This window comes from Streptomyces sp. A0642, from assembly GCF_004795105.1.
GTDB lineage: Bacteria > Actinomycetota > Actinomycetes > Streptomycetales > Streptomycetaceae > Streptomyces.
In genome coordinates, this window is record NZ_SSBL01000017.1 from 112,951 (window position 1) to 159,733 (window position 46,783).

The following is a 46,783-nucleotide window of genomic DNA, read 5'->3' on the forward strand; positions in this document are numbered from 1 at the left end:
CTGGCTGCGGGGCCTGACGGACCTGCCCGTCGCCTTCACGCCCACACCCGCCACAGGACCCGCCGCCGGAGGCCAGATATGACCCGCATCGTCCTCGACCCCTTCGTCGCCGACCTCGACGGCGAGAGCGCGGCCCTGCGCGCCGCGGGCCCGCTCGCCGAGGTGGAGCTGCCCGGCGGGGTGCACTGCTACGCGGTCACACACCACGCGGAGGCGCGGCAGCTGCTGACCGACTCGCGGATCGTGAAGGACATCAACGTCTGGGGCGCCTGGCAGCGCGGCGAGATCCCGATGGACTGGCCGCTGATCGGCCTCGCCAACCCGGGCCGCTCCATGCTGACCGTCGACGGCGCCGACCACCGCCGGCTGCGCACCCTGGTCGCGCAGGCCCTCACCGTGAAGCGGGTGGAGCGGCTGCGCGCGGGCATCGAGGCGCTGACGACCGCGAGCCTGGACCGGCTCGCGGCCCTGCCCAAGGGCGAGAAGGTCGACCTGAAGGCCGAGTTCGCCTACCCGCTGCCGATGAACGTCATCAGCGAACTGATGGGGGTCGACGCCGCCGACCACCCCCGCCTCAAGGCACTGTTCGAGAAGTTCTTCTCGACGCAGACGCCCCCGGAGGAGGTCCCGCAGATGATGGCGGACCTCGGCGCGCTCTTCACGAAGATCGTCGACGCGAAGCGGGCCGAGCCGGGCGACGACCTGACCAGCGCCCTGATCGCCGCCTCCGAGGACGGCGACCACCTCACCAACGAGGAGATCGTCAACACCCTCCAGCTGATCATCGCGGCCGGCCACGAGACGACGATCAGCCTGATCGTGAACGCCGTGGTCGCCCTGGAGACCCACCCCGAGCAGCGCAAGCGGGTCCTGAACGGCGAGATCTCCTGGGAGAACGTGATCGAGGAGACCCTGCGCTGGAACACCCCCACCTCCCACGTCCTGATCCGCTTCGCCACGGAGGACGTGGCGGTCGGCGACAAGGTCCTCCCCAAGGGCGAGGCCCTGATCGTGTCCTTCGGCGCGCTGGGCCGGGACGAGGCGCAGCACGGCCCGACCGCCGGCGAGTTCGACGCGACCCGCTCCCCCAACCGCCACATCGCCTTCGGCCACGGCCCGCACGTGTGCCCGGGCGCCGCGCTCTCCCGCCTGGAGGCCGGGGTCGCCCTCCCCGCGCTGTACGAGCGCTTCCCGGAGCTGGAACTGGCCGTACCGGCGTCCGAGCTGCGCAACAAGCCGATCGTCACCCAGAACGACCTGTTCGACCTGCCGGTCGAGCTGGGCTGACCCGGCCGCGTACGGCAGGGGGCGGCCCCCCGTACGGACGTACCTCCAAGGCCCACGAGTCGGACCTCCTGTCTCATCCGACGGACAGGGCATGTAGCCGCTCCGCCGAGCGACTACGCTCCGACTCGTGGCCGACATCCAGATTCCCGCTGACATCAAGCCCGCCGACGGACGCTTCGGCGCCGGTCCTTCCAAGGTGCGGACGGAGGCGCTCGACGCGCTGGCCGCCACCGGTACGTCCCTTCTCGGTACGTCCCACCGCCAGGCCCCGGTGAAGAACCTGGTCGGCGCGGTGCGTGACGGCGTGCGCGACCTCTTCTCCCTCCCCGAGGGATACGAGGTGATCCTGGGCAACGGCGGCTCCACCGCCTTCTGGGACATCGCGACGCACGGTCTGATCGAGTCGAAGTCCCAGCACCTCAACTTCGGCGAGTTCTCGTCGAAGTTCGCGAAGGCCGCCAAGCTCGCCCCGTGGCTGGCCGACCCGACCGTCATCGCCTCCGAGCCGGGCACCCACCCGGACCCGCGGGCCGAGGCGGGCGTCGACGTCTACGCCTTCACGCACAACGAGACCTCGACCGGCGTCGCCGCGCCCGTCAAGCGCGTCGAGGGCGCCGACGAGGGCTCCCTGGTCCTGGTGGACGCCACCTCCGGCGCCGGCGGCCTGCCCGTCGACATCACCGAGACGGACGTCTACTACTTCGCCCCGCAGAAGTCCTTCGCCTCCGACGGCGGCCTGTGGATCGGCGTGTTCTCCCCGGCGGCCCTGGAGCGCGCGGCGCGCGTCCACGCCTCCGGCCGTCACATCCCGGAGTTCTTCTCGCTGCCCACGGCGATCGACAACTCCCTGAAGAACCAGACGTACAACACCCCGGCACTCGCCACGCTGTTCCTCCTGAACGAGCAGCTGACGTGGATGAACACCCAGGGCGGCCTGGACTTCACCACCGGCCGCACGGCCGCCTCCTCCGGCCACCTGTACGGCTGGGCCGAGGAGTCGAAGTACGCGACCCCGTTCGTCACGGACCCGGCCAAGCGCTCGCAGGTCATCGGCACGATCGACTTCGCGGACGAGATCGACGCCACGGCCGTCGCCAAGGCCCTGCGCGCCAACGGCATCGTCGACACGGAGCCCTACCGCAAGCTGGGCCGCAACCAGCTGCGCGTGGCGATGTTCCCGGCGATCGACCCGTCGGACGTCCAGGCGCTGACGGCGTGCATCGACTACGTGATCGAGAAGCTGTAGTCCGTACGCTCCGGAACGGCCCTGCGCACCGCGAGGTGTGCAGGGCCGTTTCTGCTTCACTCGGCCGAGTGGCATATGCCGGAAACACGCTCTGCGGCCGGTCCGCCCTACGATGATGGTCTCGCCACCAGCCAGTTCAGGAGGGCCGCAATGTCTGCAGCAGCAGTCGAGCACCCCTGTGACGACGAGCCGGAACTGTCGTTGCTCGAAGAAGCCGACAGGCTCGCGGAGCAGCTTCCCGGACGTCGCGTCGAGATCATCGGAGGCGTCATCACCGTGGCCCCACCCCCGGACGGCCCGCACGCGGACGCGTTGACCACACTCATGATCCCGTTCCTCGCCGCAGGACTCCACGGTGAGGAGTCGAGAGTCCTCCAGGGCATCGGCCTCTGGCTGCCGGGCGGCCCCGAGGACTACGCCATCCCCGACCTCGCCCTCGTCGACGCCGATCTCGACGCGCACAGACTCGAGAACAACTGCTACGACCCGGCCGTCTTCCGCCTGGTCCTGGAGGTCACCTCCAGCAACTACAAGAGCGACCTGCGGCACAAGGTCGCGGCATACGCCGAGGCCAAGATCCCCGTCTACGTGGTCCTCGACCGCAAGCACAGCCGGGTCCACGTCCTGACGGAGCCCGTCGGCGGCGCCTACGACCGCCACGAGGTGTACGCCCCGGGCCAGGAGGCTCCGCTCCCCGACTCCATCGGAGCCGAAGTGACGCTCGACGTCGCCGCACTGATCAAGGCCGGCCGAGCGAAATCAAGCCCGTCCGGCGACTGAGGACCCAGAGCTCGCCGGGGTGTCCCGACGCCACCGCTCCTCGCCGTCCTCCCACTCACCGGTCGGCATGAGCCCAGCCGCAGCGGCCACCGCAGCGGAGGCGGCGTGCTCGGGGTGGATGTGCGCGACGACCGTGCGGAGCAGTCCCGCTTCCCCCAGGTGCGCCACCAGGCCCACCGCCGCTTCCTTGGCGAAGCCCCGCCCCTGCCACCCGGCGCCGATCACCCACGCGACCTCCGCCTGCGTGCCGCGCACCGTCGCCTGCACGTAGCCGGCGAGGCGGTCCTCACCCCGGACCCGCAGCACCCAGTTCCACCAGAGCTCTTCCGGGTCCGGCGACCCGGCGGTCTGCCGTTCGTAGCGGGCCCTGAGGGTCTCCGCGTCCTCCGGAACACCGCCGGTGAAGGTGTGCAGGGCGGGATCGTCGAGCACCGTCGCCATCTCGTCCGCGTGCGCGACCCGCAGGGGCTCCGCATCGAGGCGGGCGGTGGAGAAGGGGGCGGGGCCGGTGTCGGTCGTCATGACCGATGACCTTATGCGGGCTCGCTCGCGCCTTCGAAACGCTCGTTCCGCCCCACCCGCGCAGATGACACGCCGCCGCGGCTGTGGACCATGGAAGGCATGGAGGCGATCCCCGAGCTGAAGCCGTTCGTGAAGCAGTACACCGTGCGGCTCAGCACGCGGCGGCAGGACGGGACCCACGCGCACACCCCCGTCAACATCGCCGTCGAGGGCGACCACGCCTACGTCCGTACGTTCTCCTCGGCGTGGAAGGTGGAGCGGATGCGCAACCACCCCGTCGTGAGGATCGGCCCGTGCACGCTGCGCGGCCGGCCGACGGGGCCGCAGATCACCGCGCACGCCCGCCTCCTCCAGGCCGGATCGAAGGAGAACACGCACGCCGCCCGGATGCTGTCCCGCAAGCACCCGGTCGTGCAGGGCGTCCTCGTCCCCCTCGCGCACCGCCTCAAGCGTGACAGGACGCTGCACTACGAGATCCGCCCGCTCGACCCCTGAGGGCTGCTCACCCCTGCCGGCGCCGCCTTCCCAGGAACAGCAGCAGCCCGATCCCGGCGAGCACCGCGATCCCGGTCAGGGTGGTGCCCTTCACCGGCACCCCGTCGCCGCCTCCGGCGCTGTCCGCCCCGGACGACGGTGGTCTCCCGCCCGCCCGCGCGGGCCCGTCGCCCCCGCCGCTCTTCAGGTCCACCCGCACCACGTCGCTCCGCGCCCCCTCGGAGCCGTACATCAGCGCCGAACCGTCCGCCGTGTACGTCACCGACTCGGCCTGCCCGAGCAGCGGCGACTCGACCGGGTAGTCCTTGCCGAGCCGCCCCTTCGCGAAGGCGTAACCGCGCGCGCTGAAGTACGAGCGCAGCACCAGCTCCTTGCCGTCCGGCGAGAACGCCCCGTCCGTCACCCACGGCACCTCGCCGACCCGCCGGAACACGTTGTCCCCGCCCGTCGTGAGCTTCGCGGGTCCTTCGTACAGCCCGCCGCCGTCCTCGTTCTTCGACGCGATGTACACGCGGCACGTCTTCGGGTGGACCATCAGCGCCTCGGCGTTGCGCGGGCCGTCGGCGTACTTCACGTCGAACTGTGTGGCCCTGACCGTCGCGTCCCGGAGCGTCTTCGGCTCGGGGAAGCGGTAGATCCAGACGTGGTCCCAGCTGCCGTTCAGGTTGTCGCCGATGTCGCCGACGTACAGGTTCCCGTCCGGGCCCAGCGAGATGGCCTCCACGTCGCGGGGGGCGCCGACGCCCTTCATGGTGATCCGCGCGACGGTCTTCCCGGTGCGGGAGTCGACGGCGAAGACGTACGGCCCGTCCTCGCTGTCGTTGTGCGTCCAGTAGACCCCCGGGTGGGCGCGGCTGGCCGCCAGGCCGCTGGACTCGGTGATCCGCGGGTCCTCGATCGTGAAGCTCCGGTCGGCGTCCCCGTCGTCGGCCAGGGCGGGAACCGCCGCCGCCGCGAAGGACAGCAGCGCGGCGGCGGTGGAAACGGTCAGTCGGTACGCACGCATGGCACAAGTGTCCATCGTCACGTCGCAGGCCGGAGCCATGATCGGCCATGATGGCGCCATGCGTTTCATGTGTGTCGGCGATTCCATGACCATCGGACGCGCCGGTGACTTCACGTGGCGCTACCGCCTGTGGCAGCACCTCGAAGCGTCTTTCGACGGCCCGTACGCGCTCGTGGGCCCGCGCACCGAGCTGTACGACCCCGGCACGGGCACCCCGGTCTCGTACGCGTACGCCGCCGAGGACTTCCCCACCGGAGCCCGCCGCCACCTGGCCGGCTGGGGCGAGGGCTGGCTGCACATGGCCCCGGTGATCGCGGGCACGGTCGCCGAGCACCGGGCGGACGTCCTGCTCGTCTCCCTCGGCCTGATAGACCTCGGCTTCTACACGGACAGCACGCAGACGGCGGCCAACGCCCGCGCCTTCCTCACCGCCGCCCGCGCGGCGAACCCGCACATCAGATGCGTCCTGCTCCCCGTCATACCGAACGTGCGGGCCGAGTCCGACGCCCCCTTCGCCGCCGAGTGCGCCCGCTTCAACGAACTCCTGGCCAAGACGGTGGCCGACCTCGACACGGCAGCGTCCCCGCTGCTCCTGGCCTCGCACCCGGCCGGCTACGACATCCACACGGACACGTACGACGGCACCCACCCCGGCCCGTCGGGCGAACACAGACTCGCGGCGGCCTACGCCGACGCGATGCACCAGGCGTGGGGGCTGGGCGGCCCGTACCGGACCGCGAGCATCCCCCTCATCCCTTCCCCGTCGGCTTCGCCCGTACGTGCATCCGCTCCCCCTGCGGTCCGAACAGGCTGAGGACCTCCACCGGTTCCGGCCCCGCGGCGCCCCACCAGTGCGGGGTGTGCGTGTCGAACTCGACCACCTCGCCCGGTGTGAGCACCAGGTCGTGCTCGCCGAGCAGCAGCCGCAGCCGGCCCGAGAGCACGTACAGCCACTCGTACCCCTCGTGCACCCGCTGCTCGGGCCGGGCCTCTTTCCCCGTCGCCCCGGGAATGACCTGCTTGTACGCGTTCACCCCGCTGAGGTGCCGGGTGAGCGGCACGAACATCGAGCCGTGCCGCTTGATCGGCCGGAACGTGACCCGCGGGTCCCCCGTCTCCGGGGCCCCGACCAGCTCGTCCAGCTGCACCCCGTACGCCTTCGCCAGCGGAAGCAGCAGCTCCAGCGTCGGCTTGCGGCCGCCGGACTCCAGCCGGGAGAGCGTGCTGAGCGAGATCCCGGTCGTCTCGCTCAGCTGCGCCAGCGTCGTCCCGCGCACGGTGCGCAACGCGCGCAGCCGCGGTCCCACGCCGGTCAGCACGGACGACAGCTCGTCGTCCCCCATCGCGCTGCCGCCGCCCTCTGCTCCCACCACGTCCGCTGCCATGTCTCCATTTGCCGTCCCGGCAAGCGGTGTTGTCAACCGGAGGCGTCCTCAGACGTTTCCGGACCCGCCCACCGGACCGATCATGGCCATGGACAGCCGGGTGAACTCGCTGGTCAGCCAGGCGGGCGGCACCTGGCGCGGGCGGCGGCCGTGATGGGCGAGGAGTTCGTCGACGGACCGTGTCAGCACCTTCACCACCACGTCGAGGTTCCCGTCGACCCCGTGCCCCCGCTGCCTGGCGCGCTCGGCCTCCTGCGTCAGGAACGCGACCCACACGGACCGCCACATCGTGAGGTGATCGTCCATCTCCCTGCTCACGCCGAGCACCTCGACGAAGGCCACCCTCGCCTCCTGCGGGTCCCGGGTGACGGCCCGCACATAGGCGTCGAAGAGCCTGTGCACCCGCTCCTCGGTCGGACAGGTCTCCATGCCCTCGGCGGTCAGCTCCGCCTCGGACGCCCGCATGCCCCGCGTCGCCACCTCGTCGTACAGATCGACGAGCAGGGCCTCGCGCGACTCGAACTCGCGGTAGAAGTCCCGCACTTCCACGTGCGCGGCAGCGCACAGATCCTCGACGGTGGTGCGGGCGTAGCCGTACACGGCGAACAAGGTCCGCCCGGCGGCCAGGAGTTGCCCGCGCACCCACGCGGGGTCGCGCGCCGCCCGCACTCCGTTCCACAGCTCCATCACGGCATCCGCCATCGGTCCTCCTCGGTCAGCCGTCCAGGCCCCCGGGCCCACTTTCCTCGCTCCACCACGTCAACGGCACTACCGCCACACGGCGAACAGCCGTACGCCTCACTCGGCGGCGGACGCGTCCGCCGCCTGAAGGGCCGCGACGCGCTCGCGCCAGGGCAGCGGCTCGGGCCTCTCGTAGTGGTCACCCGGGGGCAGCGGCTCCCACTTGAGCGTGTGCGCTTCCCAGGCGGCCTCCTGCCCGCACGGCCCGCACACGGTCTCCTCATCACTCCTGGGCCGGAAGACGTGCTCGGGGCCCTCTTGCCGCGCCTCGCACACGATGAACCCCCTGACAGCCTCCCGGACGGAAGCGGCGGGCTCCTCCACGCGTAGCGGGGACGGCATCATGGTGTCGAGCCGCTTGCCCAGGAACCCGAAGGGAAATCTCACCCCGCCTTCGGGCAGTCCCCTGGTGAGCGCGAGCCGCAGCCCGGCTGCATCGACTCCACGCCGCAGCCATTCAGCGGCCGTCACGGCCAGACGCCGGGCCTCACGGGCCCCGAGACGCAACTGGCGGTCGGCGTGCCGGAGGGAGAGCAACACGCGCTCGGCCTCCCTGACGTGCGGGTCCGTCAGTTCGGGCTCCACGGCCTGGTCCGATTCGGGCTCCACCTCCGCCTCGCTCGCAAGCGCGGGATCTTCGGTGGGTGGGTGGGAGGAGTTCTTCTCCCGTTCTTCACCTTCAGGTAGGTGACCACCGACCGACCGAGCACTCGGTCGACCGACCGTCGGATAGTGCTCACTCGGTCCCGCCTGCGGCGATTCGGCTCTTTCGCCATGAACGCGACGAGCCTCGCGGTCCGTGAGCGGGACAGTCGACAGGAGCTGATCGGTCACCCAGAGCCCGCCGCCGTCCTGGCGTCGCCACTCGTGGACGAACCCGTTCTCCTTGAGCTGCCCCTTGGCCTTCTGGTAGGCGCGCCCTTTCAGGCCCAGCCGCTTGGCGTGCTCACCGAGGGGCCTGCCGGACCACTTCTCGGGGAGGCCCTGCACGTAGGCGATCAGGATCTTCGCGTCGCTGTTGAGCTTCGGATGACGGACGACGTCGTGCGACGCCTTCACATAGCCGTAGGACGGCGAGATAGCATGACAAAGCATTCTCGGTGGACCTCACTTGTCCATCGCGGGGTGAAGGCCCTCGGCAACGGTGTTGGCGCACCTCCGGGGGCCGCCCCATGCGCTGAAGCGCACGGAGCGTAATAACGCGATCACCGTACATCACGAATCTCGTCGTCGACCACCTCCCGCAGCAGCTCGAACAGCAGTTCCGCATCCACGAACGGGCTTTGAGCGGTGCGCAGGGAACGCCAGTCCAGCGGGTACGTCAGCCCGCGCATGGCGGCCACCCCACGAACGCCGCCTCCTCCCGCACCAACGCCTCGGCCCCGACGGGCCACCGGTGCGCGCGCACTCCCGGGCGGCAGCAGGACGTACATGCTCCGCACACCGACGCACGACCGGATGACGGGCCCGGCACAGAAGTCGGCGAACTGCATGACCTCATAGGCCACTTGCTCGCCCGGGATGCCGATCATCCGTACGGCGTCGAAGTGGATCCCGGCGAGACGGAGCGCGTGACCGGGCGCGGAAATCCAGGAGGACATCAGGTCCGGTGAATTTCTCTGATCCCTACACACAGCGTCGGCGCTCACACGTAGCGTGATCAGGGACACAAGGCGCCTGTGCGCTGTTGCGCACTTGAGGTGGGGCCGTGCTGAATCTGATCGAGGAGGTGGCGGAGGACGCATGAGCACCGACCTCGCATGGACCAAGTCCAGCTACAGCGGCGGCCAGGGCGGCCACTGCGTCGAGGTCGCCACCCGCCCCCACACCGTCCACGTCCGCGACTCCAAGGACCTCACCGCCCCCTCCCTCACGCTCTCCCCCGCCGCCTGGTCGGCCTTCCTCAAGCACACGGTGGTATAGCCCGATGACCTGGTTCGACGATCTGCCCGAAGTCCTCACCCGTGCTGACTTCGGGGCCCTGGTGGACCGGCCGCCGCGCGGCATCGAGTTGCTGGCGTACCGGGGGCTGGCCCCAGAGCCCGCATTCCGTAATCGCAACAAGCTCGTGTGGGACGAGGAAGCCGCGCTCGGCTGGTTCCGCTCCCTGCACCACCACGCGGTCATCGTCCCCGCGAACGAGCAGGCCATGCTCGATCTCGCCACGCACCGCGCGTACATCTGCCCGCACACCAGCAAGCATGTGGCTCTTGCCCGCCCCCGGATGCTCGTGATGTACCAACGCGGCGGCACCGGGCTGGTCTTCGGCGTGGACGCCGTGGAGACGGTCAACCAGGAGATCGACGGAACCCGCAGCGTGAGCCCGCGGACGCGGCAGATCGTGCGGGACGGGGAGCCCCTGGACGCCTACCAACAGAAGTGGACCGTCTTCCACCTCAGTGAGGCCGGCACCATCGGCAAGGTCTCGCCGCCCGTCCAGCAGGGCCGCTACCTGCGGGTGGACGACGTCCTGGACGCGATGACGTCCGGCCACCTCTCGGTCCCCACGATCGACGAGGCGTTCCCCTCCCGGAAGGACGCCCCGCGGCCCCACAGCCCCCTCCGCCTCATCGGCCCTTAGGGCTGTCCCGCACTTCCTGGTGGATCAGCGCGCGGCGTCGGATGCGGTGCGTCGCAAGGCGGAGAGACGCCCGCGTACGGGGCGTATTCGGGTGTTTCGACGACGCGGCGAGGTGCCGTAGCCGTCGTCGCGCGCCCGCCAGAAATTGCGGGACAGCCCTGAGGGCGTGTTTCGAAAGTAGCGCCGTCCGCCCGCAGGGCAGGCGGGACTTTCGAAACACGCCCTAGGGGCCGCACCTCCGGGCTGCATGAGGGATCCTCCCGATAGCCCGCGTCCCGCTCCTCCGCGACGGTGGACGCATGACCGAAACGACGCGCACAACTCGCCTGTTCGCCTTGCTCGTTCCGCTGTTCCTGTTTCTCTACGGGGTGTTCCGCCTCCTTGACGGCAGGGACGGACACCACGGGCCCGGACCGGCCTGGAACGTCGGCCACGCCTTCTTCTTCGCCGCCTTCCTCCTGCTCGGCGCGCTGGTCGTGGAGCTGCGCGGCCTGGTCCCCACCGAGACGGTGCGGAGACGGGCGGCCGCCGGAGCGGCCATGGTGGCCGGAGTGTCCGGCGCCGGGTGTTTCCTGTGGGTGATCGCCGGCGACCTGTTCCCACGCTTCGACGACGCCGCGCCGCTGCCCGAACTCCTGGAACTCGTGGGGCCCCTGGCCTTCCAGCTCGGCATCCTCACCCTGCTGGTCATGCTGGTCACGGCCCGACGGCTGCCTGTCCGGAGTCCCGCACTCGTCCTCGTCGCCTTTCTCCTCATCGCCGTGAACCTTGATCTGCTCCCGGTCGCCGCCCTCGCCCTCATGGCCGGCCTCGCCCCCCTGGCCCGTTCCCGTCCAGGCAGCCCGGCCGCGTCCGCGAACGCCGCCTGAGCAAGGCGTTCGAGGGCCTCCTCGGCCCATCCCCGCCCCGGCCCGGCGTGCGCGCCCTCCCCAGCCGAAAGCGCCTCGAACGGCAATTCCCTATGTACACATGGGGGGTTCGGGCACGGTCGGAACGCGTACGCGTGGATCGAGAATTTTCCACTTTTCTTTCATCCTATAGATGGACATACCATCCATCTTTGCCGAGCACAGAACATGTCGAGATCGATTCGTGACAGTCGACTTGCAGAGGAAATGTCCACTTCATGGAGGAACCGTGATGATCTAATGACCATTCAGTTTGCACCTGGGGAGGGAACGCTTAATCGGTGCGCCGAAACGCCCGCTGAAAACCGAGCAGGCGGTGGGACATTCGATACTGCTCCGCGCCTGATCAACGCCCGGCAGTCGCGCCACTCTTCCCTCAATGCTGCGCAACGAGGAGAGTCATGAATCTGAAAAGGACCCTCGCGGTCACTGCCGCTGTCGTGGGTATTGGCGCGTCGGCGATCACTCCCGCCCAGGCGAGCACCGGCGAGGAGAACCAGATGAGCCCGGAAGCCTGCTCGGAGAGCCAGGCCACGTCGACGTTCAAGTTCGCGATCTACTACAACTCGAATTACGGCGGCGCCTACCGCAACATCGGGTACAGCGTCTGGGACTTCGCCGACGAGCGCATCGGCGGGGCTCCGCAGGGCGGCACCCAGCCCCTCAACTTCTGTCACGGCGGCGACGGAAACGGCCAGGGCATCAAGAACAACGCGGCATCCGCGAAGAACAAGCACTCCACGTACTACTCGGTCGTGTACTACAACTCCGGTTACAAGGGGAATTCCGACTGGATCGCCCCCGGGACCGGGTGGAGCAGGCTCTCCCAGACGTACAACGAGAACGCCTCGTTCGCCTGGCAGTCGCTCTGATCCCTGTGGAACAGGCCCGGTTCCTGCTCCGGACAAGAACCGGGCCCCGCCCTCCTCGTTTCCCGATCCGATCTCACAGCACTCCGCGAAGGAGCTGCATTCGGGCAGAAATAGGTAGAACCATGAAGAACCCTATGAATCATTGTGCTTCCGCCCTCGCGCTTGCCGCGCTGTGCATGTGCACAGCGACTGCCTGTTCCGGATCGTCCGCCTCGGCCGACGCGAAGCCGACGAGGACCCCGCCCGCGCTCTCCGCACCTTTCGACGCGAAGAACCCGGCGACGTGGACGCTGCCCATTCAGGGCTATCTGCCGTCCGACAGCGCGAAGACGCAGATCCTCCAGGCGAAGAAGCAACTCGTCAGTGACTGCATGAAGACATACGGGTTCTCGTGGTCCCCGGCCCCCGACCTTCCCAGAATCGGCGGCAAGACCTTCGTCGACTGGCGCTACGGAATTCACGACCTGGAGCTGGCGAAGAAGCGGGGTTACAAGCCCGACGCGGACGAGCAGGCCGCCTATGACAGAGCGATGAACGACGGCATGGGCGAGACGCCCACTCAGGCGGAATCCCAGATGCTGGAGGGGAGCGGTCCCGCCGAGGTCAACGGGGTCAAGGTGCCGAAGGGCGGCTGCCTCGGCCAGGCGGACCGGCGGATCGACATTCAGGCGACACAGACCGCTTCCGCGCAGGAGATCAGCGCGCAGACATTCGCCGAGTCCAAGAGCGTCGGCGGCGTCGTGAAGGCATTCGCCGCGTGGTCCGCGTGCATGAAGGAAAAGGGCTACACCTACGCGGCCCCGCTCGACGCGAGCGACGACCCCCGCTTCGGTTCGACGGAAGTCACCCCCGAGGAGATCGCGACGGCCACCGCCGACATCGGCTGCCGCGACCGGACGCACGTCGTGAAGGTCTGGTACGACGCCGAGAGGGATCTGCAGACCGAGGCGATCGAGGACAAGGCCGAACAACTGGAGCAGGAAGCCGACGCCCTCGACGACGCCGTGAAGAAGGCGGCCGACGTGGTGGCGGGTACCCGATGACGCTGAACGCACCCGCGCGACGTCGGCCGGCCCCGCCCGAGGCAGCCGACAGCGCGCCGCCGGACGCGTCGGACGGCCACGTCCCGGCGCCGCGCGGCCTGGCCCGACGACGCCGTGCCCTGCTGGCCGTGGTGATCGGGTGCCTGGTGTGCACCGCGGCCGGAGCCGGTGCGGCGACGCTCATCAAGTCGCCCGCCCAGGCCGCCGCGGAAACGGTCGCCCCGCCGCCCGACGTGCTGACCGCACCGGTGGCACGCAAGGTGCTCGCCCAGTCCGTCGTGACCCGGGGCAAGGTGACCGCCTCCCGGCGCGTCGAGATCACGGCGGCCGGGACGGCCGAGGGCGTCGGCCGGGCCGTCGTCACCAAGGTGATGGCCGAACCGGGCGCGCCGCTCAAGGCCGGGCAGGTACTGATGGAGGTTTCGGGGCGGCCGATCGTCCTCCTCCAGGGCGCCATTCCGGCCTACCGCGACCTGATGCCGGGGATGACCGGGGAGGACGTCGCCCAGCTCCAGAAGGCGCTCGCGGGCCTCGGCTACCCGTCGGGCGGGGACGCCCGGGGCGTGTTCGCCGCCGGAACCGAGCAGGCCGTGACGCGCTTCTACCGCGCGGTCGGCTACACCCCGGCCACGTCACAGGCGGAGCCGACGTCCGCACACGCGGACGCGGGCACCCGTACGGGCACCGGCGCCACCGCGGACGCCGGCCGGCCGGCCGCCACGGGCGAGCGCGTGACCACGGTGCCGCTGGCAGAGGTGGCGTACGTCCCCTCGGCCACCGCGCGCGCGGACACGGTGGCCGCCGAGGTCGGGGACGAGGCGACCGGCACTCTGCTGTCGGTCTCCTCGGGGGCGCTCGTGGTCAACGGCACCCTCGCCTCCTACGAGAAGGGCCTGATCCGTCCGGGTCAGAGCGTCCAGATCCTCTACGAGGCGACGGGGAAGCAGGCGTCGGGTTCGGTCGTCTCGGTCGCCGACGCGCCCACGAAGGCGCAGGACGGGGACACCCCGCAGAACGGTCAGAGCTACGCGCTCCGCGTCAAGCCCACCAAGGCGCTCGGCGAGGACTTCAACGGGGCGGACGTCCGGCTGACCGTCGTCGCCGCGTCGTCGCAGGACAAGGTGCTGGCCGTGCCGGCGTCGGCCATCTCTGCCGGGGCCGACGGCCTGACCAGCGTGACGGTCCGGACCGGAAGCCGGGAGCACCGTGTCGCCGTGCGGGTGGGCATGACCGGCGACGGCTTCGTCCAGATCACCCCGGAGAAGCCGGCCCGGCTCGCCGAGGGCGACCAGGTCGTGGTGGGCATACAGTCCGCGGGGCGGTCATGACCGCCCCGCCCCCGGCGGGCACCCCCGTCATCGCCTTCACCGGCATCGGCCTCACCTACCCCGGCCCTCCCCCCGTCGCCGCCCTCCAGCCGTGCGATCTCCGCATCGACCGGGGGGAGTTCGTCACCGTGGTCGGGCCATCGGGGTCCGGCAAGTCCTCGTTCCTCAACATCGTCGGCCTCCTCGACGAACCCACGCAGGGGACGTACGCGCTGGACGGCATCGACACCGGCACCGTGAGCGAGGCGAACCGGGCCGCCCTCCGCAGCGAGCGCATCGGCTTCGTCTTCCAGTCCTTCCACCTCCTCCCGCACCGCAGCGCCCTGGAGAACGTCGAACTCGCCATGCTGTACCAGCGGCGGCCCCGCCGCGAGCGGCGCCGGCGCGCGGAGTCCGTGCTGCGCCGGGTCGGTATCGGGCACCGCCTCCAGTCGCTGCCCACGCAGCTCTCCGGTGGCGAACGCCAGCGCGTGGCGATCGCCCGGGCGCTCGTGGCCGACCCGTCCCTGCTGTTGTGCGACGAACCGACCGGCAACCTCGACTCGCGGACGGCCGCCTCGGTGCTGGACCTTCTGCACGGCCTCCACCGGGACGGCATGACCCTCGTCGTCATCACGCACGACGCCGACGTCGCGGCGCAGGGCCGGCGCACCCTGACCCTGCGCGACGGATTCCTCACGGACCGGGCCGCTCACCAGGTGATCGCATGACCACGGCCCCCCGCCGCCGCAAGGGCGCCCTCAAGGGCGGGCAGTACGACTCCGCCGAGAGCAGGCGGTCCCGTCTCGCGCCGCAGGACCTGCTGGCCGAGGCGACGGCCGGGATCCTTCAGCGCCCGGCCCGCTCCGTCCTGACCGCGCTGGGGACGGTGCTGGGGGTGGGGGCGTTCATCGCCGTTCTCGGCCTCACCGGCACCGCCGCGTCCCAGATCGACACCCGCTTCAACAAGCTCACCGCGACCGAGGTCGGGGTCGAGGACACCGGCGGGAAGGACGCGGCCCGGGTGCCCCTGTCCTTTCCCCCGGACGCGGACGCGCGCATCGGCGGCCTCAACGGCGTCGAGGCCGTCGGCGTGTACTGGCGGGTCCGGCTCGGCCGGGAGGACGCCGTCCGGTCGTCCCCGCTCGCGGCGTCCGGCGGTGCCGACGCCCAGACACAGGTGATCGCCGCCTCGCCCGGCGTCATCGCCGCGGCGAACTCCCGCTTCGGCCAGGGTCGTTCCTTCGACGGCTTCCACGAGACGCACCACCAGCAGGTCGCCGTCCTCGGGAAGGCCGCCGCCGCCCGGCTGGGCATCACGACCCTGCGCACCCACCCGGCCGTCTTCGTAGGGGACGTGCCGTTCACGGTCATCGGCATCGTCGACGACGTGGACCGCAAGCCCGAACTGCTGATGTCCGTCATGGTCCCCCGCACCACCGCGGAGCTCGTCTGGGGGCCTCCGACGGACAGCAGGGCCCGGATGCTGATCTCCACCAGGCTCGGCGCGGCCACCCAGGTCGCCCACGAGGCCGCCGTCGCCCTGCGGCCGGACCACCCCGACTACTTCAACGCCGTACCGCCACCCGACCCCAGGACCCTGCGCACCGCGGTGAGCGGGGACCTGAACCAGCTGTTCCTCCTTCTCGCCGCCGTCTGCCTGGTGATCGGAGCCGTCGGCATCGCCAACACGACCCTGGTGGCCGTCATGGAGCGCACCGGGGAGATCGGCCTCAGACGGGCGCTCGGCGCTCGCGGCCGGCACATCACCGGGCAGTTCCTGACGGAGTCGGCGGCTCTGGGGCTCATCGGCGGCCTGGTGGGAACGTCCCTCGGCACCGCGACGGTCGTCTCCGTCTCGGCGTTCCGTGAATGGACGCCCGTGGTCGATCCGATGACCCTCGCGGCCGCACCCGTCCTCGGCCTGGCCACGGGGCTGCTCGCCGGCCTGTACCCGGCGTGGCGCGCCTCCAGGATCACCCCGGCCGAAGCGCTCCGCCGCTGAACGGGCTCCGGCCCCCTCATCTGTCACCGCATCTCGCGAAGAACCCGACTCCTCGAAAGGACCCCGATGGCCGACGAAATGGTGCAGCGCGCGCAGAGGTTCATCAACACCACCTATGGCGACGGCGCCGCCCTCGGCATATCCAAGCTGGCCGAGGACGGCAGGACGGGCTGGACCGTCATGTACGCCCTCACCCGTGCCCTGCAGTACGAGATGGGCCTCTCCGCGCTTTCCAACAACTTCGGCTCCGGCACCATGGCGGCGCTCGCGGAGAAGTACGGCAAGGTGGACGAGACGACGATTCCCTCGGCCAACTTCTGCCGGATCATCCAGTCCGCCCTGTACTGCAAGGGCTACGACGGCGGCGACATCGACGGCACGTACAACTCCCGCGTCAAGAGCGCCGTGATCAAGCTGCAGCAGGACATGGGCGTCTCCGCCACCTACCCGGGCAGCTCGCTGTGGCCGAAGGTGATCAAGGGCCTCTTCAACATGGACGCCTACGTCACCGTCAACAACGGGCAGGAGGTCATCCGGTCCATCCAGCAGTGGCTGAACGGCCGTTACGTGCTGCGCAGCGACTTCTACATCATCCCCTGCGACGGGCACCACTCCCGCGACGTGGCCAAGTCCCTGCTGTTCGCCATCCAGTACGAGCTGGGCATGGCCGACGGTACGGCGAACGGTGTCTTCGGCCCCGGAACCCAGGCGGGCCTGAAGAACCACGTCCTGTCGACCGGCAGCTCCGGTGTCTGGGTGCAGCTCTTCACCGCCGGCATGGTGCTCAACGGCCGCCCCGTCTCCTTCAGCAGCTCGTACACCTCCTCGCTTGCGTCGAGCGTCAGCGCCTTCCAGTCGTTCATGATGCTGGCCGTCAACGGACAGGCGGACTTCCGCACCTGGTCCTGTCTGCTCGTGTCGTACGGCGACCAGACGCGCCAGGGGGAGGCGTGCGACGGGGTCACGAAGATCACGCCCGCCCGCGCCCAGGCCCTGAAGGCCGCCGGTTACAAGTACGTGGGCCGGTACCTGTACAACCCGTCCACCACGGATCTGCCGGAGAAGGAGATCCAGCCGGGCGAACTGGCGACGATCGAGGAGTACGGGCTCCGCTGCTACCCGATCTACCAGACGTGGGCGCGTTCGGTGGACTACTACAGCCCCGAGCAGGGCAAGACCGACTGCATGACCGCCGCGTACAAGGCGGAGGAGCACGGCTTCAAGCCCGGTTCCCGCATCTACTTCGCCGTCGACTACGACGCGGTCGACGATGAGGTCACCTCGTACATCCTGCCGTACTTCCACAGTGTCAGGCAGCAGATGGACGCCCTGGGCAGCCCGTACAAGATCGGGGTCTACGGACCCCGCAACGCCTGCACGCGCATTTCCGACGCGGGGTACGCCGACACGAGCTTCGTCTCGGACATGTCGTCCGGCTTCTCGGGCAACCTCGGCTACTCCATGCCGACGAACTGGGCCTTCGACCAGCTCGTCACCAAGGTGGTCGGCTCGGGCGACGGCAGGATCGAGATCGACAACAACATCGCCTCCGGACGTGACACCGGGCAGGGGAGCTTCTATCCCTCCCCGACGCAGAAGCTGGACATCGGCTTCAGCCTGGACTACTGGGACGCCATGCTGAAGGAGGTGGACGACTACATGGAGTCGATCCACCGCCCCGGCGGGACCGGCTACATCTACACCCGGCAGGAATGCCTGGAAACGATCATGACGCTGGACGCGGCGATCACCTCGTCGGCACGCAGGTACCGCATGCGCAAGGCACTCATCCAGACCTCGGCCTTCTGGGAGTTCTGCCACTACAGCCTCAAGGACTACACCGAGGACGCGGGCGTGGTCCTCTACCACACCGGCGTCATCCCGGACTGGGGCAAGGATCTGCCGGGCGTCAGCCGGCTCGTCGACAGCAGCACCGGCATCGCCAAGGTCTCGGGCCGTACGGCCATCCTGTCGCGGAACAACTCGATCCGGTCCGGCCTCCTGGAAGGCGCCATCCTCGACTCCACCTCGGACGACGACCGGTGGACGATGTGGCAGAAGTCGAACCAGGACAACGTGTTCAACGTGACCACCGTTCCGCATCTGCACATCTGGGCGGCCGACGGCAAGGCGGGTGACCACGAGGAGACCCCGCAGCGCCGCCCCGCGCTCGACTACACCGAGACCGAGACCTTCGAGGTGCTGCGCCGCTACCAGGGGTTCGGCGAACAGGCCGTGGCCGACAACCAGCTGCGGATGCCGCTCTACGCGATCTTCGAGAAGTACAACAGCATCATCCGCGGATGACCGCCGATGGCCATGGCTTCCGATCCCTGGCAGGGGCACGACTTCGCGATCCTGCTCCCCGTCCTCGTCGCCGGCGCTCTGACCGGGCTGGGCATCCTCGCGTTCCTGTGCTCGCGCCTCACCGCGCGAGCCCGCGGCCGGCGCACCACGCAGGCCGTATGGCGTGACGCGTCCCTGACGGCGACCGGGCTCGCGCTCGGGCTCTACCTGTGGGGGTGCCTGCACGTCCTCTTCCTGGAGGACCAGGAGCAGGCCGAGCAGTGCGAGCTGCACCGCCCCGAGGGGACGCCCGCGCTGGTGGGCCGCAGGGGCGACTTCATTCCGCTGCGCCTCGTGTGCGAGGCGTCGGACGGCCACGACTACTCCGTCGTCATTCCCCACTACGTCAATCCATCCATCGCCGTCCTGCTGCTGCTCGCACTCGCCTGCGGCACCGTCTCCGTCCTTCTCCACCTCGGGCGGCGCAGGACAACACGGAAGAGAGGCTGAACCGTTGATCCCCACCCAGATGACCCGCAGACATGCCCTGGCCGCCGCGGCCGGTGTCACCGGCGCCGTGAGCCTGGCCTCCACCGGCCTGCTCGCCACCCCGGCCGCCGCCGCCCCGGCCGCCGCCCCGCAGCCCCTGCGCGACGACGCGCTCAGGGCCGCGATCCGCCGGGCCCAGGCCCGCAACCGCCGCCTGCTCACCGGCCGGCTGTCCGCCAACCGCTGGGAGATGCAGACCGCCGCCGACGGTCACGGTGACATCGCGATCCGGCGGGTGCCCGGCACCGGACTGGACGTCGCCCTGCGCATGGGCGAGACCGAGACCGTCCTGGTCCACGTGATCCGCCGCTTCCACTACGAGGTCGATCAGCTGGGCCTGCACGGCGAACCGGACGCCCTGGCCGGCTGGGTTCCGCCCTCCGCCGTACGCGACAGCAGCCTGCCGGAATCGAACCGCGCGTCCGGCACCGCCGTCGTGATCCGGCCCGGCTCCTACCCGCCGGGCGCCCGGGGGGCGTTCACGGCGGGGCAGCGGCTGACCCTCGCGGACATCATCGCCGACACCGAGGGCGTCGTCCGCTGGGGCGGCGACGACAAGCGCCCCTACGAGGGCCTGTTCTACCTGGCCGTACGCCCCGGCGACGCGCGCCTGACACGCGTCGCCGCGAAGATCCGCGCGTGGGACGAGACCCCGGGCGCGGGCGCCGGTGCGGTGCCGGACGTGACCGCGCTCTCGCGTCGGCGCAGGGCGGCCCGCTTCCGCTGAGCGGGCGGCGTCCGCAGGCCGGGCGTTCGTTGCCGCCAGGGTTTCCCGGCGGCAACGAGCGCGTGGCTCGGGCGATACGCCTCACCGCCCCGGCCTCCTCCGCGGAGGCCGGGGCGGTGAGGCGTGCGCTTCAGGGGCGCCGCACCAGCGCGACCAGGCTCAGCCCGAACATCAGGACGCCCAGCGGGAGATGGACCGACGGCACGTGGGCGATGCCGAGGACGACCTGGACCGAGGCGAGGACCAGGAAGCCGGACGCGTACCCGATGGGGCGGGGCGAGCCGCCGCCCGGCTTCCAGGCGAGGATCGCCGCGAGGACGTACAGCATCGAGGCCCCGTACATCACGCGGGCGCCGGCGCTGTGCAGCGTCTCCCCGTAGGACGAGGTCAGCAGCAGTCCGGCGGAGACGGCCTGCAGGAAGATGGTCAGGGTCTGCAGACCGACCGCGATCTGCACGAACGAGAAGCGGTGCCGTGGAGTCGCCCGGCTCGCGCGGGCTGTCTCGGTTGCCTGGGTCGCCATGCCTCGGTCCCCTTTTCCCGCCCGGGGGCGGTAGATCGATAAGGTTCTTACCAGCCCGACGACGCGGGCCCGCGAAAGGTAAGGCGAGGGGCGGTCGGAGCATGGGGGCAGCGGGGACGCCGGGGACGAGCACCGACGGAATAGCCGCCGAGCGACGGCAACTGCTCAATGTCGCCTATAGGTTGCTCGGGTCACTGGCGGAGGCGGAGGACGCCGTGCAGGAGGCGTACGCGCGCTGGTACGCGCTGCCGCCCGCCCGGCGGGACGAGATCGTAGCCCCCGGCGCCTGGCTGTCGACGGTCACCGGCCGCATCTGCCTGGACGTGCTCGGCTCGGCTCGGTCCCGGCGGGAACGGTACGTCGGCGCGTGGCTGCCCGAGCCGTTGCCCGACCGCACCGAGTGGGACCGCGGCCGGCGCGCCGACCACACCGACCCCGCCGACCAGATGGTCCTGGACGAATCGGTGACCATGGCCTTCCTCGTCGTACTCGAGTCGATGACGCCCGCCGAGCGGGTGGCGTTCGTCCTGCACGACGTGTTCCGGTACCCCTTCGCGGAGATCGCCGCAGTCCTCGGCCGGACCTCCGCCGCCTGCAAGCAGCTCGCGGCCTCCGCCCGGCGGCGCGTGCGCCTGGCCGAGGCCCCGGTGGCGGCGGCCGGGCAGGCGCAGGCGGTGCGGCACGTCAAGGAGGCGTGGGAGACCAGGAACATCGCGGCCCTCGTCGACCTCCTGGACCCGGCCGCCGTGATGACGGCCGACGGCGGCGGCCTGGCCGGCGCCGCGCTGCGGCCGATCGAGGGCGGTGCGCTCATCGCCCAGTACATGGTCGCCCTCGCGGACAAGGCCCCGGGGCTCGAACTGCTGGAGCGGTCGGTCAACGGTCTGCCCGGTCTGGTGGCCCAGCGGGACGGGGTCGTGATGACCGTGGCCTCGTTCGAGGTCGTGGACGGTCGCGTGACCCGGATCTGGGTGGTCCGCAACCCGGAGAAGCTGAGGCCCTGGGCGCGGGAGGCGTAGGAGTGGCGCCGGGGTCCGCCGGGCGTATTCCGCCCGTCGGACCCCGGCCCCGGAACGTGTCAGCGCTTGAGCAGGAACGTGAAGTCGCCGCTCAGCCTGCCGCTCAACCGGACCGTCGACACGAGCTTCCCCGCAGCGTCCAGTCTCTCGACCTCGCCCCGTGAGAGCCCGCAGCCCTCCGCGATCAGGCGTGCCGGCCGGACGGGTATCCGGGCCGCGAAACGGACCGAGACGTCGAGCACCTCATGCTCCGGGCGAGCCGGTCCGCCGCTGGTGTCGAGACGCCAGGCGTTGTTCCAGTCGAGGGCGATGCGGTTGCGGCGCCGCACGACCGGATCCTGAAGAACCTCGGCCGCCAGGCCGGGGTCGTTGTGATGGAACAGGTCCAGCACCTCGGGCCGCACGGACCGCACATGCGCCCGCTCCAGGACGGTGAGCTTCGTCGTCTCCCCGCAGGCGGCACAGAGAGCGAGCAGCCATACGTCGAGGAGCTTGTGGTTCGCGTTGACGCGGAATCGGCCGTCGGCCCGGAAGCGCTCGGACGAGCACGCGTGACAACGACGGACGACGAGAGGAAGGCAGGTGGGAGCAACCACCCAGGTGGTGAGCACAGAAGTACACCGGTTTCGGTGAGAAGACCGCAGCAGGAAGGAGCGCGGCGCGCAGGCGCGACGCGCGACGATTCAGCGCTTGGGAGGTCTCACAGGGTGTACAACGGTGTGTCCTTGCCTGGACGACGTGGTTCGGCAGCACGGTAGCGGTGGGGGGCGGAGCCGCTCCACCGGTTTTTCCGGAGCCGTGAACCCCGTTCCGCCGTAGGGGCGTTCGCCGGATGAGGCGGGTGGCTCAGGCGTGCAGGGTGGGCCGGTAGGTGAGTTCCTGGATGCGGCCGTCGAGCGTCCGGTGGCCGATCAGCTCCAGATCGAAATCGGCCGCGCCCTTGAAGACCGGGGCCAGCCCCGTCCTCCCGGTGATCACCGGGAACAGGGTCACCTGGACGCGGTCCACCAGACCGGCCGCCATCAGCGCCCGGTTCATCGCCAGGCTGCCGTGCGAGCGCAGCGGGACGTCGGACTCCTTCTTCAGCCGGGCGACGACATCGACGGCATCGCCGTCGGCGAGGGTCGCGTCCGGCCAGTCGAGGGGGCCTTCGAGCGTGGTCGACACCACGGTGGCCGGCAGGCTCCTCATCCGTGTCACCCAGGGGTCGCGCACGTCGGACTCCTCGGTGCTGTCGGCCAGCATCTGCGCGAACAGCTGGTACGTGTGCGCCCCGAAGACCATCCGCTGCTCCTCCTCGTACAGGCCGAGGCGGTGGTCGAGGAGCTCGGGGCCCTGCTTGCCCCAGTACCCGGTCCAGTCACCGCCTGCGCCGCCGAAGCCGTCGAGGCTGGAGAAGACGTCGAACGTGTAGGTGGCGGTCATGATGCTCTCCTCGGTTCCGGTGGCTCGCGTTCTGTGAATAAAGACTGGCGGCCCCGGCGAAACTCATCGCCCTCGTGACCCGGCCGTCCCCCCCCGCTTTCGAGAGGGTCACGCTCCTCCCTCGTGAGACCTCGCCCTGGTGCGGTGCCGAAGACGGTCGCCCAGGGCGCCCGCGAAGACGGCGTCGAGTGGTTCGCCCATCGGTGTCAGGCGGTGGCAGCAGGCGCCGGCAGCGGGAGCGGGTCACCCGGCTCGCGCCCCCTCAGGGGAGCGTGATCCGGGCGGTGACCGGCAGGTGGTCGCTGCCCGTCGCGGGCAGCGTGCGCATGCGGCCGACCGTCGCCGACCGGGCCAGGATCTGGTCGATCCGGGCCAGCGGGAAGGACGCGGGGAAGCTGAACGCGAAGCCGCGCTCGGACACGTTCAGCTGCGAGGTCAGCGGGGACAGGCCGCGGTCGTCGACCGTGCTGTTGAGGTCGCCCAGCACGAGGACCTTGGCCACCGTCTCGGCGGCGACCGCCCTGCCCAGCAGATGGGCGCTCTCGTCCCGCCACGACGAAGCGAACCCGCTGGCCCCGACGCGTACCGAGGGCAGGTGGGCGACATAGGCGGCGACTTCGCCCCGCGGAGTGTGGACCACGGTGCGCAGGCCCCGGCTCCAGCCCTCCGCGACCCCTCCGGGCTTGATGTCCACCGCGCGCGTGTCCGAGAGCGGGTGCTTCGACCAGATCCCGACCGTCCCCCGGACCTCGTGGAACCGGAAGCCCGGTGCCAGCACCTTCTCGTACGCAGGCAACGCGGCCGGGACCAGCTCCTCCAACGCGATCAGGTCCGCTCCGGTCTCCGCCAGCGCGCGGGCCGTGCCCGCCGGGTCCCTGTTCACGTCGCTCACGTTGTGCTGCACCACGACGAGATCACGCGGTCCCGCCTCCGGCGCGGCCAGGAACAGCCCGCCGAACGCGTACGCCCACGCCGCGCACGGCAGGAGCAGGGACAGCAGCGCCGTGACCGAGCGGCGCACCAGGGCCCCGGCGAGCAGGGGGACGACCGCGAGGCCGAGCCAGGGCAGGAACGCCTCCAGCAGACTCCCCAGGTTCCCGGGGCGGTCGGGGACCACCCCGGGGAACACGAGCAGAAGAGCCGTGAGGAGGGCGAGTACGGCGACCACCCGGCCGCGGCTGCCACGGCCGGGGCGCTCCCGTGCCCGGCGGGTGACGCCAGTGGTCTGCGGGGCGGGGGGCGTGGTGCCGTCCGCCAGGGGCGCGAGGCCGTCCGCCGGGGGCGCGGCGCTCTCCGCGAAAGGCGGGGCGTTCTCACCGAGGGCCGCACCGCCACCGGCCGGGGCCTCACCGCCGCCCGCCCCCGCCGCACCGCCCTCCGCCCCAGCCGCTCCGCGGCCCGTCCGCTCCGCCATGATGCTCCGTACGCCCCGTCCGCTCGTCGGCCTTGCTTTCGAGGACGGGCTGCCGAGGCGGACAGTTCCCCGCCCCGGCCCGTCGGCGGACAGTTCCCCGTCCCGAACCGCCCTGGCAGGCCGGTCCGGGACAGGCCGCGCCCGACTGCCCGGCACCCGGACGCGGGGCCCCGCCCGAGACCGGGCCGGGCTCATGCGGCGACCGGCGGCCACTGGGAGCACTGCGGCGGCCGTGCGGGTGACCCCGCGGCCTCGTCGGCCCGTACGGGCAGACCATCACATTTACGTTCTCCCGCATGAAACGCACCGCTCTCGCCGCCGCGACCGTCTGTGTCCTGTGCCTGGCCTCCGCCGTCCCCGCAGCCGCCGACTACTCGGGCAATCCGCTGGCCGGGGACAACGGCTTCGGCGTGCTCGTCCAGGACGACGCCCTCCTGGGCAGCACCGAGACCGAGGGCTCGGTGGCCATCGGCGGAAACCTGTCCTACGGACCCGGGTACAACGTCGCGCTGCACACCCCCGGCACCTTCACGGCACCCGGTGACGCCCGTCCGACCGCCCTGCTCGTGGGCGGCAGGGTCGACTACGCCGGCAGCTCGCCGCAGGGCGTACTGAAGGTCCTCAACGACGGGTACGTGAAGATCGGCGACCCTACGGGTTCGTCCGTCCTGACCAGGGACGCCAACAACGCCGACGTCAGCACCCAGGTGGTCGAGGCCGGCGCCGCGTACAACTCGACGCCGCGGATCGAGACGACCGTCCGCCAGCCCGCCGAGTCGGTCACCGACACCACGGGGCTGCCCGACCTCGACGCGCTGTTCGCGACCTACCGCGACCGCTCCGACGCGATCGACACCTGCGACACCAACGTCGTGCTGCGGGACGCCGCCGGGAACCCCCTGCCCGACCAGACCGGCTTCCCGGCCGGCACCAGTGCCCACGTCACCCTCATCGAGGGGGAGACGAACGTGCTCCGCCTGACCGGTGCGCAGCTGAACAACCTCTCGGAGATCACCTTCGACACACCCCCCACGGCCTCGACGCCGTTCGTGGTCGACGTCGACACGACGGGTACGGACGGGACGTTCGTCTGGCACCTCCCGAACCTCGCCGGGGCGTCCGGCGAGCAGGCGCCGTACACGCTGTGGAACTTCCCCGACGCCACCGACATCACCATGGCGGACGGCGACTCCCTGGAAGGCACCGTGTTCGCGCCCCGGGCCCACCTCACCGACCTCGACCCCGCCAACATCGAGGGCTCGATCGTGGTGCGGGAGCTCACGGCGGGACCGCTGACCGAAGGCGGGGGCTCCTCCGTGAACGCGGGCGAGATCCATCAGTTCCCGTTCGCCGCCGACATCGACTGCACCGGCGACGAGCCCCCCTCGCCGACGCCCACACCCACGGAACCCACACCGACGCCCACACCCACGGAACCGACACCGACGCCCACCGAGCCCACCCCGGCACCCACGGATCCGACACCCACGCCCACCGGGCTCACGCCGACGCCCACCGAGCCGGTGCCCACGCCCTCTCACACGCACGGCCGTCCCACCCCGCCGCCCGACCACGGCGGGCACGACCGCCCCGGGCCGGGCGGCGGGCTCGCCGACACGGGTGTGTCCACCACCCTCTTCGCGTCCAGCGGGGCCCTTCTCCTCATCGCCACCGGCCTCTTCCTCCTGGGACGGCGGCGTAGGCCCCAGCACTGACGCCCGTTGACGGGCGGGCTCAGCGGCCCGGGAAGCGCTCCCCGCACTCGCCGCAGAACTTCGGCGCGGTCTCCTGCGACATGCGGCCGCACTCGGGGCAGACCCGGTCCAGCGCGCAGGGCGCCTCGCCTCCCTCGTACGTCACCGCGGAAGCCGGGGCGCCCTTGATCGCGAGGCCCGGGCGGCGGCGGTGCACCGTGAGGTAGGCGAGGCCGTCCGGGCCCGCCGCCAGCGAGCGGCGCGACGTGCGCGGCAGCCACATGACCGTGGTGGGGCCGAGTGGGATGGGGTCGCCGCCGCCGCCCGGGATGAGGCGGCCACTGCCTTCGAGGACCACCAGGAGGACGTCCAGCACGTCCTCCTGGTGCTCCCCCACCTCGCCGCCCGGCGCCAGCCGGACCAGGTTGGCGTCCAACTCGCGCCCCTGGCGGTCGAGTTGCCAGAGGGCTCCGCGATCGTCGGGAGCTGCGGCGGCGAGCAGGTCGCCGAGTACGGCCAGTACCTCGGGAGTGGGATTCACGATTCCCAGGCTACGCCGCAGAACGCCAGGTCACCGGGCGCCCGGGGCCTCCGCCCAGCCGGCTCACGCGCGGATCCGGCGGTGGCGGAGGACGCGGATCATTTCGAGCCGGTACCGAGATGTGAGGGTCCGCCCACCACCCGACGGGTCATCATGTACGGGGCAGACCAGACGACTTACGCGGGGGCGACCGATGCGTGGTGAGATTCTCGACGGACGGTACCGGCTGACGGAACCCGTGGGTTCCGGCGGAATGGGCCGGGTCTGGCTGGCCGAGGACGAACGCATCGGGCGCAAGGTCGCGGTCAAGGTCCTCTCCCGCATCGACGAGGACACCTCGGCGACCCGCTTCGCCCGTGAGGCCCGGGTCGTCGGCGGGCTGTCGAGCCCGCACATCGTCACCCTTCACGACTTCGGCGAGGCGCAGGTGGCGGGGGAACGCGTGCTGTACCTCGTCATGGAGCACCTCCAGGGGCGGGACCTCGGAGCCGTGCTGAAGAGCCGCGAGCCGGAGCTTCCCTCACCCGAGGAGGTGATGCGCTGGGGCGTCGAGATATGCGCGGGGCTTGAGACGGCGCACCGGAGGGGCATCGTGCACCGCGACATCAAGCCGGCCAACGTCCTGCTCACCGACGACGGCACCATCAAGATCCTCGACTTCGGGATCGCCCGGATGCTGTCGTCGGCCGCCTCGATGACCCGCACCGATCTGACCGCCGCCGGTTTCGTGATCGGCACCCCGCTGTACATGTCGCCGGAGCAGATCCGGGCGCCCGACGTCCTGGACAGCCGCAGCGATCTGTACTCCCTCGGCTGTCTGCTCCACACACTGCTCACGGGCGGGCCGCCGTTCACCGGGGGCGGTACGGCCGTCCTGGCCCAGCACCTCGGCGACATCCCCGAGCCGCCGAGCGCCCGGCGTACGGAGCTCGCCGGGTTCGGCCGGCTCGACGCGCTCGTGCTGCGGCTGCTCGCCAAGGAGCCGGGCGAGCGGCCCGGGGACGCGGCGGAGACCGCCGCCCTCTTACGGGCCGCGATCGCGGCCGGACCGGACGCGGGTCCGGCAGCCGGACGGGACACCGCGCGCCCCGCCCCTCCGGACCGCGCCCCCACCGTCCTGGGCTCCGTCCCCCACTCCGCGGCCCCGACCCCGCCCGCTCCCGCACCCTCGACCGCGTCCACCCCCACGTCCACGCCGACACCGACGCCGACGCCCTCACTCTCGCCGCCGGCCCCCTGGCCCGCGGCCCCGCCCACCCTCCCCTTCCAGCCGCCGCCCGCGTACCCGTACGCGCCCCCCGGCGGCACCCAGCCGGTCACCGCGCCCCAGCGGCTGCGCATCGCCGGGCGGGGCTCGCGCGGCGGCGTGGCCTCCACCCGGACCGTGGCGGCCACCTGGCTCGCCGGGGCCGGTACGGCACTGGTCGCGGCTCTCCTGGTGGCACTCTGCTCACCCGCGGGCGCGCGGGGGGCGCTCGCCGGCGGGGCCCTCGGCGCGCTGCTGGGCATGGCGGGAGCCCAGGGGTTCACCAACATGTTCGACCCGCAGGACAGGTCGCTCGCCCACCGGATCGTCTCCGCGCTCCTGCTCTCCCTCCCTCTCGGCGTGGGTGGCGCGTTCCTCGACAACACGGCCACGGACGAGATCTCCGGGCGCTTCCTCGTGTTCGCGTTCGCGGCCTGCCTGGCCGCGCTGACGGTGGGCGTCCTGATCGCGGACCAGCTCATCGCCCGGCTGCGCCTCTCGCCGCGCGCGGCGCTGATCCTCTCCATGAGCGGCTGGATCAACGGCGTCGCCGCCTGGGCCGTGCTCGCCTACCGCAGCCCGCTCGAGTCCGTCGGCGCGCTCCCGGTCGCCTGCGGCGTGTGGCTCGTCACCGCGGCGCTGCTGGGGCAGATCCTGGCTCCCGCCCGCCGCCGGCCGGGGTGAACCGGCCCGGCGCGGAGATCCACCCTTGCTTCGAGCGGACTCCAAGGCGTTGGCTTGGCTCATGAAGTACACGCAGCTCGGACGCACCGGACTCAAGGTCAGCCGCCTCGTCCTGGGGACGATGAACTTCGGCCCCCAGACCAACGAGAGCGACAGCCACACGCTCATGGACGCCGCCCTCGACGCGGGCGTCAACTTCTTCGACACCGCCAACGTCTACGGGTGGGGCGAGAACAAGGGCCGCACCGAGGAGATCCTCGGCACCTGGTTCGCGCAGGGCGGCGACCGCCGCGACAAGGTCGTGCTCGCCACCAAGGTCTACGGCAACATGGGCGCCGACGGTGAGGCGTGGCCCAACCACGACAAGCTGTCCGCCCTCAACATCCGCCGGGCCGTCGACGCCAGCCTGAAGCGGCTCCAGACGGACCACATCGACCTGTACCAGTTCCACCACGTCGACCGGTCCACCCCGATCGACGAGATCTGGCAGGCCATCGACGTACTGATCCAGCAGGGCAAGATCCTCTACGCGGGCTCGTCCAACTTCTCCGGCTACAAGATCGCCCAGGCGAACGAGCGGGCGCGGCAGCGGGGCAGCTACGGGCTGGTCAGCGAGCAGTGCATCTACAACCTGATGGAGCGCGGCGCCGAGATGGAGGTCATCCCGGCCTCCCAGGAGTACGGGCTGGGGGTCATCCCCTGGTCGCCGCTGCACGGCGGGCTGCTCGGCGGTGCGCTCCGCAAGGAGCGGGAGGGCGGCGGCGCCCGGTCCGTCTCGGGCCGCTCGGGCGAGGCACTGGCCGACCCGAAGGTGCGGGAGCGGGTGCAGGCGTACGAGGACCTGCTGGACAAGCACGGTCTCGCACCCGGCGAGGTGGGCCTGGCCTGGCTGCTGACCCGGCCCGGCGTCACCGGCCCGATCTCCGGCCCGCGGACGCGGGAACAGCTCGACTCCGCGCTGCGCGCGGTGGAGCTGGAACTGTCGGACGAGGTGCTGGGCGCGCTGGAGGAGATCTTCCCCGGCCCGGGCCCGTCGCCGGAGAACTTCGCCTGGTAGGAACCGGCCTCGCGCGGCCGTCCCCGGCAGCCTGATCAGCCGAGGGCGGCCGCCGCTGCCACGACGACGAACATCAGCACGAGCACGGCCGCCATAATGCGGTTTCTGGTCTTCGGGTCCACCCGACGAGCGTAACCGCCCCGCTCACCGCCCCAGCGGCCAGGCCCGCACCACGTCGTAGCGGGGCTGTTCCCCCGGGACCCCGTCCACCGGCAGTCTGCTGCGCACGAGGCTGAGCTCCCCGGCCTCCCAGTGCAGCCCTTCGAAGCCCCCCAGGGCCGCGGTGAACGGGGCCAGGTCGGCGGGGACGCGGCTGCGGGCGAGAGTGAGGTGCGGGGTGTAGCGGCGGTGCTCCTCCATCGGCACCCCGGCCCGGCGGCCGGCGGCGTGGGCGCGCTCGGCCAGCAGCCGCAGCGTGTCGAGTCCGCCCGCGGCCCCCGCCCACAGCGCCCGCCCGTCGAACCGGCCCGCCCCGTGGACCCGGAGGGGAAACGCCTCGGTGCGGTGCGCGGCCCGCTCCAGCCGGCTGTGCAGATCGGGCAGCAGTTCCTCGTCGACGTCCCCGAAGAAGGCCAGCGTGTAGTGCCAGCCTGCCGTCCCGGTCCAGCGCAGCGTGTCGGCGCCGGGCAGGGAGCGCACAGGGGCCACCGCGCGGCGCAACTCCTCGACGGCGGAAACCGGTGGCAGGACGGCGGCGAACAGTCTCATGCGCCGAGTCTGTCAGCCCCCGGTGCGCCAGGGCCGCCGCGTCCGTAGCCTCCGGTGTGCCGTGGGCTCCGTGCCGTACTCCGGCACCCCCGGCGTACGCGTACGGCCCCGCCCGAGTCCCGGGCGGGGCCGTGTCACTGCCGTGCCGGCGGCCCTCAGGCCGCCGTCGCCAGCTGCTCGCGGGGCACGAACCGCACGTGCGGGCGGCCCGGTCGCAGGTCGACCTTGAGACGCAGGCCGCCGACGCGGGCCAGCATGAAGCCGACGCCGAGCGCGGCCGCGAGGGAGAACGCCCCGCCGACCGCCATGCCGGTACGGACGCCGTACGCGTCGCTGATCCAGCCGACGATCGGCGCGCCCACCGGCGTGCCGCCGGCGAAGACCATCATGTACAGGCTCATCACCCGGCCCCGCATCTCCGGGTCGGAGGCCATCTGCACGCTGGTGTTCGCGCTGATGTTGGTCGTCAGTCCGATCATGCCGATCGGGACGAGCAGGACCGCGAAGATCCACACGGACGGTGCCATGGAGGCGATGATCTCCAGCACGCCGAAGGCCGTACCGGCGGCCACGAGCATCCGCAGCCGCGAGGAGCGGCGGCGGGCGGCGAGCAGCGCGCCGACGAGGGAGCCGGCCGCCATCAGGATGTTGAAGAACGAGTACATCCCGGCGCCGCCGTGGAAGATCTCGTCCGCGAAGGCCGTCAGCCAGATCGGGAAGTTGAAGCCGAACGTGCCGACGAACCCGACGAGGACGATCGGCCAGATCAGCTCCGGGCGCCCGGAGACGTAACGCAGCCCCTCACGGAGCTGCCCCTTGGCACGCGGGACGACGACGGCCTTGTGCAGCTCGCTCGTGCGCATCATCAGCAGGCCGACGAGGGGCGCGAGGAACGACAGGCCGTTGAACATGAAGGCCCAGCCGCTGCCGACGGAGGTGATCAGCACCCCCGCGACGGCGGGACCGACGAGCCGGGCGGACTGGAAGTTCGCCGAGTTCAGGCTGACCGCGTTCCGCAGCTGGGCGGGGCCGACCATCTCGGAGACGAACGCCTGGCGGGCCGGGTTGTCCACGACCGTGACCATGCCGAGCAGGAAGGCGATCAGGTAGACGTGCCACACCTCGACCATGCCGGTGAGCGTGAGGACGGCGAGCGCGATCCCGCACAGGCCGAGTGCCGCCTGGCTGAAGAGGAGGAGCTTGCGCTTCGGGAGACGGTCGGCGATGACGCCGCCGTACAGGCCGAAGAGGAGCATGGGGAGGAACTGGAGGGCCGTCGTGATGCCGACGGCGGCGGCGGACCCGGTGAGGCTCAGAACGAGCCAGTCCTGCGTGATGCGGGACATCCAGGTACCGGTGTTGGAGATCACGGCGCCCGTGGCGAACAGGCGGTAGTTGCGGATCTTCAGCGACGAGAAGGTCCCGCCGGGCTTGCTCTCGTGGGTGGAAGTCGGTGCGGGGGCGGAGTCTGCTCCGGATCCCGTACTCAAAAGGGTTCGCCTCCTCGGGCGTGGACAATGCGCGGACTGACGGGGATGCGGCGGTGGGGCGGTGCGCCGGTCGCTGTCCGGCGCGGCCCGCTCCGCTACAGGTGGGCGAGCTTCTCCAGCACGGGCGCCGCGTTGCGCAGCGTCTCCCACTCGTCCTCGTCCAGGCCTTCGGCGAGGGTGGTCAGCCAGGCGTTCCGCTTGTTGCGGCTCTCGGCGAGCATGGCCTCGGCCTGCTCGGTCTGGCTGACCATCTTCTGCCGACGGTCATCGGGGTGCGGTTCCAGCCTGACCAGCCCCTTGGCTTCCAGCAGCGCGACGATGCGGGTCATCGACGGCGGCTGCACATGCTCCTTGCGGGCCAGCTCACCGGGGGTGGCCGATCCGCAGCGCGCGAGCGTGGCGAGCACCGACATCTCGGTGGGGCTCAGCGACTCGTCGACGCGCTGGTGCTTGAGGCGCCGGCCGAGCAGCATGACGGCGGAACGAAGGGAGCTCACGGCGGCGGCACTGTCGCTGTCGTGGATCAGGTCAGGCATGTTTGTTAGCTTAACTCATTACCTACCCTAAAGACACCCCGTGGTACACGCGCGACGCAGATCACCAATTGATCACCCAAACGAGTGAGTCGGCTCCGGAAAGTCACGCGTGTCGGGCCCGTGGGACGTAACCCTGCTTGCCATGGGATCGACTGTGCTCAGCCTGCGGATAGACGGTGAGCTGCTCGACCGGCTCAGGCAACACGCCGCCAAACGCGGAATGAGCGTCCAGGACTATGTGGTCCGGACGCTCATTCGCGACGACTTCGACGAGCGCTTCCAGGCGGCCGTCGACGAGACGGAGAAGTTCTACGGAGCGGAGGAGGTCACGCCCGAGGAGGTCACCTGACGGAGACCTTCCGGGCCGTGGGCCCGCTCCCGCAGCCCTTCCCGGACTACGTGAGGCCGAGCGCCGGCATCGCGTAGTAGAAGACGAAGACCGCCGACACCACGTACATGGCCGCCGGCACCTCACGACCGCGGCCGACGGCCAGCCGCAGCACGCAGAACGTGATGAAACCGATCCCGATGCCGTTGGTGATCGAGTACGTGAACGGCATCATGACCATCGCGAGGAAGGCCGGGACCGCGAGCGTGTAGTCGCTCCAGTCGATGTCCCGCACCGAGCCCGCGATGATCAGGAAACCGACCGCCAGCAGCGCCGGAGTGGCCGCCTGCGAGGGGACCATGGTCGCCAGCGGCGTGAGGAACAGCGCAGCCGTGAACAGCAGACCCGTGACGATGCTCGCGAGGCCGGTGCGGGCCCCCTCGCCGACGCCCGCCGTGGACTCCACGAAGCAGGTGCCCGCCGATGCGGAGCTCGCGCCGCCCGCGGCGACCGCGATGCCGTCGACGAACAGCACCTTGTTGATGCCCGGGAAGTTGCCGTCCTTGTCGGTCAGCCCGGCCTCGTCGCCGACGCCGAGGATGGTGCCCATCGCGTCGAAGAAGCAGGACAGCAGCACGGTGAAGACGAACAGGATGCCGGTGAGGACACCGACCTTGCCGAAGCCGCCGAAGAGGCTCACATCGCCGATCAGCCCGAAGTCGGGCGAGGCGACGGGATTGCCCGGCCACTCCGGCACGGTCAGGCCCCAGGCCGTTCCCGGCAGATCGGTGACCGCATCGATGATCAGCGCGACGAAGGTCATCGCCACGATGGAGATCAGGATCGCGCCCGGCACCTTGCGGACGATCAGCGCCAGCGTGAGCAGCGCGCCGAGGATGAAGACGAGGACCGGCCAGCCGTTGAGGTGACCGTCGTTGCCCAGCTGGAGCGGCACGGTGGTGTGGGCGAGGTCCGGGATGCGGGAGACGAAGCCCGAGTCGACCAGGCCGATCAGCAGGATGAACAGACCGATACCGATCGCGATGCCCTTGCGGAGCGAGATCGGTACGGCGTTCATCACGCGTTCCCGCAGCCCGGTCGCGACGAGGAGCATGACGACGACGCCCGCGAGGACCACCATGCCCATGGCGTCGGGCCAGCTCATCCGGGGGGCGAGCTGGAGGGCGACGACGGTGTTGACGCCGAGGCCCGCGGCCAGCGCGATGGGGACGTTGCCGATGACGCCCATGAGCAGGGTGGAGAACGCCGCGGTCAGCACCGTCGCGGTGACCAGCTGGCCACTGTCGAGCTGGTGGCCGTACATGTCCTTCGCGCTGCCCAGGATGATCGGGTTCAGCACGATGATGTACGCCATCGCGAAGAAGGTGGCGAAGCCGCCGCGGATCTCGCGCGCGACCGACGACCCCCGCTCGGAGATCTTGAAGAAACCGTCCAGGCCACCGGTGGACTTCGGCGACGGGGGCGGGGTGGAGTCGACCGGAGCGGTGGCCGAGGGGGACATGTATGACCTCAGTAGTCGTGCGTAGAGGGAGTGAAGACGGGTCTAAAAGTGGTCAGCTTTGGACTTTCACACGAATAATTCGAGACAGTCGTAAGCAGATTCAGTATGAATACATAAGGCGAAGATCGCTATCTCCGCGCGTAGACCCATGCGCCGTCTGGCCCGACGGCCCTTGAGTACGGGCCGCATACACTGGCCGCATGGCGAAGTGGACACCGAAGCACGAGGCACCCGAGCCCCTGGAGGGGCCGGTCGTCGCGACCATCACCGGCGGCACGATCCTCTGGTTCGTCCTCTTCCTGGTCCAGCTCCCGTTCTACGGCTGGTTCGACGACCACGGACACCTGTGGTGGGTGTGGACGTGCCTGGCCGGCGCCGGTCTCGGGCTGATCGGCATCTGGTACGTACGGGGCCGCGAGGCGGCGCTCAAGCGCGCCGCGGCGGCCGGCGCCTCCCCGGACGCCCCGGGGCCGGCCGCCTGACCGGCCGGTCCGTAGTGCCACGGGACGATTCCCGTCCTCCCCCGGTCTGATCTCCGGGCCTCCCGGCGGGTGAACGGGACGTTCCGCCCGTACCGTCGGAACCATGACTCAGCGGGCACTCGATCCCTCCGGGGACCAGCCGACCGGTTCCTCCGGACCCCCCGGCCCCGGCCGGCCGGTGAAGATCGACGCCGGTTCCGAACTCGACCCGGTCCACCCGGTGGACCCGCCCGCGCCGGCCACCGCCGCGCGCGGGCTGAGCGCGGCCGAGGTCGCCGAGCGGATCGCCCGCGGCGAGGTCAACGACGTACCGGTGCGCTCCTCCCGGTCCGTGACGGAGATCGTCCGCGCCAACGTCTTCACCCGGTTCAACCTGATCATCGGCGTGCTCTGGGTGATCATGCTCTTCGTTGCGCCGATCCAGGACAGCCTCTTCGGCTTCGTGATCATCGCCAACACCGGCATCGGCATCGTGCAGGAGTGGCGGGCCAAGCGAACCCTGGACAGCCTCGCGGTCATCGGCGAGGCGAAACCCACGGTGCGGCGGGACGGAGTGGCCGCCGAGGTCTCGGTCTCCGAGATCGTCCTCGGCGATCTGGTCGAGCTCGGCCCCGGCGACAAGGTCATCGTGGACGGCACGGTCGCCGAGGCGGACAGCCTGGAGATCGACGAGTCCCTGCTCACCGGGGAGGCCGACCCGGTCCTGAAACGGGCCGGCGCCCCCCTCATGTCCGGCAGCTTCGTCGTCGCGGGCGGCGGGGCCTTCACCGCCACCAAGGTCGGCCGCGAGGCCTACGCCGCCCAGCTCGCCGAGGAGGCGTCCCGCTTCACTCTCGTCCAGTCGGAGCTGCGCAGCGGCATCTCCACCATCCTCAAGTACGTCACGTGGATGATGATCCCGACCGCGATCGGTCTGATCATCAGCCAGCTGGTCGTCAAGGACAACAACTTCAAGGACTCGGTCGCCCGGACCGTCGGCGGCATCGTGCCGATGATCCCCGAAGGCCTGGTCCTGCTCACCTCGGTCGCCTTCGCCATCGGTGTCGTACGGCTGGGGCGCAAGCAGTGCCTGGTGCAGGAGCTGCCCGCCATCGAGGGGCTGGCCCGGGTCGACGTCGTCTGCCTGGACAAGACCGGCACCCTCACCGAGGGCGGCATGGACGTCACCGAGGTCCGCGCGCTGAACGGGGCGGACGAGCCGTACCTGCACCGCGTGCTGGGCGCCCTCGGCGCCTCCGACCCCCGGCCCAACGCCAGCCTCCAAGCCATCATCGACACCCACCCGGCACCGTCCGCCCCCTCGTCCCCCGACGGGGCGGGCTGGCGCGTCACGCAGGCACTGCCGTTCTCCTCGGCCCGCAAGTACAGCGGCGCCGCGTTCGACGAGGGCGGGGGACAGGACTCGTCCTGGCTGCTCGGCGCCCCCGACGTGCTGCTGCCCGACGGGGACCCGGCGCTCACCGAGATCGAGCAGCTCAACGAGCAGGGCCTGCGGGTCCTGCTGCTGGCCCGGGTGCGGGGCGAACTGGACGCCCCCGGCGTCGCCGACGGGGCCGTACCCAGCGCGCTGATCGTCCTGGAGCAGCGGCTGAGACCCGATGCCGGGGAGACCCTCGCCTACTTCGCCGACCAGCGGGTCGCCGCGAAGGTGATCTCCGGGGACAACGCCGTCTCGGTCGGCGCCGTCGCCGCGAAGCTCGGGCTGCCGGGCGCGGAACACACCCTGGACGCGCGCCGGCTGCCCGCCGACCCCGACGAGATGGCCACCGCCATGGAGGAGAACGCGGTCTTCGGCCGCGTCACCCCGCAGCAGAAACGGGAGATGGTCGCCGCGCTCCAGTCCCGCGGCCACACCGTCGCGATGACGGGCGACGGCGTCAACGACGTCCTCGCCCTCAAGGACGCGGACATCGGCGTCTCGATGGGCTCGGGCTCGGAGGCCACCCGGGCGGTCGCCCAGATCGTGCTGCTGAACAACAGCTTCGCGACCCTGCCGTCCGTCGTCGCCGAGGGCCGCCGGGTCATCGGCAACATCACACGGGTCGCCACCCTGTTCCTCACGAAGACCGTCTACTCGGTGCTCCTGGCCGTCCTGGTCGTCTGCTTCCAGGTCGAGTACCCGTTCCTGCCCCGCCATCTGACCCTGCTGTCGACGCTGACGATCGGGATCCCGGCGTTCTTCCTGGCCCTCGCCCCCAACAAGGAACGGGCCCGCCCGCACTTCGTGCGCCGCGTCATGCGGTACGCGATCCCTTCGGGCACGATCGCGGCCGCCGCCACCTTCGCGACGTACCTCATCGCCCGGAGCCACTACTCCGGCACGGGCGCGCTCGACGCGGAGACGAGCGCCGCCACCCTCACGCTATTCCTGGTCTCGATGTGGGTCCTGGCGATCATCGCCCGCCCCTACACCTGGTGGCGGATCTGCCTGGTGGCGGCGATGGGCCTGGCGTTCCTGATCGTGCTCGCGGTGCCGTGGCTGCAGGACTTCTTCGCCCTGAAACTGGTGGGGACGACGATGCCGTGGACGGCCGTGGGCATCGCGGTGATCGCCTCGGCCGCCCTGGAGTACGCCTGGCGACTGGTGAGCCGCCGCTTCCCGGTGTAGGGCGCGGCGGCCGGGGCGTCACCCCGTCAGTCGAACCAGCGGTCCCGCGCCAGTTCGTCCGTGCGGGACGGGTCCTCCAGCAGGGCAGCGACCTCGAAGCGGCGGGGCCACTGGCCCGCCGCCCAGGCCAGGCCCGCCGCGACGCCCTCCAGGGTCGAGGCGTGGACCACGCCGTCGGGGGTGCGGCGCCAGTCCAGTCCGACGCCGCCCGCGCGCAGCTCGCCGTGCTCCACGTACGTGTCCGGGGTGCCGGGGCCCAGCAGGACGCGGACCCGGTCCGGGACCTGGTGCTCCTCACCCTCGGACGTCACCTCCGCCTCCACGCTCTCGCCGAGCCGCCGCACCTGGAACAGCTCGGCCAGCTCCGCCGCGCTCGCCGGCGCGACGGGCAGCAGCGGGACGCCCGCGGTCAGCGGCAGCAGGTCCGGGGCGTCCGCGATCACCGCGTCCGCCGCGTCGACGACCCGCACCTCGCCGTCGACGACGGCCCGCAGCTTGTCCGGCAGGGTGACCTGCTCCGGGTCGAGGTCGGCGAGCGCCGTGTACAGGGAGTGCAGCTGCTCGGGACCGACCGGGCGCTCCTCGTCCGCCAGCCGGCCGAGCAGTTCGGCCGCCCCGCCGGGCTCGTCCAGCAAGGCGGCGACCGAGGTCCGCACCCCGAGGGCGCGCAGCACCTGCGCGTCGTCGAAGCCGGTCGCGTCGACGGAGTCGTACAGGCCCGCCAGGCGGGGATCGCCGCCATGGGCGCGCAGACCGGCCGGGCGGCGGCCGTCCAGCACCGGGTGGTCGCGCAGCCACCAGGCGGTGTACGGGCGGACGGACTGCGTCGTCCCGTCCGGGAGCAGCACCCGCACCGGCTGGGTCAGCGCGTCCCGCAGCGGCGGCCGGGCGAGCAGGGCCAGCGCCTGGGGCCAGGCGTCGTCGTCGACGAGGTCGAGGTCGCGGACGGCGACGATCTCCGTGGCGACCGGCGGCACCGGGGTGTCCGGGAGCTGGTCGAGGATGTCCTCGCACCACACGTCGACGGCATCGAGCAGTCCGGCGTCGTCGGGCTCGGCGAAGTCCGTGTCGCGGGGCTCGAGTTCGTCCGGGTCCAGGACCACGTCGGTGGCCCTGACCAGGGCGAACGTGGCGAGCACCCCGCAGGCCGTGAGCGGCTGTTCGCCCCAGCGGTCGGCCAGATCCGCGTCACAGTGGGCGAGTTCGCCCTCCCGCATGACGGCGGCGAACGGGCTGCCGGGCAGCACCAGTTCACCGGCCGGCGCCGGCTCGCCGTCCTCGTCCGGCAGGGCGAGAGCGCCGAGCCAGGGCTCGTCGCCGGGCGCCAGGTCGGCATCCCGGACCAGCGTGAGGACGGTCTCGACGAGTTCCTCGCCGTCCAGCGCGTCCTCGTCCCAGATCTCGCCCGCGTCCAGCGAACCGGCGACGGCGGCCCGCACCTGCGGAGTCGTCAGCACGGCACGCGGCGTGGCCGGCAGGGCGCCCAGCTTCTCCAGCAGCGGGTGCGCGGCGTCCGGATGCGCGACCTTCAGCCCGAGCCGGCCGAGCCGCTCCAGGACGGGCCCGGTCACTGCGCCGGGCAGCGGGAGCAGGACCTGCCGGGGGCCGATCGTCGTACGCGGGACCAGCGGGGCCTCGGGGCCCGGCCCCTTGGACACCGTCCCGGCGAGGGGCACCGGCAGGCCCGTCAGCCGGTCCGGCTCGACACCGGCCAGGCTGTCGTACAGCCGCCGCCACCAGCCGGGGTCGCGCTCCAGACCCGCCAGCCGGTCGATCGCCTCGGTCAGCGGCAGCCGGGCCACGCCGAGTGTCCGCAGTTCACTGCGGCGCTCAAGTCCCGCGGGCAGCAGGCAGGGCAGCACTTCCGCCAGCACGGCGACCGTCCCGGCCCCGACACCCTCCAGGACTTCCGCCTCCATGGGTCGCAGCGCGGTGGTCGCCTCGCGGGCGCTCCCCGGGCCGGCGTCCCAGTCGTCCCACCGGTCGGGCTCGGCGGTGAGATCGCGCGGGGCGGCCGGCTCCAGGAACGCGACGCGCGGCAGCCGCTCCAGTACGGCGCCCCGCAGCGCACCGTCCAGTCCGCCCTTGCCGAGCGCACCCGGCACGAGCCCGATGGTGGCGACGGTCACCGGCTGCCAGCCGGCGACCAGCTCCGCGTACGCGTCGGCCGCGCGCTGCACCAGGAAGTCGGTGAGCGGGCCCGGCGCGGGGTGCCTGCGGGTGGTGTCCAGCGGCAGCGAGGCGATGAGCAGCGCGGGAATGCCGAGCGGCTCGTCGGTGGGCGTCGGCGCGTGCACGACGGGAGCGGTACGGGGGTGGACCGGGGCGCCCTCCGCGTCCACGGGCACGGCCCACGTCACCGACCAGTGCGGGCGCAGCCGTTCCTCCAGCGGGCGGTCGGCGAGCAGCGCGGGCTCGATGGGACCGTGGTGGGAGACGGTCCGCCAGCGGTTCGTACCGTGCGCGGAGTCCTCGATGTGCGTGTACGGGCCGTGCTGCGAGCGGCGCAGCGTCCGGACCGTGTCCGGCGTCTCCACGACGATCTCTTCGAGACCGGCCAGCGTGAGGAGCAGGGCGTCGTCGACGGCGCCGAGCAGCCGGCCCACCAGGTCCTCGGCGACGCCGTCGCGCAGCGGCAGGACGACGACGGTGTCGTAGCCGAGTGGGGCTGTGCCCTCGGCGGGCAGCGGAAGCCGCAGCAGCGGTACGTGGCCGTCGCGGCGGCGCAGCTCGTCGCCGAGACCGGGACTGCCCACCGCCGCCTCGCGGGCGAGGTCCCGGGCCTCGGCGAGGGACCAGCGCACGCCGCCGTGCCGGCCGACGACGGCCGGTTCGTCACTCACCGCCAGCACGGCGGCGAAACCGACGCCGAACCTGCCGACCGCCCCGTCATGGCCCTCCCGCTTGGCCGAGGCCCGCAGGGTCGACAGCGACTCCACACCGGTGGCGTCGAGGGGCGCGCCGGTGTTCGCCGCGGCGAGTACGGCGGGGGCGGCGCCGTTCGCCGGATGCAGCGTCAGACGGAGCCGGCCGGGCACGTGGGCGCGGGCCGCGGCGTCCGCGGCGTTCTGGGCCAGCTCGACCACGAGGCGGTCGCGGTAGCCGCCGAGCGCGAGGTCCTCCTCGGCGTTGGCGTCCTCCCGGAAACGCGCGGGGCCGGCGCCCCAGGCGTCGAGCACGCCGCGTCGCAGGCGCGCGGTTCCGAATGGGTCGGCCCCCTCGGTCGCATTCATGCCACTCCCTCGTCCGTGGTCGTTCGGCTACGCGTACCCCGCGTTGCCCAGTGTGCCCCCGGTCCGGGGTACGGGGTTCCGTCCTCAAGCGCCGGACGGGCTCGGTTGGTGCGGGTCCCCCGCGGGGTGCGGGTCCCCCCGCGGGGCGGCGGGGTTCCGTCCTCAATCGCCGGACGGGCTCGGTTGGCGCGGGTCCTCCGCGGGGTGCGCCTCTGTCCGGTGGGTGGGGGCGGGGTCCCTCCGGGGCGTCTCCTCAGAAATGGCGTGTGCGGCCGGGTGGGAAAAGGACCCGGGTCGTACGCCATTTCCTGCGGGGACTCCCCTGCACGCCCCCACCCGGCCTCAGTCGCGTGTGCACACCGGCCCTGCGACTGTCGCAGACGCACGGCGGGCGGGTTCGGGGGCGTGCAGGGGAGTCCCCGCAGGACGACGAACATCGACCCGGGTTCGGCTGCGTACCCGCCGAACGTTCGTCGTCCGAGGAGACGCCCCGGAGGGACCCCGAACCCCCACCCACCTGGGTACCGCGCATCCGCAACGCGGAGCACCCGCACCCTTCAAGCCCGTCCGGCGATTGAGGACGGAACCGGCCCGCCGGAGCAACCCGCACCCCGCAGGAGACCGGCCACCGCCTCAGGAGTGGCCGAGGTCCTCCGTGGGCGCATCCGGCTCCGCCGGCACGGAGCCGGAGTCTCGCGCCGGACGCAGCGGGTACTCGTCCACCTGCATCGTGTCCAGGGCGTGCGGCGCCGGCTTCGGCGGCTTCGGCATGACCGCCGCCTCCGAATGCCCGCCGCAGCCGTACGACAGGGACACCACGTGCCCGTCCGCCGGTCCGAATTCGTTCGCGCACACCCCGAAGGCCTGCTTCAGTGAGCCCGCGAGCGGGACCAGGAAGGCGCACGACACGCACGTCGCCGGGGCCGCCTGGGCCATCGGCGTCTTCGCGCCGAACCCTTCGTCCCAGCGGTCGGCCGCGATGTGGAGTCCGTACCGGGACAGCACCCGCGCACGCCTCATGCCCAGCTCGTCCGCGACCGCCGCGATCGAACCGCGGCGCGGCGGGTCGGGGCGCGTCGTCAGTTCCGCGTCCTCGGACTCGACGAGGTCGGCCAGCTCGCCGGACACCGGGGAGTTCGGCGGGACCTCGTCCTCGCCGGTGTAGCCCGGCTCCAGGCGCAGGTCGTCCGCCTCGGTGGGCAGCAGATCGCCCGGCCCCATGTCGCCCGGCCGCAGCCGCTCGCTCCAGGGCACCCACTCCGGCGCGAGCAGCGCGTCGGTGCCCGGCAGCAGAACCGTCTCGTCCAGCGTGACGTTCTTCGCGCGGGAGGCCCTGGCGACCGTCACCGCCCAGCGCCAGCCCCGGTAGGCCGGGTCCTTGCACTCGAAGTAGTGCGTGACGACCCGGTCCCCCTCGGGGACCACGGCCACATGTTCACCCACCACTCCTGGCGCGGCCGCTTCCTCGGCCGCCGCGCGGGCGAGGTCTACGGCCTCGGCGCACAAGCGGTCGGGGACGGGGGTACGGGCCGTACGGCTTCGCGTCGTCGCAGCACTCACAGGTCTCGCTTCTCTCCTACGCCAGTCTCACGAGCGCGCCAGCACATCCATCGATTTCGGCCATACGGTTGCGGGCGGAGCGGACCTGGGGGCCGCGTCGACGTCCACACCCGTTGTGCCTGCCTCGGGCGCACCTTCTGCAATCCATTCTGCGGGATCGCCGAGAGGCGCGCGGCCAAGAACAACCGCCGGTGGCGCGCTACGCACGCTACCCTCTCCGCCGCCCCCCGCCCACCTGCCCGTCCCAAACGACGCCGTATCCGATGCCGGATCCGGGGAGAAGGGCGCACTCCGGCCACCTGGATCGGCGCCTCCGCACCCCCTGCGACCTGGCCGATCACTGACCCGACGGGGCGGTACCCACCGCGCCTCGCCCCGATCTCGGTTCGTGATGCCGGGGACTGGGGCAGTATGACCAAGTGGCTTCTGCCAGGTCGCACGACGCATCCGGCCCGCTCCGCAGAACGGGCCGGTCGATCGGTCATGCCCTGCAGACCCCGTTCACCGGGACCGCCCGGGGCATCCGCAAGGCGACCCACGCCCACGGGGCCGGTGAGTCGGGGCTGGGCAAGCTGATCGAACTGCACGCGGTGAACGGCGCGGGCGACGTGATGATCACGGTCGCGCTCGCGTCGACCGTGTTCTTCTCCGTACCGACGGACCAGGCGCGTGGCCGGGTCGCGCTGTACCTCGCCGTGACCATGGCGCCGTTCATCCTCCTCGCCCCGGTCATCGGGCCGCTCCTCGACCGCCTGCCGCACGGCCGCCGCGCCGCGATGGCGGGCTCCATGCTCGCCCGGGCGCTCCTGGCGCTCACGATGTCGGGGGCGGTCGCCACCGGTGGCCTGGAGCTGTATCCGGCCGCTCTGGGCGTACTGGTGTGTTCCAAGGCGTACGGGGTGGTGCGGAGCGCCGTCGTGCCGCGGCTGCTGCCACCCCGCTTCTCCCTGGTGAAGGCCAATTCACGGGTGACCCTCGCCGGTCTCCTGGCGACCGGCGTGGCCGCGCCCATCGGGGCGGGGCTCCAGACCATCGGGCCGCCGTGGCCGCTGTACGGCGCGTGCGCGATCTTCGCCGGCGGCGCGGTCCTCGCCTTCACGCTGCCGCACAAGGTGGACTCGGCGAAGGGCGAACGGAAGGCCCAGCTGGTCCCGCCGCACGGCGAGGGCGCCGACCGGCCCGAACCGGTCCGGAAGAACACCACGCGGAGGACCAGGGCCAAGGAGAAGAACGGCGAGAAGGAGAAGCGGCCGGGGCTGCGCTCCGTCGGCCCGTCCGTCCTTCACGGGCTCCAGGCCAACGCCTCGCACCGGGCCCTCTCCGGTTTCCTGATCTTCTTCCTGGCGTTCCTGCTGCGCGAACACCCGCTCGCGGGGCAGAGCGCCGCCATCTCGCTCGGCATCGTCGGGGTGGCCGCCGGGGTGGGGAACGCGCTGGGCACCGCCGTGGGCTCCTGGCTCCGGGCCCGCGGCCCCGAGATCATCATCGCCTCGGTGCTGGGTCTCGCCCTGGGCGTCGCCGTGCTGGCCGCCGCCTTCTTCAGCACGGTCATGGTCGCCGCGCTCGCGGCCATGGCGGGCTTCACCCAGGCCCTGTCGAAGCTGTCGCTGGACGCGATGATCCAGCGCGACGTGCCGGAGGAGGTGCGGACGTCGGCGTTCGCCCGCTCGGAGACGCTGCTCCAGATGGCCTGGGTGGTGGGCGGGGCGATCGGCATCGCCCTCCCCCTCAACGGAGTACTGGGCATGTCGGTCGCCGCGGGCATCCTCGCGCTGGGTGCCGCAGCGTCCGTACGGGGTCTGCTGGCCGCCGCGCGGCGCGGCTCGCCGCACCCCCGCGTGGCGTGAGCCGGAGCGACCGATAGCCTTCGGCCCATGACCGTTGCGTTCTTCTCAGGTAAGGGCCGTCGAATCGGCGTCGCTCTTGGTGCCGTGTCCGCGGGACTCCTTGTCCTGTCCGCCTGCGACAAGCCGACGCCGCTCGCCACCGTGACGGTCGGCGACAACTCGGTGAGTACCGAGGCGTCCTGCTACAACGACGGCAAGCCCCTCAAGGAATCCGAGATCCAGGGCTGCCTCAACAAGAAGGCGGAGAAGACCGTCAAGGTCGCGATGGACGACAAGGTCCGCTTCGGCGTCGACCCCGAGGTCGCGGACAACGGCTGGACCCTCTTCATCAACGGCCAGCAGGCCGAGCAGGAGCCGTACAAGAAGACCTACCGGTCCATCCCGGGCAGCGCCTTCTTCTCCAGCCAGACCGGCGAGACCATGAAGCAGACGCAGATCAGCATCGTGGAGACCAAGGGCAAGCAGCTGACCGGCGTCTGGCACTTCGAGCTCAAGAAGACCGACTGATCCCCTCCTGACCTCGGAGGACTCCTTCCGTGCGTGTGCTTGTCGTGACCGCTGTCCCGGTGGAACGGGACGCGGTCACGCGTGCGTCCGGGCCCGACGGCGAGGTGTCCGTGCACTGGGTGCCGGGCGCGGAGATCCACCGGGCGGGCCCCTATGACGTCCTCGCGGGCGGTGCGGGTCCGGCCGCCGCGGCGGCCTCGGCCGCGTTCGGGCTGGCCTCGGGCGCGTACGACCTGGTGATCTCGGCCGGAATCGGCGGCGGGTTCACCGGCGTGGCCCCGGTCGGCTCCCTCGTGGTGGCCGGCCGTATCGGCGCGGCCGACCTGGGGGCGGAGACTCCGGCGGGCTTCGTGCCCGTCACCGGACTCGGCTTCGGCCGCGTCTGGCACTTCCCGCCCCGCTCGCTGGTGAAGGCGGTGGCCGGCGCGACCCGCGCGGTGACCGGCGACATCCTCACCGTCTCCACGGTGACCGGCAGCGCCGACCGCGCCGCCGCTCTCCTCGCCGCACACCCCGGCGCCGTCGCCGAGGCCATGGAGGGCTTCGGGGTGGCGGAGGCGGCCGCCCTGGCCGGCGTCCCCGTCCTGGAGATCAGGGCCGTGTCGAACGCCGTCGGGCCCCGCGACCGCGACGCCTGGCGCATCGGCGACGCGCTGGCCGCGCTCACCGGGGCGTTCGGGAAGCTCATCCCCGTACTGGAAGGCTGGACCCACCATGACCGACACGACTCCTGACGCCCCGGCTGCTCCCGGCCCGCTGCGGATCGCGTTCTCGCCGTGCCCGAACGACACGTTCGTCTTCGACGCCTGGGCGCACGGAAGGGTCCCCGGCGCGCCGGCGCTCGACGTCACGTTCGCGGACATCGACATCACCAACGGCATGGCCGAGCGCGGCGAACTGGACGTGCTGAAGGTGTCGTACGCCGTGCTCCCCTGGGTCCTCGACGAGTACGCGCTGCTGCCGTGCGGCGGCGCGCTGGGACGCGGCTGCGGGCCGCTCGTCCTCACGAAGGAGGCGGGCGCCGACCTGACGGGGAAGACGGTCGCCGTGCCGAGCGAGCGCTCCACCGCCTATCTGCTCTTCCGCCTCTGGGCCGCCGAAGCGGTGCCGGACGGCGTGGGCGAGATCGTCGTCATGCCGTTCGACGAGATCATGCCGGCGGTGCGGGACGGCAAGGTCGACGCGGGTCTCGTCATCCATGAGGCGCGCTTCACGTATCAGAACTACGGCCTGCACAACCTCGCCGACATGGGCCGCCACTGGGAGGACACGACCGGGCTGCCCATCCCGCTCGGCGCGATCATCGCCAAGCGGTCCCTGGGCGCGGACACGCTGAAGCTGCTCGCCGAGTCGGTGCGCACCTCGGTCCGGATGGCCTGGGACGACCCGGAGGCGTCGCGTCCCTACGTGCGGGAGCACGCGCAGGAGATGGACCCGTCCGTCGCCGACCAGCACATCGGTCTGTACGTGAACGAGTTCACCGCCGACCTCGGCGAGGACGGCTACGCGGCGATCCGCGGCCTGCTGACGCGCGCCGCGGCCGAGGGCCTGGTGCCGCCCCTCGGCCCCGACGCGCTGTCGTTCGTCTGAGGGCGTCCTCGCGCACCCCGCCGCTCTACACGTCGAGCTGGTCCGCCACCGCCCGCAGCAGACCGGCGATCTTGGCGCCGGACGCCTTGTCGGGATAGCGGCCGCGCTCCAGCATCGGCGTGATGTTCTCCAGAACGGTCGTCAGGTCCTGCACGATCGACGCCAGCTCGTCCGGCTTGCGGCGCTGGGCGGCCGCGACCGACGGGGTGGGGTCGAGGATCGCCACGGAAAGCGCCTGGTCACCGCGTTGTCCGGCGACGACGCCGAACTCGACGCGCTGGCCGGGCTTGAGGGCGTCGACTCCGTCGGGAAGCACGGAGGAGTGCACGAAGACGTCACTGCCGTCGTCGCGGGAGAGGAAGCCGAAGCCCTTCTCACTGTTGAACCACTTGACCTTGCCAGTCGGCAAAGCACGCACCCCATCTCAACCCGTATGCCGGAACAAAGCCTCAGCAGGTCAGGCCGTCCTGTGGTCGTGCTTCCCCTGCTGGCAGAAGCCTCCACAGGTGAAGTACCCCTCGTCAAGCCTGGTCATCCGGACTCTGTCCGGAAACGGCACTTGCCTCGTCCACCGGTGCCGTGGGGGCCGGCCGCCGCCGGGAACTACCATCGCGGGGTGAGCACTCCCTCTTCCCACGCAGGCGACCGACTGGTCCGCGCCGGCGCGATCGTCTTCCTCGTCGGCGCACTGTCGACCCTCGCCACCATGGCCCCGCTCTTCCTCGGTACGGACCCGCTGCCGTCCATCGCGTGGTCCCTCTGCATGCTGATGGGCGTCGGCTTCCTGATCGCCGCGGCAGGCGTGATCCGTTCCGCGCGCGCGGCCTCACCGAAGCGGTAGCCCTCCCGTCAGACGGGCCGTCGGAACGTGGCGGCGCCTGGGGCCGCCACGTTCCGACGGCCCGTCGGAGCCGGCCGGCCGGCTACCGGGTGGCCGTGTACGCGTCCAGCCAGGCCGGGAACTCCGTGAGGGACGTCAGGATGACGTCCGCGCCCGCCGCGCGCAGTTCCGCCTCGTCGCACGGGCCC

At 71.5% G+C, this 46,783-nt stretch carries 46 protein-coding genes and 2 pseudogenes (1 of these 48 cut by a window edge); 29 read left to right on the forward strand and 19 right to left on the reverse strand.

The annotated features are described in order from the left end of the window. The 4 genes from E6R60_RS25235 to E6R60_RS25250 form a co-directional block, all read left to right on the forward strand. On the forward strand, positions 1–82 hold the 3' portion of the coding sequence (locus E6R60_RS25235) for a cytochrome P450 (protein WP_136328929.1). 1,184 nt of this gene lie to the left of the window's left edge; 82 of the gene's 1,266 nt are visible here — the last part of the coding sequence; its start codon lies off the left edge, out of view; it ends in the stop codon at positions 80–82. Further along, on the forward strand, positions 79–1,287 hold the full coding sequence (locus E6R60_RS25240) for a cytochrome P450 (protein WP_136328930.1): 1,209 nt from the start codon (positions 79–81) through the stop codon (positions 1,285–1,287). Before E6R60_RS25235 ends, E6R60_RS25240 begins: the two co-directional genes overlap by 4 nt. A 127-nt stretch (positions 1,288–1,414) precedes the next feature. Further along, the gene (serC, locus tag E6R60_RS25245; RefSeq protein WP_136328931.1) at positions 1,415–2,533 is read left to right on the forward strand and encodes a phosphoserine transaminase; all 1,119 of its coding nucleotides are present in this window, start codon (positions 1,415–1,417) and stop codon (positions 2,531–2,533) included. 150 nt (positions 2,534–2,683) lie between these two features. After that, complete coding sequence (locus E6R60_RS25250; protein ID WP_136328932.1) at positions 2,684–3,313, forward strand: Uma2 family endonuclease; 630 nt, start codon at positions 2,684–2,686, stop codon at positions 3,311–3,313. On the opposite strand, the gene E6R60_RS25255 is transcribed toward E6R60_RS25250, so the two are convergent. Continuing rightward, positions 3,293–3,835: a GNAT family N-acetyltransferase gene (locus E6R60_RS25255; protein WP_136328933.1), complete on the reverse strand. Its 543-nt coding sequence runs from the start codon at positions 3,833–3,835 to the stop codon at positions 3,293–3,295. The genes E6R60_RS25250 and E6R60_RS25255 overlap by 21 nt on opposite strands. 99 nt (positions 3,836–3,934) lie before the next feature. Here E6R60_RS25255 and E6R60_RS25260 point away from each other — a divergent pair, with 99 nt between their 5' ends. After that, positions 3,935–4,330: a PPOX class F420-dependent oxidoreductase gene (locus E6R60_RS25260; protein WP_136328934.1), complete on the forward strand. Its 396-nt coding sequence runs from the start codon at positions 3,935–3,937 to the stop codon at positions 4,328–4,330. A gap of 7 nt (positions 4,331–4,337) precedes the next feature. On the opposite strand, the gene E6R60_RS25265 is transcribed toward E6R60_RS25260, so the two are convergent. Continuing rightward, positions 4,338–5,336, reverse strand: coding sequence for a WD40 repeat domain-containing protein (locus tag E6R60_RS25265; protein ID WP_136328935.1), 999 nt, complete (start codon positions 5,334–5,336; stop codon positions 4,338–4,340). Between the two features lie 58 nt (positions 5,337–5,394). Between E6R60_RS25265 and E6R60_RS25270 the strand changes: the two genes are divergently transcribed. Continuing rightward, complete coding sequence (locus E6R60_RS25270; protein WP_136328936.1) at positions 5,395–6,150, forward strand: GDSL-type esterase/lipase family protein; 756 nt, start codon at positions 5,395–5,397, stop codon at positions 6,148–6,150. On the opposite strand, the gene E6R60_RS25275 is transcribed toward E6R60_RS25270, so the two are convergent. The 4 genes from E6R60_RS25275 to E6R60_RS25290 form a co-directional block, all read right to left on the reverse strand. Beyond that, positions 6,086–6,679, reverse strand: coding sequence for a cupin domain-containing protein (locus E6R60_RS25275; protein WP_136328987.1), 594 nt, complete (start codon positions 6,677–6,679; stop codon positions 6,086–6,088). The two genes, E6R60_RS25270 and E6R60_RS25275, sit on opposite strands and share 65 nt — an antisense overlap. A 90-nt stretch (positions 6,680–6,769) precedes the next feature. After that, entirely contained in the window at positions 6,770–7,423 is a 654-nt protein-coding gene (locus tag E6R60_RS25280; RefSeq protein ID WP_136328937.1) for a TetR/AcrR family transcriptional regulator, read from the reverse strand. A gap of 96 nt (positions 7,424–7,519) precedes the next feature. Next, entirely contained in the window at positions 7,520–8,557 is a 1,038-nt protein-coding gene (locus E6R60_RS25285) for a hypothetical protein (RefSeq protein WP_136328938.1), read from the reverse strand. 110 nt (positions 8,558–8,667) lie between these two features. Continuing rightward, complete coding sequence (locus E6R60_RS25290; RefSeq protein ID WP_136328939.1) at positions 8,668–9,063, reverse strand: hypothetical protein; 396 nt, start codon at positions 9,061–9,063, stop codon at positions 8,668–8,670. 154 nt (positions 9,064–9,217) lie between these two features. On the opposite strand from E6R60_RS25290, the pseudogene E6R60_RS25295 reads away from it, so the two are divergent. From E6R60_RS25295 to E6R60_RS25345, 11 genes and pseudogenes are all read left to right on the forward strand, one after another. Next, positions 9,218–9,385, forward strand: a pseudogene (locus tag E6R60_RS25295) (DUF397 domain-containing protein); the annotation flags it as partial. A gap of 4 nt (positions 9,386–9,389) precedes the next feature. After that, positions 9,390–10,043 carry a hypothetical protein gene (locus tag E6R60_RS25300; protein WP_136328941.1) on the forward strand — a complete coding sequence of 218 codons (654 nt, stop codon included), beginning with the start codon at positions 9,390–9,392 and terminating at the stop codon, positions 10,041–10,043. A gap of 299 nt (positions 10,044–10,342) precedes the next feature. Further along, the gene (locus E6R60_RS25305) at positions 10,343–10,912 is read left to right on the forward strand and encodes a hypothetical protein (protein ID WP_136328942.1); all 570 of its coding nucleotides are present in this window, start codon (positions 10,343–10,345) and stop codon (positions 10,910–10,912) included. A 440-nt stretch (positions 10,913–11,352) separates the two neighbouring features. After that, positions 11,353–11,823 (forward strand): hypothetical protein, encoded by a 471-nt coding sequence (locus tag E6R60_RS25310; protein WP_136328943.1) that lies wholly within the window; start codon positions 11,353–11,355, stop codon positions 11,821–11,823. Between the two features lie 176 nt (positions 11,824–11,999). Beyond that, the gene (locus E6R60_RS25315) at positions 12,000–12,866 is read left to right on the forward strand and encodes a hypothetical protein (protein WP_240802675.1); all 867 of its coding nucleotides are present in this window, start codon (positions 12,000–12,002) and stop codon (positions 12,864–12,866) included. Then, the gene (locus E6R60_RS25320; protein ID WP_136328945.1) at positions 12,863–14,194 is read left to right on the forward strand and encodes a peptidoglycan-binding protein; all 1,332 of its coding nucleotides are present in this window, start codon (positions 12,863–12,865) and stop codon (positions 14,192–14,194) included. Before E6R60_RS25315 ends, E6R60_RS25320 begins: the two co-directional genes overlap by 4 nt. After that, the gene (locus tag E6R60_RS25325; RefSeq protein WP_136328946.1) at positions 14,191–14,904 is read left to right on the forward strand and encodes an ABC transporter ATP-binding protein; all 714 of its coding nucleotides are present in this window, start codon (positions 14,191–14,193) and stop codon (positions 14,902–14,904) included. The genes E6R60_RS25320 and E6R60_RS25325 overlap by 4 nt, the downstream gene beginning before the upstream one ends. Continuing rightward, positions 14,901–16,178, forward strand: a complete 1,278-nt coding sequence (locus E6R60_RS25330; protein WP_240802676.1) for an ABC transporter permease — start codon at positions 14,901–14,903, stop codon at positions 16,176–16,178. The genes E6R60_RS25325 and E6R60_RS25330 overlap by 4 nt, the downstream gene beginning before the upstream one ends. 66 nt (positions 16,179–16,244) lie before the next feature. Continuing rightward, positions 16,245–18,485: a glycoside hydrolase domain-containing protein gene (locus tag E6R60_RS25335; RefSeq protein ID WP_136328947.1), complete on the forward strand. Its 2,241-nt coding sequence runs from the start codon at positions 16,245–16,247 to the stop codon at positions 18,483–18,485. A gap of 6 nt (positions 18,486–18,491) precedes the next feature. Further along, a complete protein-coding gene (locus E6R60_RS25340) occupies positions 18,492–18,974 on the forward strand; it encodes a hypothetical protein (RefSeq protein WP_136328948.1) in 483 nt (160 codons plus the stop codon). A 19-nt stretch (positions 18,975–18,993) separates the two neighbouring features. After that, entirely contained in the window at positions 18,994–19,740 is a 747-nt protein-coding gene (locus E6R60_RS25345) for a hypothetical protein (RefSeq protein ID WP_240802679.1), read from the forward strand. 130 nt (positions 19,741–19,870) lie between these two features. On the opposite strand, the gene E6R60_RS25350 is transcribed toward E6R60_RS25345, so the two are convergent. Then, the gene (locus tag E6R60_RS25350; protein WP_136328950.1) at positions 19,871–20,263 is read right to left on the reverse strand and encodes a hypothetical protein; all 393 of its coding nucleotides are present in this window, start codon (positions 20,261–20,263) and stop codon (positions 19,871–19,873) included. Positions 20,264–20,364: 101 nt separating this feature from the next. Here E6R60_RS25350 and sigJ point away from each other — a divergent pair, with 101 nt between their 5' ends. Further along, entirely contained in the window at positions 20,365–21,282 is a 918-nt protein-coding gene (sigJ, locus tag E6R60_RS25355) for an RNA polymerase sigma factor SigJ (protein ID WP_136328951.1), read from the forward strand. 59 nt (positions 21,283–21,341) lie between these two features. Here the strand turns inward: sigJ and E6R60_RS25360 are convergent, their stop codons facing one another. The 3 genes from E6R60_RS25360 to E6R60_RS25370 form a co-directional block, all read right to left on the reverse strand. Then, positions 21,342–21,893 carry a DUF1062 domain-containing protein gene (locus E6R60_RS25360; RefSeq protein ID WP_136328952.1) on the reverse strand — a complete coding sequence of 184 codons (552 nt, stop codon included), beginning with the start codon at positions 21,891–21,893 and terminating at the stop codon, positions 21,342–21,344. Positions 21,894–22,128: 235 nt separating this feature from the next. Next, positions 22,129–22,707 (reverse strand): dihydrofolate reductase family protein, encoded by a 579-nt coding sequence (locus E6R60_RS25365; protein ID WP_136328953.1) that lies wholly within the window; start codon positions 22,705–22,707, stop codon positions 22,129–22,131. 262 nt (positions 22,708–22,969) lie between these two features. Further along, positions 22,970–24,121 (reverse strand): endonuclease/exonuclease/phosphatase family protein, encoded by a 1,152-nt coding sequence (locus E6R60_RS25370; RefSeq protein WP_136328954.1) that lies wholly within the window; start codon positions 24,119–24,121, stop codon positions 22,970–22,972. A 296-nt stretch (positions 24,122–24,417) separates the two neighbouring features. On the opposite strand from E6R60_RS25370, the gene E6R60_RS25375 reads away from it, so the two are divergent. Beyond that, positions 24,418–25,836, forward strand: a complete 1,419-nt coding sequence (locus E6R60_RS25375; RefSeq protein ID WP_136328955.1) for a choice-of-anchor A family protein — start codon at positions 24,418–24,420, stop codon at positions 25,834–25,836. A gap of 19 nt (positions 25,837–25,855) precedes the next feature. Here E6R60_RS25375 and E6R60_RS25380 read toward each other — a convergent pair whose 3' ends face one another. Next, positions 25,856–26,356, reverse strand: coding sequence for a zinc ribbon domain-containing protein (locus tag E6R60_RS25380; RefSeq protein ID WP_136328956.1), 501 nt, complete (start codon positions 26,354–26,356; stop codon positions 25,856–25,858). Between the two features lie 193 nt (positions 26,357–26,549). On the opposite strand from E6R60_RS25380, the gene E6R60_RS25385 reads away from it, so the two are divergent. Together E6R60_RS25385 and E6R60_RS25390 are read left to right on the forward strand one after the other, a co-directional pair. Then, positions 26,550–28,286, forward strand: a complete 1,737-nt coding sequence (locus tag E6R60_RS25385) for a serine/threonine-protein kinase (RefSeq protein WP_136328957.1) — start codon at positions 26,550–26,552, stop codon at positions 28,284–28,286. A 61-nt stretch (positions 28,287–28,347) separates the two neighbouring features. Further along, positions 28,348–29,343, forward strand: coding sequence for an aldo/keto reductase (locus E6R60_RS25390; RefSeq protein ID WP_136328958.1), 996 nt, complete (start codon positions 28,348–28,350; stop codon positions 29,341–29,343). A gap of 144 nt (positions 29,344–29,487) precedes the next feature. Here E6R60_RS25390 and thpR read toward each other — a convergent pair whose 3' ends face one another. The 3 genes from thpR to E6R60_RS25405 form a co-directional block, all read right to left on the reverse strand. Continuing rightward, positions 29,488–30,051: an RNA 2',3'-cyclic phosphodiesterase gene (gene thpR, locus E6R60_RS25395; RefSeq protein ID WP_136328959.1), complete on the reverse strand. Its 564-nt coding sequence runs from the start codon at positions 30,049–30,051 to the stop codon at positions 29,488–29,490. A gap of 155 nt (positions 30,052–30,206) precedes the next feature. Continuing rightward, positions 30,207–31,541 (reverse strand): MFS transporter, encoded by a 1,335-nt coding sequence (locus E6R60_RS25400; RefSeq protein ID WP_136328960.1) that lies wholly within the window; start codon positions 31,539–31,541, stop codon positions 30,207–30,209. Between the two features lie 95 nt (positions 31,542–31,636). After that, entirely contained in the window at positions 31,637–32,077 is a 441-nt protein-coding gene (locus E6R60_RS25405; protein WP_136328961.1) for a MarR family transcriptional regulator, read from the reverse strand. Positions 32,078–32,219: 142 nt separating this feature from the next. On the opposite strand from E6R60_RS25405, the gene E6R60_RS25410 reads away from it, so the two are divergent. Further along, complete coding sequence (locus E6R60_RS25410) at positions 32,220–32,426, forward strand: ribbon-helix-helix protein, CopG family (RefSeq protein WP_136328962.1); 207 nt, start codon at positions 32,220–32,222, stop codon at positions 32,424–32,426. A 46-nt stretch (positions 32,427–32,472) separates the two neighbouring features. Here E6R60_RS25410 and E6R60_RS25415 read toward each other — a convergent pair whose 3' ends face one another. Then, positions 32,473–33,927, reverse strand: a complete 1,455-nt coding sequence (locus tag E6R60_RS25415; RefSeq protein WP_136328963.1) for an NCS2 family permease — start codon at positions 33,925–33,927, stop codon at positions 32,473–32,475. A 200-nt stretch (positions 33,928–34,127) separates the two neighbouring features. Between E6R60_RS25415 and E6R60_RS25420 the strand changes: the two genes are divergently transcribed. Beyond that, the gene (locus E6R60_RS25420) at positions 34,128–34,409 is read left to right on the forward strand and encodes a DUF2530 domain-containing protein (RefSeq protein ID WP_136328964.1); all 282 of its coding nucleotides are present in this window, start codon (positions 34,128–34,130) and stop codon (positions 34,407–34,409) included. Between the two features lie 103 nt (positions 34,410–34,512). Continuing rightward, the gene (locus E6R60_RS25425) at positions 34,513–37,017 is read left to right on the forward strand and encodes an HAD-IC family P-type ATPase (protein ID WP_136328965.1); all 2,505 of its coding nucleotides are present in this window, start codon (positions 34,513–34,515) and stop codon (positions 37,015–37,017) included. 26 nt (positions 37,018–37,043) lie between these two features. Here E6R60_RS25425 and E6R60_RS25430 read toward each other — a convergent pair whose 3' ends face one another. Both E6R60_RS25430 and E6R60_RS25435 read right to left on the reverse strand, forming a co-directional pair. Then, the gene (locus E6R60_RS25430; protein ID WP_136328966.1) at positions 37,044–40,250 is read right to left on the reverse strand and encodes a molecular chaperone Hsp90; all 3,207 of its coding nucleotides are present in this window, start codon (positions 40,248–40,250) and stop codon (positions 37,044–37,046) included. Positions 40,251–40,883: 633 nt separating this feature from the next. Then, positions 40,884–41,810: a DUF3027 domain-containing protein gene (locus E6R60_RS25435; RefSeq protein WP_136328967.1), complete on the reverse strand. Its 927-nt coding sequence runs from the start codon at positions 41,808–41,810 to the stop codon at positions 40,884–40,886. Positions 41,811–42,229: 419 nt separating this feature from the next. Here E6R60_RS25435 and E6R60_RS25445 point away from each other — a divergent pair, with 419 nt between their 5' ends. Genes E6R60_RS25445 through E6R60_RS25460 form a run of 4 tightly spaced genes read left to right on the forward strand, consistent with a single transcriptional unit; the run spans position 42,230 to position 45,754 of the window. Further along, positions 42,230–43,657, forward strand: a complete 1,428-nt coding sequence (locus E6R60_RS25445; RefSeq protein WP_136328968.1) for an MFS transporter — start codon at positions 42,230–42,232, stop codon at positions 43,655–43,657. Positions 43,658–43,684: 27 nt separating this feature from the next. Next, positions 43,685–44,164 carry a DUF2771 domain-containing protein gene (locus tag E6R60_RS25450; protein ID WP_136328969.1) on the forward strand — a complete coding sequence of 160 codons (480 nt, stop codon included), beginning with the start codon at positions 43,685–43,687 and terminating at the stop codon, positions 44,162–44,164. Between the two features lie 29 nt (positions 44,165–44,193). Beyond that, on the forward strand, positions 44,194–44,898 hold the full coding sequence (locus tag E6R60_RS25455; RefSeq protein WP_136328970.1) for a futalosine hydrolase: 705 nt from the start codon (positions 44,194–44,196) through the stop codon (positions 44,896–44,898). After that, positions 44,879–45,754 carry a 1,4-dihydroxy-6-naphthoate synthase gene (locus tag E6R60_RS25460; RefSeq protein ID WP_136328971.1) on the forward strand — a complete coding sequence of 292 codons (876 nt, stop codon included), beginning with the start codon at positions 44,879–44,881 and terminating at the stop codon, positions 45,752–45,754. Before E6R60_RS25455 ends, E6R60_RS25460 begins: the two co-directional genes overlap by 20 nt. A 25-nt stretch (positions 45,755–45,779) precedes the next feature. On the opposite strand, the gene E6R60_RS37840 is transcribed toward E6R60_RS25460, so the two are convergent. Continuing rightward, positions 45,780–46,163 (reverse strand): cold-shock protein, encoded by a 384-nt coding sequence (locus E6R60_RS37840; RefSeq protein ID WP_136328972.1) that lies wholly within the window; start codon positions 46,161–46,163, stop codon positions 45,780–45,782. A 207-nt stretch (positions 46,164–46,370) separates the two neighbouring features. Between E6R60_RS37840 and E6R60_RS25470 the strand changes: the two genes are divergently transcribed. Further along, a complete protein-coding gene (locus E6R60_RS25470; RefSeq protein WP_136328973.1) occupies positions 46,371–46,595 on the forward strand; it encodes a hypothetical protein in 225 nt (74 codons plus the stop codon). Between the two features lie 82 nt (positions 46,596–46,677). Here E6R60_RS25470 and E6R60_RS37525 read toward each other — a convergent pair. Continuing rightward, positions 46,678–46,783 (reverse strand): annotated as a pseudogene (locus tag E6R60_RS37525) (HAD family hydrolase); the annotation flags it as partial.

Excerpts from the sequence above, each read along its gene's own strand:
- E6R60_RS25240 (WP_136328930.1), top strand. The coding sequence starts at position 79 with ATGACCCGCATCGTCCTCGACCCCTTCGTCGCCGACCTCGACGGCGAG.
- E6R60_RS25250 (WP_136328932.1), top strand. The coding sequence starts at position 2,684 with ATGTCTGCAGCAGCAGTCGAGCACCCCTGTGACGACGAGCCGGAACTG.
- E6R60_RS25255 (WP_136328933.1), bottom strand. The coding sequence starts at position 3,835 with ATGACGACCGACACCGGCCCCGCCCCCTTCTCCACCGCCCGCCTCGAT.
- E6R60_RS25260 (WP_136328934.1), top strand. The coding sequence starts at position 3,935 with ATGGAGGCGATCCCCGAGCTGAAGCCGTTCGTGAAGCAGTACACCGTG.
- E6R60_RS25265 (WP_136328935.1), bottom strand. The coding sequence starts at position 5,336 with ATGCGTGCGTACCGACTGACCGTTTCCACCGCCGCCGCGCTGCTGTCC.
- E6R60_RS25270 (WP_136328936.1), top strand. The coding sequence starts at position 5,395 with ATGCGTTTCATGTGTGTCGGCGATTCCATGACCATCGGACGCGCCGGT.
- E6R60_RS25275 (WP_136328987.1), bottom strand. The coding sequence starts at position 6,679 with ATGGGGGACGACGAGCTGTCGTCCGTGCTGACCGGCGTGGGACCGCGG.
- E6R60_RS25280 (WP_136328937.1), bottom strand. The coding sequence starts at position 7,423 with ATGGCGGATGCCGTGATGGAGCTGTGGAACGGAGTGCGGGCGGCGCGC.
- E6R60_RS25285 (WP_136328938.1), bottom strand. The coding sequence starts at position 8,557 with ATGCTTTGTCATGCTATCTCGCCGTCCTACGGCTATGTGAAGGCGTCG.
- E6R60_RS25290 (WP_136328939.1), bottom strand. The coding sequence starts at position 9,063 with ATGTCCTCCTGGATTTCCGCGCCCGGTCACGCGCTCCGTCTCGCCGGG.
- E6R60_RS25300 (WP_136328941.1), top strand. The coding sequence starts at position 9,390 with ATGACCTGGTTCGACGATCTGCCCGAAGTCCTCACCCGTGCTGACTTC.
- E6R60_RS25305 (WP_136328942.1), top strand. The coding sequence starts at position 10,343 with ATGACCGAAACGACGCGCACAACTCGCCTGTTCGCCTTGCTCGTTCCG.
- E6R60_RS25310 (WP_136328943.1), top strand. The coding sequence starts at position 11,353 with ATGAATCTGAAAAGGACCCTCGCGGTCACTGCCGCTGTCGTGGGTATT.
- E6R60_RS25315 (WP_240802675.1), top strand. The coding sequence starts at position 12,000 with ATGTGCACAGCGACTGCCTGTTCCGGATCGTCCGCCTCGGCCGACGCG.
- E6R60_RS25320 (WP_136328945.1), top strand. The coding sequence starts at position 12,863 with ATGACGCTGAACGCACCCGCGCGACGTCGGCCGGCCCCGCCCGAGGCA.
- E6R60_RS25325 (WP_136328946.1), top strand. The coding sequence starts at position 14,191 with ATGACCGCCCCGCCCCCGGCGGGCACCCCCGTCATCGCCTTCACCGGC.
- E6R60_RS25330 (WP_240802676.1), top strand. The coding sequence starts at position 14,901 with ATGACCACGGCCCCCCGCCGCCGCAAGGGCGCCCTCAAGGGCGGGCAG.
- E6R60_RS25335 (WP_136328947.1), top strand. The coding sequence starts at position 16,245 with ATGGCCGACGAAATGGTGCAGCGCGCGCAGAGGTTCATCAACACCACC.
- E6R60_RS25340 (WP_136328948.1), top strand. The coding sequence starts at position 18,492 with ATGGCCATGGCTTCCGATCCCTGGCAGGGGCACGACTTCGCGATCCTG.
- E6R60_RS25345 (WP_240802679.1), top strand. The coding sequence starts at position 18,994 with ATGACCCGCAGACATGCCCTGGCCGCCGCGGCCGGTGTCACCGGCGCC.
- E6R60_RS25350 (WP_136328950.1), bottom strand. The coding sequence starts at position 20,263 with ATGGCGACCCAGGCAACCGAGACAGCCCGCGCGAGCCGGGCGACTCCA.
- sigJ (WP_136328951.1), top strand. The coding sequence starts at position 20,365 with ATGGGGGCAGCGGGGACGCCGGGGACGAGCACCGACGGAATAGCCGCC.
- E6R60_RS25365 (WP_136328953.1), bottom strand. The coding sequence starts at position 22,707 with ATGACCGCCACCTACACGTTCGACGTCTTCTCCAGCCTCGACGGCTTC.
- E6R60_RS25370 (WP_136328954.1), bottom strand. The coding sequence starts at position 24,121 with ATGGCGGAGCGGACGGGCCGCGGAGCGGCTGGGGCGGAGGGCGGTGCG.
- E6R60_RS25375 (WP_136328955.1), top strand. The coding sequence starts at position 24,418 with ATGAAACGCACCGCTCTCGCCGCCGCGACCGTCTGTGTCCTGTGCCTG.
- E6R60_RS25385 (WP_136328957.1), top strand. The coding sequence starts at position 26,550 with ATGCGTGGTGAGATTCTCGACGGACGGTACCGGCTGACGGAACCCGTG.
- E6R60_RS25390 (WP_136328958.1), top strand. The coding sequence starts at position 28,348 with ATGAAGTACACGCAGCTCGGACGCACCGGACTCAAGGTCAGCCGCCTC.
- thpR (WP_136328959.1), bottom strand. The coding sequence starts at position 30,051 with ATGAGACTGTTCGCCGCCGTCCTGCCACCGGTTTCCGCCGTCGAGGAG.
- E6R60_RS25405 (WP_136328961.1), bottom strand. The coding sequence starts at position 32,077 with ATGCCTGACCTGATCCACGACAGCGACAGTGCCGCCGCCGTGAGCTCC.
- E6R60_RS25410 (WP_136328962.1), top strand. The coding sequence starts at position 32,220 with ATGGGATCGACTGTGCTCAGCCTGCGGATAGACGGTGAGCTGCTCGAC.
- E6R60_RS25415 (WP_136328963.1), bottom strand. The coding sequence starts at position 33,927 with ATGTCCCCCTCGGCCACCGCTCCGGTCGACTCCACCCCGCCCCCGTCG.
- E6R60_RS25420 (WP_136328964.1), top strand. The coding sequence starts at position 34,128 with ATGGCGAAGTGGACACCGAAGCACGAGGCACCCGAGCCCCTGGAGGGG.
- E6R60_RS25425 (WP_136328965.1), top strand. The coding sequence starts at position 34,513 with ATGACTCAGCGGGCACTCGATCCCTCCGGGGACCAGCCGACCGGTTCC.
- E6R60_RS25430 (WP_136328966.1), bottom strand. The coding sequence starts at position 40,250 with ATGAATGCGACCGAGGGGGCCGACCCATTCGGAACCGCGCGCCTGCGA.
- E6R60_RS25450 (WP_136328969.1), top strand. The coding sequence starts at position 43,685 with ATGACCGTTGCGTTCTTCTCAGGTAAGGGCCGTCGAATCGGCGTCGCT.
- E6R60_RS25460 (WP_136328971.1), top strand. The coding sequence starts at position 44,879 with ATGACCGACACGACTCCTGACGCCCCGGCTGCTCCCGGCCCGCTGCGG.